This window comes from Mesorhizobium sp. STM 4661 (assembly GCF_000359125.1).
Taxonomy (GTDB): Bacteria; Pseudomonadota; Alphaproteobacteria; order Rhizobiales; family Rhizobiaceae; genus Mesorhizobium.
The window spans coordinates 1-53806 of the sequence record NZ_CAAF010000054.1; the positions used below are offsets into that span (position 1 = coordinate 1).

Sequence of the window (53806 nt, forward strand, 5' to 3'; positions counted from 1 at the left end):
ACTTAAACCGATCTGTCGCGGGCGCGGGATGCCCGCGCCGCGCCAGAACAAGGAATTGACGCATGAACGGTCAGAATATCCGCATCCGCCTGAAGGCGTTTGATCACCGGGTGCTTGACGCCTCGACGCGGGAAATCGTGTCGACGGCCAAGCGCACCGGCGCCAACGTCCGCGGCCCCATTCCGCTGCCGACGCGGATCGAAAAATTCACGGTCAACCGGTCGCCGCACGTCGACAAGAAGAGCCGTGAGCAGTTCGAGATGCGCACGCACAAGCGGCTGCTCGACATCGTCGACCCGACCCCGCAGACGGTCGATGCTTTGATGAAACTCGATCTGGCCGCCGGCGTCGACGTCGAGATCAAGCTCTAAGGGATTGAGAGCGCGGTAGGGGCGGTGCCCCGGCCCGGAACTCTAAAGGAACAAGAGGCGTGGAGGGGCGACAGCCCCGACAGGGAACTCTAAAGGAATTGAACCGATGCGTTCAGGTGTGATTGCAAAGAAGGTGGGAATGACCCGCATCTACAACGATGCCGGGGAACATGTTCCCGTCACCGTTCTCCAGATGGAGAACTGCCAGGTCGTGGCGCAGCGCACGCAGGAGAAGAATGGCTATACCGCCGTTCAGCTCGGCGTTGGCCTTGCCAAGGTGAAGAACACGTCGAAGGCGATGCGCGGCCATTTCGCGACCGCTTCCGTCGAGCCGAAGGCCAAGGTTGCCGAGTTCCGCGTCTCCGCCGACAACATGATCGATGTCGGCGCCGAGATCACCGTCGAGCATTTCGTCGTCGGCCAGAAGGTCGATGTGACGGGCACGACGATCGGCAAGGGTTTCCAGGGCGTCATCAAGCGGCACCACATGGGTGGCGGCCGCGCCACGCACGGCAACTCGGTCTCGCACCGCACGCACGGTTCAACCGGCCAGCGCCAGGACCCGGGCAAGGTGTTCAAGGGCAAGCATATGGCCGGCCACATGGGCGACACCCGCGTCACCACGCAGAATGTCGAGATTGTGTCGACCGATGCCGATCGCGGCCTGATCCTGATCCGCGGCGCGGTTCCTGGATCGAAGGGCGCCTGGATCCTGGTCCGCGACGCGGCCAAGGTGGCGCTGCCGGCCAATGCGCCGAAGCCTGCCGCGATCCGCGCCGTAGCTAAGAACGAGGCTCCGGCCACAGAGGGAGCGGAATAATGGATCTCAAGATCACAACGCTGGGCGGCAAGGACGCCGGCAAGGTGGAACTCTCCGAGGAGATTTTCGGCCTTGATCCGCGCGAGGACATCCTGCAGCGCGTCGTGCGCTGGCAACTCGCCAAGAAGCAGCAGGGCACGCACAAGGCCAAGGGCCGCGCCGAGATCGCGCGCACCGGCGCCAAGATGTACAAGCAGAAGGGTACCGGCCGCGCCCGTCACCATTCGGCACGCGCTCCGCAGTTCCGCGGCGGTGGCAAGGCGCACGGCCCGGTCGTCCGGAGTCACGAGCACGAACTGCCGAAGAAGGTTCGCGCGCTCGGCCTCAAGCATGCTCTCTCGGCCAAGGCCAAGAGCGCGTCGATCATCATCATCGACGAGCTGAAGCTGACCGAGGCCAAGACCAAGGCGCTGATCGCGAATTTCGCGACGCTGGGCCTGACCAACGCCCTGGTGATCGGTGGCGCGGAGCTTGACAAGAATTTCAAGCTGGCGGCGACGAACATCCCGAACATCGACGTGCTGCCCATCCAGGGCATCAACGTCTACGACATTCTGCGCCGCGGCACGCTGGTCCTTTCGAAGGCCGCCGTCGAGGCTCTCGAGGAGCGCTTCAAATGACCGACCTTCGTCACTACGACGTGATCGTCTCGCCGGCGATCACTGAAAAGTCGACCATGGCTTCCGAGCAGAACCAGGTCGTCTTCAACGTCGCCAAGAAGGCGTCGAAGCCGGAAATCAAGGCCGCCGTCGAAGCGCTGTTCGGCGTCAAGGTGGTGGCCGTGAACACGCTTGTCCGCAAGGGCAAGATCAAGCGCTTCCGCGGCACGATCGGCCGCCAGAGCGACGTCAAGAAGGCGGTTGTGACGCTGGCCGACGGCCAGTCGATCGACGTCGCGACGGGTCTCTGAGCAAGGCCGCGAGGACAGGACAATGGCACTTAAAAAATTCAACCCGGTAACGCCGAGCACCCGCCAGCTGGTCATCGTCGACCGCTCGGGCCTCTACAAGGGCAAGCCCGTCAAGGGCCTGACCGAAGGCCTGACCAAGTCGGGCGGCCGCAACAATTACGGCCGCATCACGGCCCGCTTCATCGGTGGCGGTCACAAGCGTTCTTACCGCATCATCGACTTCAAGCGCCGCAAGTTCGACGTCGTCGGCACGGTCGAGCGCATTGAATACGATCCGAACCGCACCGCCTTCATCGCGCTGATCAAGTATGACGATGGCGAGCTGTCCTACATCATCGCCCCGCAGCGTCTGGCTCCCGGCGACAAGATCGTGGCCGGTGAAGCGGTCGACGTGAAGCCGGGCAATGCGATGCCGCTGGCCTCGATGCCGGTCGGCACCATCGTCCACAACATCGAGCTGAAGCCGGGCAAGGGCGCTCAGGTCGCCCGTTCGGCCGGTGGCTATGGCCAGCTGGTCGGTCGCGACCAGGGCATGGCGATCCTGCGCCTGAACTCGGGCGAGCAGCGTGTCGTGCACGGCTCCTGCATGGCTACCGTTGGTGCCGTGTCCAACCCGGACCACGGCAACATCAATGACGGCAAGGCAGGCCGCACGGTGTGGCGCGGCAAACGCCCGCACAATCGCGGCGTGACCATGAACCCGGTCGACCATCCGCATGGCGGCGGCGAAGGCCGCACCTCGGGTGGCCGCCATCCGGTTTCGCCCTGGGGCAAGCCGACCAAGGGCAAGAAGACGCGGTCCAACAAGGCGACCGACAAGTTCATCCTGCGCTCGCGCCATCAGCGCAAGAGCTAAGAAGAGGTAACGCCAAGTGACTCGTTCTATTTGGAAAGGCCCCTTCATCGACGGCTACCTTCTCAAGAAGGTGGACAAGGTTCGTGAAGGCGGTCGCAATGAGGTGATCAAGATGTGGAGCCGTCGCTCCACCATCCTGCCGCAGTTCGTCGGCTTCACCTTCGGTGTCTACAACGGCCAGAAGCATGTTCCCGTTTCGGTGAACGAGGACATGGTCGGCCACAAGTTCGGTGAATTCGCTCCGACCCGGACCTACTACGGTCATGGCGCGGATAAGAAGGCGAAGAGGAAATAATCATGGGCAAGGCCAAAGCTCCGCGCAGGCTTGCTGACAACGAAGCGCGCGCCGTGTTGCGCACGATCCGTATCAGCCCGCAGAAGCTGAATCTGGTTGCCGCGCTGATCCGCGGCAAGAAGGTCGCGACAGCGCTTTCCGACCTCGAATTCTCGGCCAAGCGGATTTCCGGCACGGTCAAGAAGACGCTGGAATCGGCGATCGCCAACGCGGAAAACAACCACGACCTCGACGTCGATGCGCTGATCGTGGCGGAAGCCTATGTCGGCAAGTCGATCGTCATGAAGCGGTTCCATGCCCGTGGCCGTGGTCGCGCCAGCCGTATCGAGAAGCCGTTCTCGCACCTCACGATCGTCGTTCGTGAAGTCGAAGAAAAAGGGGAGGCCGCATAATGGGCCAGAAAGTCAATCCGATCGGTCTGCGTCTCGGCATCAACCGCACCTGGGATTCGCGCTGGTTCGCCAACACCGGCGAGTATGGCAAGCTGCTGCACGAGGACATCAAGATCCGCAAATATCTTGAGAAGGAACTCAAGCAGGCTGCGATCTCGAAAGTCGTGATCGAGCGTCCGCACAAGAAGTGCCGCGTCACCATCCATGCGGCGCGTCCGGGCCTGATCATCGGCAAGAAGGGCGCCGACATCGAGAAGCTTCGCAAGAAGCTGATGGAGATGACGAAGTCCGAGACGCACCTCAACATCGTCGAAGTGCGCAAGCCCGAGATCGACGCGACCCTGGTCGCTCAGTCGATCGCCCAGCAGCTCGAGCGCCGTATCGCGTTCCGTCGCGCCATGAAGCGCGCCGTGCAGTCGGCGATGCGCCTCGGTGCCGAAGGCATCCGCATCAACTGCGCCGGCCGTCTCGGCGGCGCCGAGATCGCGCGCATGGAATGGTACCGCGAAGGCCGGGTGCCGCTGCATACGCTGCGCGCCGACGTCGACTACGGCACGGCCGAGGCGCATACGGCTTACGGCATCTGCGGCGTCAAGGTCTGGGTATTCAAGGGCGAGATCCTCGAGCACGATCCGATGGCTTCGGAGCGCCGCGCGAGCGAAGGCGATGCGCATGGCGGTGGTGGTGAGCGCGAACGCGGTCGCCGTCGCGAAAACGCGTAAGACATTTGAGAATTTGGAGTTAGAACGATGCTGCAGCCAAAGCGCACAAAGTTCCGCAAGCAGTTCAAGGGCCGCATCCATGGTACCGCCAAGGGCGGCACCAACCTGGATTTCGGCGGTTTCGGGCTGAAGGCGCTTGATCCGAACCGCGTCACCGCGCGTGAGATCGAGGCGGCCCGCCGCGCGATCACCCGCGAGATGAAGCGCGCCGGCCGTGTGTGGATCCGTATCTTCCCGGACGTGCCGGTGACGTCGAAGCCGACCGAAGTCCGCATGGGCAAGGGCAAGGGCGCGGTCGATTACTGGGCGGCGCGCGTCAAGCCCGGCCGCATCATGTTCGAGATCGACGGCGTCAACGAGGAAACCGCCCGTGAGGCGCTGCGTCTCGGCGCGGCGAAGCTCTCGGTCAGGACGCGCTTCGTACAGCGCATCGCAGAATAAGGACGGGCTGATCATGAAAGCCGAAGATATCCGGACCAAGACCCAGGACCAGCTGACCGACGACCTGGCCAGCCTGAAGAAGGAGCAGTTCAACCTGCGCTTCCAGAAGGCCACCGGTCAGCTCGAGAAGACCGCGCGCGTGAGGCAGGTCCGCAAGGACATTGCGCGCATCAAGACCATCGCCGCGGAAAAATCCGCGGCCAAGAAGGCTTAAGGACGAAAACCATGCCAAAGCGCATTCTGCAGGGCACCGTCGTCAGCGACAAGAACGAGAAGACGGTTGTCGTCAAGGTCGAACGGCGCTTCACGCATCCCGTGATGAAGAAGACCGTGCGCATGACCAAGAAGTACAAGGCGCACGACGAGAACAACGCCCACAAGGTCGGCGATCAGGTGTTCATCCAGGAATCGAAGCCGATTTCCAAGGACAAGCGCTGGATCGTCGTGGTCTCGGACCAGGCGTAAAACAACGAATTTTGGACAGACCGGGGAAGGGTGAAGAACCCGTCCCGTTAGAAAAGAAGAAGGCGGCCAGTCATGATTCAGATGCAAACAAACCTCGACGTCGCGGATAATTCCGGCGCCCGTCGTGTCATGTGCATCAAGGTGCTGGGCGGCTCGAAGCGGAAATACGCTTCCGTGGGCGACATCATCGTGGTGTCGATCAAGGAAGCCATCCCGCGCGGCCGCGTGAAGAAGGGCGATGTGATGAAGGCGGTCGTGGTTCGCACGGCCAAGGACATCCGCCGCCCGGACGGCAGCGTGATCCGTTTCGACAAGAACGCGGCCGTTCTCGTCGACAACAAGAAAGAGCCGATCGGCACCCGTATCTTCGGACCGGTTCCGCGCGAGCTGCGCGCCAAGAACCACATGAAGATCATCTCGCTCGCGCCTGAAGTGCTGTAAGGAGCCGGACCAATGCAAAAGATTAGAAAAGGCGACAAGGTCGTCGTGCTGGCCGGCAAGGACAAGGGCCGTTCGGGCGAAGTCCTCTCGGTGCAGCCGAAGGACGACACCGCGCTGGTGCGCGGCGTCAATATGATTCGTCGTCACCAGAAGCAGTCCCAGTCCCAGGAGGGCGGGATCATCACCAAGGAAGCGCCGATCCAGCTGTCGAACATCGCGCTGGCCGACCCCAAGGATGGCAAGCCGACCCGCGTCGGCTTCATCTTCCAGAAGGACGGCAAGAAGGTGCGCGTCGCCAAGCGCTCGGGAGAAGTCATCAATGGCTAAGGCTCAAACCAAGCAGGCGACTGCCCAGAACACGCCGCGTCTGAAGAAGGTCTATAACGAGACCATCCGCAAGGCGCTGCAGGAGCAGTTCGGCTACGAGAACGAGATGCAGGTTCCGCGCATCGACAAGATCGTGCTGAACATGGGCGTCGGCGAAGCGACCGGCGATTCGAAGAAGCCTTCGATCGCGGCCGAAGACCTGGCGATGATCGCCGGCCAGAAGGCCGTCGTCACCCGCGCCCGCAATTCGATCGCCGGCTTCAAGGTCCGCGAAAAGATGCCGATCGGCGCCAAGGTCACGCTGCGCAAGGAACGCATGTACGAGTTCCTCGACCGCCTCGTGAACATCGCGCTGCCGCGCGTCCGCGACTTCCGCGGGCTCAATCCGAAGAGCTTCGATGGCCGTGGCAACTACGCCATGGGCATCAAGGAACACATCGTGTTCCCGGAGATCAACTACGACAAGGTTGATCAGATCTGGGGCATGGACGTCATCGTTTGTACGACTGCGAAGACGGACGACGAAGCCAGGGCATTGCTCAAGGCCTTCAACTTCCCCTTCCGCCAGTAACGGCAGCGAGAAAAGGAAAAATCTGAAATGGCAAAGACCAGCTCAGTCGAGAAGAACAACAGGCGCCGCAAGCTTGCGGACCAGTACGGTCCCAAGCGCAAGGCGCTCAAGGCGATCATCATGGATCAGTCCAAGCCGATGGAAGAGCGCTTCCGCGCCCAGCTCAAGCTTGCTGCCATGCCGCGCAACTCGGCCAAGATCCGCATCCGCAACCGCTGCGAAGTCACCGGACGTCCGCGTGCCTATTATCGCAAGCTCAAAGTATCGCGCATCGCGCTTCGTGATCTCGGCAATAACGGCCAGATCCCGGGCCTGGTCAAGTCGAGCTGGTAAGGAGGACATAACATGTCATTGAGCGATCCTCTCGGCGATATGCTGACCCGCATCCGCAACGCCTATGGCCGCAAGAAGTCGAGCGTTTCGACGCCGGCCTCGCGCCTGCGTACCCGCGTCCTCGACGTGCTGAAGGCTGAAGGTTATATCCGCGACTACAGCCAGACTGACTTCGACAACGGCAAGTCCGAAATCGAGATCGAGCTGAAGTATTTCGACGGCGCGCCGGTTGTGCGCGAAATCGCCCGTGTCTCGAAGCCCGGCCGTCGCGTTTACGTTTCGGCCAAGTCGATCCCGCACGTCGCCAACGGCCTCGGCATCGCCATCCTTTCGACACCGAAGGGCGTGATGGCCGACCACGAAGCGCGCGAACAGAACGTCGGCGGCGAAATTCTCTGCCAGATCTTCTGATCTGGAGCGTGATCCCGAAAAATGGAATCCGGTTTTCGGGGTCATGCCCGAAAACAGAGACCTGAAACAAGAGAAGTGACGAGGACAACAAATGTCTCGTATTGGAAAGAAACCCGTTTCGCTGCCGCTGGGCGTGACCGCGACCGTCAACGGCCAGACCGTGACGGCGAAGGGCCCCAAGGGCGAGCTGAAGTTCGTGGTGAACGACGAAGTGCTGGTCAAGATGGAAGGCAGCGAGATCGCTGTCCAGCCGCGCGACCAGACCAAGACCGCCCGCGCCAAATGGGGGATGTCGCGCACGCAGATCGTCAACATCCTGCTGGGCGTCAAGGACGGTTTCGAAAAGAAGCTCGAAATCACCGGCGTCGGCTATCGCGCCGCCATGCAGGGCAAGAACCTGCAGCTCGCGCTTGGCTTCAGCCATGACGTCGTCTACGAGACGCCGCAAGGCATCACGATCACCGTGCCGAAGCCGACGGAAATCACCGTGACCGGCATCGACAAGCAGATGGTCGGCCAGGTCGCCGCCGAGATCCGCGAGTATCGTGGTCCCGAGCCCTACAAGGGCAAGGGCGTCCGCTATGCGGGCGAGAAGATCGTCCGCAAGGAAGGCAAGAAGAAGTAGTTTCGTCAATGGTGAATGGTGAATGGTAAAATGGCAGTAGGCTAGAGCAGGGGCCGGGTGGCACTTCGTTTCTACCATTCACCATTTTTCCATTCACCATTCACTGCAAATCAACGCCGCGGGGAGCGGTCGCGGGAGGCTCGTCCTACCGCATATGGCGGCCCCCGTTTTTTGAAGGCAAGGAACTGACATCATGGGCTCGAAAGAATCCACCCAGCGCCGCGCTCAGCGCGTCCGCCGCCAGATCAAGAAAGTCGCGGGCGAGCGTCCGCGTCTGTCCGTCCATCGCACGTCGAAGAACATCTATGTGCAAGTCATCGACGACGCCAAGGGCCACACCATCGCTGCCGCCTCGACGCTGGAAAAGGACCTCAAGGGTTCGCTCAAGACCGGCGCCGATACCGCGGCCGCGGCCGCGATCGGCAAGCTGATCGCCGAGCGGGCCTCGAAGGCCGGCGTCACGGAAGTCGTCTTCGATCGCGGGCCGTACATCTATCACGGCCGCGTCAAGGCGCTGGCCGAGGCCGCTCGCGAGGGCGGTCTGACTTTCTAAAATTTCGCCCCCGGTGACCCACAGAGGCGCCGGATATCATCATCAACCGTGCTTCCGGAAAAAAACAAGGAACAGGATATGGCACAGGAACGTAGGGATGGCGGCCGCGGCCGTGATCGCGAAGAGCGCGACGACGGCATGGTGGACAAGCTCGTCCACATCAACCGCGTTGCCAAGGTCGTCAAGGGCGGCCGTCGCTTCGGCTTTGCAGCACTCGTCGTCGTCGGCGACCAGAAGGGCCGCGTCGGCTTTGGTCACGGCAAGGCGCGCGAAGTGCCTGAGGCGATCCGCAAGGCAACCGAATCGGCCAAGCGCGACATGATCTTCGTGCCGCTGCGCTCGGGTCGCACGCTGCACCACGACGTCGAGGGACGCTGGGGTGCCGGACGCGTGCTGCTGCGCGCTGCAAAACAAGGTACCGGCATCATCGCCGGCGGCCCGATGCGCGCCGTTTTCGAGACGCTCGGCATGCATGACGTGGTCGCCAAGTCGATGGGCTCGTCGAACCCGTACAACATGGTTCGCGCCACCTTCGACGCGCTGAAGAGCCAGATGCATCCCAAGGATGTGGCTGCCGCGCGCGGCATCAAGTATTCGACGCTTCAGGCCCGCCGCGGCACCGCCGTTGCGGCTGAAGAATAGTCTGATCTGACCAGGGATTTTGACCATGGCCAAGAAAGCAGTAAAGACCATCACCGTCGAGCAGATCGGTTCGCCGATCCGCCGGCCGAAGGAGCAGCGCGCGACGCTGGTCGGCCTCGGCCTCAACAAGATGCACAAGCAGCGCACGCTGGAGGATACGCCCTCCGTGCGCGGCATGATCGCTGCCGTCCAGCACCTCGTCCGCGTCGTGGACGAGGGCTGAGCAAAAGCGCAGGAGAACGAAGATGAAACTCAACGATCTGCGTGACAAGGACGGCGCCACGCATTCCAAGAAGCGTCTCGGCCGCGGCATCGGTTCCGGCTCGGGCAAGACCGCCGGTCGCGGCGTCAAGGGCCAGAAGGCGCGCTCCGGCGTTGCCATCAACGGCTTCGAGGGCGGCCAGATGCCGCTCTACCGGCGCCTGCCGAAGCGCGGCTTCAACAATATCTTCGCCAAGAGCTTCACCGTCGTGTCGCTGGCCCGCATCCAGGCCGCGCTCGACGCCAAGAAGCTCGACGCCAAGGCCACCGTGACGGCCGAAGCGCTGGTCGCGGCCGGCGTCATCCGCCGCGTCAAGGACGGCGTGCGCATCCTCTCCGACGGTGACATCAAGGCCAAGCTCGCCTTCGACGTGGCCGGCGCCTCCAAGGCTGCGGTCGAGAAGATCGAAAAGGCCGGCGGTTCGGTGAAGCTGCCGGAAAAGGCAGCCGCCGAGTAACGGCGATTTGAAGCGCGATCGGCAAAGATGGGTTCCGTTTTTGCTTTCGATTGCGCTTTGATCTGACCAATATGGCGGCCGCGTCAACGCGGCCGCTTGCATGTTCACAGTCCGGAGCTTATCTCGTGAGCTTCGGTGACACGCACACCGCCTGTCCTGCGGGCCATTGAGCGTGACCAAGCGGAGAATCAGGCATGGCTTCGGCTGCTGAACAACTAGCCTCGAATCTGAATTTTTCGGCCTTCGCCAAGGCGGAGGATCTGAAGAAACGCATCTGGTTCACCATCGGCGCGTTGCTCGTCTACCGCCTCGGCACCTATATCCCGCTTCCCGGCATCAATCCCGAGGCTTTCGCCCAGGCCTTCCAGTCGCAGAGCAAGGGCGTGCTTGGCATGTTCAACATGTTCGCCGGCGGCGCCGTTCAGCGCATGGCGATCTTTGCCCTCGGCATCATGCCCTACATCTCCGCCTCCATCATCATGCAGCTGATGACCTCGGTCATCCCGTCGCTGGAAGCGCTGAAGAAGGAAGGCGAGCAGGGCCGCAAGATCATCAACCAATACACGCGCTACGGCACCGTGCTGCTGGCGCTGGTGCAGGCCTATGGCATTTCCGTCGGGCTGGAAGGCGGCAACGGCATCGTCAGCGATCCCGGCATGTTCTTCCGCATCTCGACCGTCGTCACACTGGTCGGTGGCACCATGTTCCTGATGTGGCTCGGCGAGCAGATCACCGCTCGCGGCATCGGCAACGGCATTTCGCTGATCATCTTCGCCGGCATTGTCGCCGGCCTTCCGCATGCCATCTCCGGCACGCTGGAGCTTGGCCGCACCGGTGCGCTGTCGACCGGCCTGATCCTGGCGATCATGGTTCTCGCCATCGTCGTCATCGCCCTGATCGTGTTTTTCGAGCGCGCCCAGCGCCGCCTGCTGATCCAGTATCCGAAGCGTCAGGTCGGCAATCGCATGTTCCAGGGCGACACCTCGCACCTGCCGCTCAAGCTCAACACGGCCGGCGTCATTCCGCCGATCTTCGCCTCCTCGCTGCTGTTGCTGCCGGCGACGGTTGCGGGCTTCTCGCAGACGACCAACATGCCCGCCTGGGCCAACACCATCCTTGCGGCGCTCGGCAATGGCCAGCCGCTCTATATGGCCTTCTATGCCGCGATGATCGTGTTCTTCGCCTTCTTCTACACGGCGATCGTCTTCAACCCGAAGGACACCGCCGACCAGCTCAAGAAGCATTCGGGCTTCATTCCGGGCTACCGTCCGGGCGAGCGCACCGCCGACTACATCGACTACGTTCTCACCCGCATCACCGTCGTCGGCGCCGTCTATCTGGTGCTGGTGTGTCTGCTGCCCGAGTTCCTGATTTCAGCGACTGGCGTACCATTCAACCTTGGTGGCACTTCGCTCCTGATCGTGGTCAGTGTAACGCTCGATACGGTGGCGCAAATTCAGGGTCACCTGATCGCGCACCAGTATGAGGGCCTGATCAAGAAGTCGAAGCTGCGCGGGGGGAAGAAGGCCAGATGAGGTTGATATTGCTTGGGCCGCCAGGGGCGGGCAAGGGGACACAAGCACAAAGACTGGTGGAAAAGCACGGCATACCCCAACTCTCGACGGGCGATATGCTGCGGGCTGCCGTCCAGGCCGGCACCGAAGTCGGCAAGCGCGCCAAGGCTGTGATGGATGCCGGCGAGCTGGTCTCCGACGCGATCGTCAACGCCATCGTGGCCGAGCGCATCGATCAGGCCGATTGCGCCAAGGGCTTCATCCTCGACGGCTACCCGCGCACCCTGGTGCAGGCGGACGCGGTTGAATCGATGCTTAGGGATCGCGGCCTCACTCTCGACGTCGTCATCGAACTTGTCGTCGACGACAAGGCGCTGGTTGGTCGTATCGTCAAGCGCGCCGAAGAGACCAAGGCCGCCGGTCTGCCGGTGCGCAAGGACGACAATCCAGCGGTATTCGAAGAACGCCTGCGGGAATACTACAAGAAAACGTCGCCGCTGATCGGCTACTATTACGCCAAGGGCAAGCTCAGAGGCGTCGACGGGATGGCCGGCATCGATGCCGTCACCGAACAGATAGAGACTGTGCTCAAATCGGCCATCCAAGAGGCTGCATAGAGAAAGTGGACGATTGCGCTTGACTGGAGCGGTCCGCTGGGGTATGGCGGCCCGTCTTCCTATCAGGCATGAGCTTTGCTTGTCCGCAAGGGCAAGGCAGCCCGCTTTGAACTGGAAACTCCCGCAAGGGCCGGCCTCCACCGGACGCGGGGCAACTTTGATAGCGCCGGATTGCCCGGCCCATATGGAGAAGAGAAGAACATGGCTCGCATAGCCGGCGTCAACATTCCGACCAACAAGCGCGTCGTCATCGCGCTTCAGTACATTCACGGCATTGGCAAGAAGTTCGCCCAGGAGATCGTCGACAAGGTCGGCATCCCGGCCGAGCGCCGCGTCAACCAGCTGACCGACGCCGAAGTCCTGCAGATCCGCGAGACGATCGACCGCGACTACCAGGTCGAAGGCGACCTGCGCCGCGAAGTGTCGATGAACATCAAGCGGCTGATGGATCTCGGCTGCTACCGCGGCCTGCGCCACCGTCGCTCGCTGCCGGTTCGCGGCCAGCGCACGCATACCAATGCACGCACCCGCAAGGGTCCGGCCAAGTCGATCGCCGGCAAGAAGAAGTAATTTGTGAATGGTCAATGGTGAATAGTGAATGGTGACGAGGCCAAGAGCCGACGTTGTTACCATTCACCATTTTACCATTCACCAGGTGGAGCCGCTGGCATTACGGCGGTGTAGAGATCAACTGAAAGGACCATCATGGCCAAGGAAGCCGCTCGTGTTCGCCGTCGCGAACGCAAGAACATCTCGTCGGGCGTTGCCCACGTCAATTCGACCTTCAACAACACGATGATCACCATCACCGACGCGCAGGGCAATTCGATTGCCTGGTCGTCGGCCGGTGCCCAGGGTTTCAAGGGTTCGCGCAAGTCGACCCCGTTCGCCGCCCAGATGGCCGCCGAGGACGTCGCCAAGAAGGCCCAGGAACACGGCATGCGCATGCTCGAGGTCGAGGTCTGCGGACCCGGCTCCGGTCGTGAATCGGCGCTGCGCGCCCTGCAGGCGGCCGGCTTCACTATCACCTCGATCCGTGATGTGACGCCGATCCCGCACAATGGCTGCCGCCCGCGCAAGAAGCGCCGCGTCTAAAATTACCGAACGCCGCGTGAACGCCAAAAGCGTTCCTCCGCGGTATTCCAGGTCGCCCGCCACGATTGGATGGTGGCGGGGCAACGGAAGGAAAGCATCATGATCCAGAAAAATTGGCAGGAACTGATCAAGCCGAACAAGATCGAGTTCTCGTCGAAGAAGAAGACGCTGACCACGCTGGTCGCCGAGCCGCTGGAGCGGGGCTTTGGCCTCACGCTCGGCAATGCGCTGCGTCGCGTGCTTCTGTCTTCGCTGCGCGGTGCGGCTGTGACCGCCGTGCAGATCGACGGTGTTCTGCATGAATTCTCGTCCATCGCCGGCGTGCGCGAGGACGTGACCGACATCGTCTTGAACATCAAGGAAATCGCCATCCGCATGGAAGGCGACGGCCCCAAGCGCATGGTCGTGCGCAAGCAGGGACCAGGTGCGGTTCTCGCTGGCGACATCCAGACGGTTGGCGATGTCGAGATCCTCAATCCCGACCACGTCATCTGCACGCTGGACGAAGGCGCTGAGATCCGCATGGAATTCACCGTCGACACCGGCAAGGGTTACGTGCCGGCCGAGCGCAACCGCGCCGAGGACGCGCCGATCGGCCTGATTCCGGTCGACAGCCTGTATTCGCCGGTCAAGAAGGTCTCCTACAAGGTCGAGAACACCCGCGAGGGCCAGGTTCTCGACTATGACAAGCTGACCATGACGATCGACACCGACGGTTCGATCTCGGGCGAGGACGCGGTGGCTTTCGCTGCCCGCATCCTGCAGGACCAGCTCGGCCTGTTCGTCAATTTCGACGAGCCGCAGAAGGAAGTCGCCGCCGAACAGGTCACCGAGCTCGCCTTCAACCCGGCGCTGCTCAAGAAGGTCGACGAGCTCGAGCTTTCGGTGCGTTCGGCCAACTGCCTGAAGAACGACAACATCGTCTATATCGGCGACCTGATCCAGAAGACCGAAGCCGAGATGCTGCGCACCCCGAATTTCGGCCGCAAGTCGCTGAACGAGATCAAGGAAGTGCTGGCGGCGATGGGCCTGCACCTCGGCATGGAAGTGCCGGACTGGCCGCCGGAAAACATCGAAGACCTCGCCAAGCGTTACGAAGATCAGTACTGAGCATGATCCCGAAAAGTTGCAGACTTTTCGGACAAGATCATGCGGCTTACAAACCGAGGCTGAGGCCTCTCGAACCCTTAATGAAGGAGAAGAGCCATGCGCCACGGATTTAAAGGCCGCCGGTTCGCCCGCAGCATAAGCCACCGCAAGTCGATGTTTGCCAATCTTGCCGTGTCGCTCATCGAGCACGAGCAGATCGTCACCACTCTGCCGAAGGCGAAGGACCTGCGTCCGATCGTCGAGAAGCTGGTGACGCTCGGCAAGCGCGGCGACCTGCACGCGCGCCGCCAGGTGATCGCCCAGATCGGCAATGAAGGCGTCGTCAAGCGTCTGTTCGACACCATCGCGCCGCGCTACGCCACCCGCAACGGCGGCTATCTGCGCATCATGAAGGCGGGCTTCCGCCACGGCGACAACGCCGCGATGGCGGTCATCGAGTTCGTCGACCGCGACACCTCGGCCAAGGGCGCCGGCGACCGCGCCCGTATCGAGGCGGAAGGCACCGACGAGGAAGCCGCAGCCGCATAAGCCTCGGTTTTCCTGAGTGAGTTCAAGGGGCCTGCGGGCCCCTTTTTCTGTCGCGAAAGCTCCCGACGAGCAATTGCTTGCCTTCCGCGGTCGGTTTTGTCACCGATTGCCCAAAATAATCAGATTTCAGCGCCTTAGCCTTTCATTCTGCACAATCGTCGGGACAATGCGCCCGAACTCGCCTTGGAGGATTCGGAATGCGCATCAAACGGCTGTCCCTTGTTCTGTTCTGCGCCATGCTGGCATTCGCAGCCGTGCCGGCGGTCAGGCAGGCGTTGGCCGAGGAGACCAAGACCGACCCCGGCCTGTCCGATGTGCTGACCGACCTGCTGCGCGGCGTCGAAGGTGAAAACGCCACCTCCGGTCCCGACAAGCGGGTGCCGTTCGGCCGCGAGGAGGTGCAACTGTCCTTCGCGCCCCTGGTCAAGCAGACGGCGCCGGCCGTGGTCAATGTCTATGCCTCGCAGACCGCCAAGGTGACCTCGCCCTTCGACGGCGATCCGTTCTTCGAGGAATTCTTCGGCCGTTCGCAGCCGCGCGCGCAGTCCTCGCTCGGCTCCGGCGTGCTGGTCGATCCGGCGGGCGTGGTGGTCACCAATTTCCACGTCGTCAAGGACGCCGACCAGGTCAAGGTCGCGACCGCGGACGGGCGTGAATTCGATTCAAAGGTGCTGCTCAAGGACGAGACGCTCGATCTCGCCGTGCTCAAGATTTCCTCCGACAAGCCGTTTCCGGTGATCGCCATCGGCGATTCCGACGCGCTTGAGGTCGGCGACCTGTTGCTGGCCATCGGCAATCCCTTCGGTGTTGGTCAGACCACCACCAGCGGCATCGTTTCCGCACTCGCCCGCAGCCATATCGGCGTTTCCGATTCCGGCTTCTTCATCCAGACCGACGCCGCGATCAACCCCGGCAATTCCGGCGGCGCGCTGATCAACATGGGTGGTCAACTGGTCGGCATCAACACGGCGATCTACAGCCGCAGCGGCGGCTCGATCGGCATTGGCTTTGCCATCCCCTCCAACATGGTTCGCGCTTTCGCCGACGCCGCCAAGGCCGGGCTCAGCTTCTTCGAGCGGCCCTATGTCGGCGCCGAATTCGAGCGTGTGACGCCGCAGATCGCCGAATCGCTCGGCATGGAAAAGCCGACCGGCGCGCTTGTTTCGACGGTTGAAGAGGCCGGGCCTGCCGCCAAGGCCGGGCTCAAGCCAGGCGACGTTGTGCTGTCGCTGAATGGCAAGCCGGTCGAGAGCATTGAGGCTTTGGACTATCGGATGGCGACGCTGTCGATTGGCACCAATGCCAGTTTCGCCGTCCTGAGCAAGGGGCAGCAGTCGACGATGGACATCGCGCTGGCGCGCGCGCCGGAAGGTGCAAAATCCTCGGAAATGACACTGCGCGGCCGCAGCCCGTTTTCCGGCGCCAAGGTTGCGGAACTGTCCCCTCGGCTTGCCCAGCGGCTCGGCGTTCGCACGGACGTCAAGGGCGTCACCGTGGTCGACATCAACCGCGATTCACCCGCGGCCGATTTCGGCTTCCAGCCGGGCGATATCGTTCGCGAGGTCAATGGCACGACCATCGATACCGCCGCGACGCTGGCGCAAGTAGCCCAGCAGGATACGCGTTGGTGGCGCTTTACCGTGGAGCGCGGCGGGCAGATAATGCGCCAGGTGTTGCGTTACTGAGCTCGATCCTCGGCGCATGATCAGAAGTGCTGCAGCGTCCTTTGCTTGTCCCAAAGGGACGCGTGGCGCTGTAAAAGAGGATCGCGCTCCAACCAAAACCAAAAGAAGTGCATGGCCGATCTGTTCCGCGTCGATGAACCCGAGAAGGCGCCGCCCGGCCGGCCGCTGGCCGACCGCTTGCGTCCGAAGAACCTCGGAGAGGTTGTCGGCCAGGAGCATCTGACCGGCCCTGACGGTGCGCTGACGCGGCTGATCGGTTCCGGTTCGCTTGGCTCGATGATCTTCTGGGGGCCGCCCGGCACGGGCAAGACGACGGTCGCGCGGCTGCTTGCCGGCGAGACCAGCCTTGCCTTCGAGCAGATATCGGCGGTGTTTTCCGGCGTCGCCGACCTGAAGAAAGTGTTCGAGGCGGCGAAGCTGCGCCGCTCCAATGGCCGTCAGACATTGCTCTTCGTCGACGAGATCCATCGTTTCAACCGCGCCCAGCAGGACAGTTTCCTGCCCGTCATGGAAGACGGCACCGTCGTGCTGGTCGGGGCCACCACCGAGAACCCGTCCTTCGAGTTGAATGCCGCGCTGTTGTCGCGCGCCCGCGTGCTGGTCTTTCATTCGCTCGGTGAGGACAGCATCGCGAAACTCTTGACGCGGGCGGAGGAGACCGAGGGCAGGGTGCTGCCGCTCGACGACGAGGCGCGGGCGATGCTCATCCGCATGAGCGATGGCGACGGCCGTGCATCGCTGACGCTGGCGGAGGAAGTCTGGCGGGCGGCCAAGTCAGGGGAGGTGTTCGGCGCCGATGGCCTGCAGCGCATCGTCCAGCGCCGCGCGCCGATCTACGACAAGGGCCAGGACGGCCACTACAATCTGATCTCGGCGCTGCACAAATCGGTGCGCGGTTCCGACCCGGACGCCGCGCTCTATTATCTCGCCCGCATGTTCGATGCCGGCGAGGATCCGCTCTATCTCGGCCGCCGGCTGGTGCGCATGGCGATGGAGGATATCGGGCTTGCCGACCCGCAGGCCCTGGTCATCGCCAACGCCGCCAAGGATGCCTATGACTATCTGGGCTCGCCGGAGGGCGAGCTTGCCTTCGCCGAAGCCACCGTCTACCTTGCCACCGCTCCCAAATCCAACGCCGTCTACACGGCCTTCAAGGCCGCCACCGGCGCCGCCAAGGAATTCGGCTCGCTGCTGCCACCCAAGCACATCCTCAACGCGCCGACCAAGCTGATGAAGGAGGAGGACTACGGCGCGGGGTATCGCTATGACCATGACGAGCCCGATGCTTTTTCCGGCCAGGATTATTTCCCGGAAAAGATGGGCCGGCACACCTTCTACGATCCGCCCGAGCGCGGCTTCGAGCGCGATATCCGGAAGCGCCTCGACTATTGGGCGAAGCTGAGAAGCGAGCGGGAAAAGTAGGCTTGGCGCGCGCGGCCGTCCTTGCGCCCGTCCTTGCGCCCTGGGGCGAAGACTTGCCTTGGGGCATTTCGGCTTCCGTCGTCCTGCACATGATGCTCGCTGCCATGCTGGCGCTGATGCCGGTCCCGAAGCGCCCGAAACGGCTGCGGGAGGAACCGGTTTCGGTCGAAATACTGACGCCGGAACAACTCCAGGCGCCAGGAGGTGCGAAGCCCGCGCCGGCAGCTCCTGTCGCGCCGGTTCCTTCTCCTGTGGCCGCGGCGCCTGCGCACGAGGCGCCATCATCAGCGGTAGCGCCTCCTGCCATGATCCGTCCGACGGAAATGCTGTCGGCAAGGACGCTCGCCGATCCACGCAGCAGGCAGGCGCGCGCCGAACTTGCGACATTCGCCTCCGACGAGCGCATGGTGCAGCTCTGCAATCTCGAAGCGATGGACCAGATCCGCAAATGGCGGGCCGATTTCCAGCCGGAACGGGTGGTGCCTTACGGGACGTCCGAGGAGAAGATCTCCGGAACCTCCATCACCGCCAACGGAGTGGCCTTCCGCAGCCGCAGGAACTGGTATGCGCTGAAATTCACCTGCGAGCTGGCGTAGTATGGCGAAAGCGTCACCGGCTTCGCCTTCCTGGTCGGCGATCCCGTGCCCAAGGAGAAATGGGACGAGCTCGGCCCGCCGGCGTCGCGCTGAATTGCCTTGAAGCGAGATTGCGCACCGGCCTTATTCAGCCGGGTCGGCGAACGGCGTGTCGGGGTCGCTGACATAGAACAGGACCATGCGAGCCGGCTGCTTCGCATCGAGGTTGCGACCGGTCATCTTGACCAGCGGCGGCTCCACAAAGACCTCGCCGGCCTTCACCGTCACCGGTTCGCGGCCGTCCAATTCAAGCGTGAATGTCCCTTCGAGCATATAGACCGTCACCGGAAAGCGGTGCGAATGATAGGGCGTTCGGTCGCCTGGATCGAGCGTCGCATGCAGCACCCGTATTTCCTGCTGGCGCGCCGTGGGCAGTGCTTGTGTTGGCTCCCGGTGCAGCACTTTCAGCTTGGCAGCGCCGGTTTCCCGCACTGAAGTCGTAAGGCCGACCGTGAGGCCGGAGATCGCCGAACCAACATCCATGGTCTTGTGCATTGCCGTTCTCCTTTCTGCCGGGCGAATCTAGGCGAGGAACCCAACGCGCGGCAGCAGCAAGGTTGCGGAACGCTCATGCACGGATGCATAACTGGTGTCATGTTCGACTGGAGCGACCTTCGCTATTTTCTGGCCGTCGCGCGCCACGGCAGCACGCTTGCCGCTTCGAGGGTGCTTGGCGTCAATCAGTCGACGGTGCACCGGCGCATTGCCGAGCTCGAGCGGCGCGTCGGCGGCCCGCTGATGCTGCGGCATCCGTCCGGCTACCGCCTGACCGAGTTCGGCGAGGCGCTGCTGCCGGCGGCGGAGGCCGTCGAGACGACTGTTACGGCGCTTGAACGCACCATCCTCTCCTATCGCAGCGACCTGGCGGGAACCATCCGGCTGACGGTCCCGGAGCCGCTCGTCTCGCGCCTTATCGCTTCGCCGCTGCTCGACATGTTCCATCAGCGCTATCCGGAATTGCGGATCGAATTCGTGATGAGCGACCGCTATCTCGATCTCGCCAAGGGCGAAGCCGACGTCGCGCTGAGATCCGGCGAGCCTGACGACGAAAACCTGGTCGGCCGCAAGATCGCCGACTCCATCTGGGCCGTCTATTGCACCCGCGCCTATGTCCAGCGACACGGGGCGCCGCAACGCGTCGAGGATATCGGCCGTCACGCGGTCGTCGGCTTCGATGGCATGCTGACCAACCATCGGGCGGCAAAGTGGCTGGCAGCCGTGGCGCCGGGCGCCAATATCGTCGCGCGCAACAACAGCGTGCTCGGTGTGCTGCACGCCGTCAAATCGGGCATAGGTATTGCCCCGCTGCCTACGACGATCGCCGACATGGAAGAGGACCTTGTGCGAATCCTGCCGCCCGTGCCGGAACTGGCCAGGGGCTGGTATCTGCTGACGCATCCGGAGCTTCGGCAAACGCCGCGCATCCGCGCCTTCTTCGACTTCATCATCGAAAAGCTGGACGTGGTGCGCCCGATCCTGATGGGATGACGATGATCCCGACAAAGCCGGGCCACTCAAACTGGCGTGAAGGGCGTTGTCGGGAAGCATAAAAGACCTTATCAAGGCGCACCACCGCGGGTGAAAAGCGACAGAGATTACCAACCAGATTTCAGATCGGAATCGCGCTCGGCGCGTGAAAAAGATGAGCAAGAAACTTCGCAAGATCCTTCGCCAGGCTGCCATAGCAATTCCGCTTCTTGCGCTCGGCTTTTATTTCATCCCGATCCTGACGACGATTTTCATCGTCCTTGGCCTGATCGATGTCCTTCGCAACGACAACAAGGAATGGCCGCTGTTCCGCGGCTATTTCCTCGGCAATGGCATCTTCACCTGGTTGCTTTCGCCCTTCAATCTGTTGGTCGATCTGCTGTGCTACAGAAACCCGGGCGTCTGGAAGCTGGAACAGTTTCCGCCGGACTATCAGCGCGAGGTCAACGAGGTTCTCGACATCTTCAAGGCGCGCAAGGATGAGATCATCGCCGACATCGACGCCAATTTTGGCACCGGCCGGCGCGGTATGTATGTCTACCAGTGGTACGGCAAGCACAGGATCGATAATGTTGCCGAATTCAACAAGGATTTCAAATACATCAAGACCATCGCCGTGTCGGTTTTCAGCGGCCGTGAATCGACTTCCTGGCATTTCGGGCCGCTCCGGCTCAGCCTGCGGATCCTCTACAATTTGGTCCCGGTGAAGGCGGAAGTTTTTGTCCAGTGTGGTAACGTCAAGAACTACTGGCACGACAATCCGCTGTTCATCTTCGACGACACGCTGCTGCATCGCTCGGTCAACGAGTATGACGGGCGCCGCTACTGCGTGTTCATGGACATCATCCGGCCGTCGCCGTTTCCCGGCCTGATCTCGGCGCTTCTCGTCGTCGTCTCGGTCAGTGTGGAACGCATCAACTCGATGTTCTACAAGAACTGGAAGATGATCGGCTCGACCAAACCGAAAAAGGTCGAAACCACCTGAGAAGGGTGATCGGCGGAACGCTTCCCGCCGCCAGCAGCGGGGATTGACCCGGCGAGCGGGCAGGGGCAGTAAACGGCGATGTTCAATTTGCTTCTCGTTGTCGTCGGCGGCGGCATTGGTGCCGGCATCCGCCACCTCACCAACATCGGCGCGCTGCGCCTCGTCGGTCCCAATTTTCCCTGGGGCACGATGGCGATCAACATCGTCGGCTCCTTCGCCATGGGCCTGTTCATTGCGATATTGATGCGGCGTGGTGGTTCGAATGAGCTCAGGCTGTTCGTGGCCACCGGCATTCTGGGCGGCTTCACCACTTTCTCCGCCTTTTCACTGGATTTCGCGACGCTGTGGGAGCGCGGCGCAACGCTGCCAGCGTTCGGCTACGCCCTTGCCAGCGTCATTGGCGCGATCATCGCCCTGTTTCTGGGTCTTTGGCTCGCAAGAGGCCTGCCTTAATGCTATTGCCCCCGCTTCCGAAGAGGTAAAGCGAGAAAAATGGCAGGCGTTGAACAGATCACAGTGGAGGCCGGCGAGGCGGGCATGCGGCTCGATCGCTGGTTCAAGACCCATTTCCCGGGTCTCGGCTTCGGCCATCTGCAAAAGCTCTTGCGCTCCGGCCAGATCCGTGTCGACGGCGGCCGGGTGAAGGCCGACACCCGTGTCGAACCGGGCCAGATGGTCCGCGTGCCGCCGCTCGAAGTCGACAAGAAGGGCGAGAGCCCGCTCACCGGCCACTCGATCCGCAACCAGGGCGATGCCGACGTGCTCGCCAAGATGCTGATCCATGAGGACCCGAAGGTCTTCGTCTTCAACAAGCCGGCGGGCCTGGCCGTGCAGGGCGGCTCCGGCGTCACCCGCAATGTCGACGACATGCTGGAAGCCTGGCGCAACCAGAAGGGCGAAAAGCCGCGCCTGGTGCACCGGCTCGACCGCGACACCTCGGGCGTGCTGGTCGTCGCCCGCACAAGGCTTGCGGCGATGAAGCTTTCCGAGGCGTTTCGGGCGCGTGAGACCAAGAAGACCTACTGGGCGCTGGTCAAGGGTGTGCCGCCGAAGCGCGAGGACAAGATCTCGACCTGGCTGATCAAGGAGCCGACATCGGACGGCGACCGGGTTCGCGTGGCCGCGCATGGTGAGAAGGGCGCCGACCACGCGGTCTCTTATTATCGCGTCATCGAGCAGGCGGCACAGACGATGACCTGGCTGGAGATGGAGCCCTATACCGGCCGCACCCACCAGCTTCGTGTTCATGCCGCCCATATCGGCTGCCCGATTATCGGCGACCCCAAATATTTCGAGGCCGATACCAACTGGGATTTTCCAGGCGGCATTCAAAACCGCTTGCACCTGCACGCGCGCCGCATCGTCATTCCGCACCCGGACAAGGGCGTCATCGATGTGACCGCGCCGATGCCGCCGCATATGCGCCAGAGCTGGAATTTGATTGGCTTCGACGACGCCAGCGCGGAGGATTGATCTTGAGCGGCGCAGCCCACACGCTCGACCGGCGTGACGCAGTCGACATGGCGGCGGCCGGCATCATGGTCGGGCTGACGCTGTCCTGGGGGCTGAACTACGTCGCCGCCAAGATCTCCTATGCCGGCTACGATCCCGTTTTCCTGTCGGTCGCGCGGTCGGTGATCGGCGGCCTGTGCGTCCTCGGCTGGTGCCGCTGGCGCGGCATTAAGCTGCTCACGCCCGACAAGACCCTTGTCGCCGGCATCGTGGTGGGCGTGCTCTTCGGCATCGAGTTTCTGTTTCTCTATGTCGGGCTAGAGCACACGACGGTCGCCCGCAACACGCTTCTGGTCAACACCATGCCGTTCTGGGTGCTGGTCGGGGGTCATTTCTTGCTGGACGAGCGCATAACCGCGCGCAAGCTCCTCGGCCTTCTCTTGGCTTTCGCCGGCCTGGTCGCCGTGTTCTCCGACAAGGTGAGCGCCGGCAACGGTGCGACGTTGACCGGCGACCTGCTCAGTCTTGGCGCCGGCATCCTCTGGGCTCTGACCAGCATTGTCATCAAGCGGTCGAAACTGGCCGAGACCAGCGCCGAGAAGTTGCTGCTTTACCAGTTGGCCGGCGTCATCCTGGTCGGCGTCCTGGTCCTGCCTTTCGCCGGCCCGCCGGTCCGCGACTTTGCTGCCTTGCCGACATTGGCCCTGCTTTTCCAGGCCGTCTATGTCGTCGCCTTTACCTATGTGCTGTGGTTCTGGCTGCTCAGGCGCTATCCGGCATCGGGCCTGTCGAGCTTCACCTTCCTGTCGCCGGTGTTCGGTGTGCTGTGCGGCGCCGTCATCTTGAACGAGCCGCTGACTGTCCGCATTTTCCTGGCGCTCAGCCTCATCGCCGCCGGTCTGATCATTGTCAACCGGCCCGCGCGCAAGCTGACGCCGGTTTAAGAGAGACCTTTATGCGCGATATCCTCAACGACCTCGAAGCGGGAAAGCAGCTTTCCGACCCGGATCCGGTGCGCCGCGCCCAGATCCAGATGAAGACGCATCTGCCGAAACGCTTCTACAAAGCCGTCTCGGTGGCCGTGGTCGAGGATGGTTTTGCCGTTCATCTCGATGGCAAGCCGGTCCGCACGCCGGGCAAGGCGCTGCTGGCGCTGCCGACCGAAAAAGCTGCCGCCCTGGTCGCCGACGAGTTTGCCGCGCAAGGCGAAACCATCAATCCGGTGACGATGCCTGTGCTGCGCCTGGTCAACACGGCCATCGACGGCGTCGCCAGCGACCCGCAGGCGGTGCTGGAGGACATTCTGCGCTTCGCCTCATCCGATCTCACCTGCTACCGTGCCGACGCGCCACAAGGGCTGGTCGACCGGCAGAACCAGCATTGGGATCCCGTCATCGACTGGGCGCGCGGCACGCTTGGCGCGCGCTTCAACCTTGCCGAGGGCATCATCCATGTCGAGCAGCCGCGCGAGAGCATCGCCGTGCTCGGTGTCCATCTTGCCCAGCGCACTGATCCGCTGCGGCTGGCAGCCATCCATGTCATGACCTCGCTGACGGGATCGGCACTGCTGGCCCTGGCCGTCGATTTCGGCGAACTCGATGGCGACGCGGCCTGGGTCGCTGGCCATGTCGACGAGGACTGGCAGGCCGAGCAATGGGGCCAGGATGCGGAGGCTGTCGCCCGTCACTCAGCCCGCAAGCGCGACATGATGGCCGCGGTCGGTCTTCTCGACGCGCTCAAAGGCTGACAGTCGTCTCCGGCTTCTTTTTGCCCTGCACATTAGACCAAAGTCATAATCCCAAGGTTGGTCTGCCTCTGGGCGATGCTTTCTGTCATTTTTTGCACCGGTGGCTGCACTGAGTCCGTGTTTGGAGGAGAACGCGGACAAGGACGTGCAGCATCAGCACAACGGAATCTCAAGGGAGGACACATCCATGGCAATGGCATCGACCGCCGGCAGCGCAAGCCGCGGCATGACGCGGGAAGAGAAGAAAGTCATCTTCGCTTCCTCGCTCGGCACCGTTTTCGAATGGTACGATTTCTATCTCTACGGCGCATTGGCGGCCGCGATCGGCGCCACATTCTTCGCCTCCTATCCAGAGTCGACGCGCAACATTTTCACGCTGCTGGTTTTCGCCGCCGGCTTCCTGGTGCGCCCGTTCGGCGCGCTGGTGTTCGGCCGCATCGGCGATCTCGTCGGCCGCAAATACACATTTCTCGTCACCATCACGATCATGGGCCTGTCGACCTTCCTGGTCGGCCTGCTTCCCGGTTCGGCGAGCTGGGGCATCGCGGCGCCCATTATCCTGGTTGGGCTGCGCATGCTGCAGGGCCTGGCGCTCGGTGGTGAGTATGGCGGTGCGGCGACCTATGTCGCCGAGCACGCTCCCGACGACCGCCGTGGCTTCTACACGTCGTGGATCCAGACGACGGCGACGCTCGGCCTGTTCCTGTCGCTGGTCGTCATCCTGATCGTGCAGAATTCGTTGAGCAAGGAAGATTTCGCGGCCTGGGGCTGGCGTATTCCATTCCTGCTCTCAGCCATCCTGCTCGGCATATCGGTCTGGATTCGACTGTCGCTTGCCGAATCGCCGGCCTTCAAGCGCATGAAAGAGGAAGGCAAGGGCTCCAAGGCGCCGCTGACGGAAGCCTTCGGCCAATGGAAGAATGCCAAGATCGCCCTTCTGGCGCTTTTCGGCCTGACCGCCGGCCAAGCCGTGGTCTGGTACAACGGCCAGTTCTACGCGCTGTTCTTCCTCACGAATGTGCTCAAGGTGGACGCGCAGTCGGTCAACATCATGGTTGCCATCGCGCTGGCGCTCGGCGCGATCTTCTTCGTCGTGTTCGGTTGGCTTTCCGACAAGATCGGCCGCAAACCGGTCATCATGGCCGGCCTTGCTTTGGCGATCGTCACCACCTTCCCGCTGTTCAAGGCGCTGACCTGGGCCGCCAATCCGGCGCTCGCCACCGCGCAGCAGAACACGCGCGCCACGGTGACTGCCGCGCCGGGGGACTGCAATTTCCAGTTCAACCCGACCGGAACACGCAAGCCTCTCACCTCGTGCGATATTGCAACCGACTTCCTTGCCAAGAGCTCCGTGCCTTATGACACTGTCACGACGGCGGCACCGGGGACGGCGGCCACTGTCAAGATCGGCACCGAAACAGTGACGTCCTACGATGCCGTGGCGGCCGCGGACAAGGCGGCTTCGAGCGACGCTGCTTTCAAGAAGGCGGTCAACCTCTCGCTTCAGGACGGTGGCTATCCGCTCAAGCGTGCCGCAGCCAAGGTCTCCGACCAGAAGCTCGACGCCTTTGTCGCGGCCAATCCCGAACTGAAGCTGGATGCGGCAGCCATCCGCGCCGGCGAAAAGGCCACTGTTCCGCTCGCCCAAGCGGTCAAGGACAAGCTGCTGACGGCCGATGAAGCCGCCGGCGCCACGGACGTGACCGTCTACAGTGTTCCGGCGGCCGGTGCGTTCGCGATGTTTGCCGACCCGGCAGGGGTCAACTGGGCAAAGGTCATCGGCATCCTGTTCATCCTGGTCCTCTACGTGACCATGGTCTACGGGCCGATCGCGGCGATCCTGGTCGAGATGTTCCCGACCCGCATCCGCTATACCGGCATGTCGCTGCCCTATCACATCGGCAATGGCTGGTTCGGCGGCCTGCTCCCGGCGATCGTGTTCGCGCTCAGCGCCTCCAGGGGCGATATCTATTACGGCCTCTGGTATCCGGTGGTGATCGCCGCGATGTCGCTGATCATCGGCATGATCTTCGTCAGGGATACGCTGGGAACAAACCTGCACGACAAGCAGTAGCCCACGGCTCCTGCATACAAAGAAAAAGCCCGGCGCGATCATTCGCGCCGGGCTTTTCAATTCATCAGAAGCAAAAGAATGGCTCAGCTTTTTCGAGCCTGGCCCGCCTCTTCCTCGATGGCTGCCTCGTGGTACCAGCCGCTGCCGAAATCCGTGCGATTACGCAAAGAGGCAAGCTCTGCCGCGAACTTAGCCTTTCCGCTTAAATTTGAGGCAGCAACTCGCGCTGCCATCGGGAACATCAGGATCTTGGCCGAGGGACGGGTCGGAGTGATTTCCATTGCCGGCCTCCTTTCTTCTGCCGAACGATATCGATTCAAGCTTTCCTCAACATAGGTATTGCAATCCATTTAAGCAATATGCCTACGAAAAGATCAGTATTTGCCCAAGATTTATGCAGATTTTGCTTTTGATTGATCTTGCCGCATTGCTTAGACGGCTTGGCGGGTTTGCCCGGGGTGTTGGGTCATTTTTGCCGCGCCTCTCAAGCCGAGAATGGCACACGATTTGCATTTTGATGAAACGGCAGGTCGGCTGCTGGGGGGGTCGGCGCGCGCCGGCGTCATCCAGAAGTTCGGTTTATCAAGCAACGAGAGGTCAGAATGACGAAGTACAAGCTCGAGTATATTTGGCTCGATGGATACACCCCGGTTCCCAACCTTCGGGGCAAGACCCAGATCAAGGAATTCGCCGAGTTCCCGACGCTGGAGCGGCTGCCGTTGTGGGGCTTCGACGGCTCTTCGACCATGCAGGCCGAGGGCCACAGCTCCGACTGCGTGCTGAAGCCGGTCGCCGTCTATCCGGATCCGGCGCGCACCAACGGCGTGCTCGTCATGTGCGAGGTGATGATGCCGGATGGTGTTACGCCGCATGCAACTAACAAGCGCGCCACCATCCTCGATGACGAGGGGGCCTGGTTCGGCTTCGAGCAGGAATACTTCTTCTACAAGGACGGCCGCCCGCTGGGCTTCCCCGAGAGCGGCTATCCCGCGCCGCAAGGCCCGTACTACACCGGCGTCGGCTACTCCAACGTCGGCTCCGTCGCCCGTCAGATCGTCGAGGAGCATCTCGACCAGTGCCTCGCGGCCGGCATCAACCACGAGGGCATCAACGCCGAAGTGGCCAAGGGCCAGTGGGAATTCCAGATTTTCGGCAAGGGCTCCAAGAAGGCCGCCGACCAGATGTGGATGGCCCGCTACCTGATGCAGCGCCTCACCGAGAAATACGGCATCGACATCGAATACCACTGCAAGCCGCTCGGCGACACCGACTGGAATGGCTCCGGCATGCACGCCAATTTCTCGACCGCCTATATGCGCGAAGTCGGCGGCAAGGACTATTTCGAGGCGCTGATGGCGGCCTTCGATAAGAACCTGATGGACCATATCGCCGTCTACGGCCCGGACAACGACAAGCGCTTGACCGGCAAGCATGAGACCGCGCCGTGGAACAGGTTCAGCTACGGCATCGCCGACCGCGGCGCCTCGATCCGCGTGCCGCATTCCTTCATCAACAATGGCTACAAGGGCTATCTCGAGGATCGTCGTCCGAACTCGCAAGGCGACCCCTACCAGATCGCTTCCCAGATCCTGAAGACGATCGCCAGCGTGGACACGGCGGAGAAGAAGGCCGCGGCCTGAGCATTCCTCACGGCGCGGACGGCCGCGTCCGCGCCGTGATGTGGTTCTGTCATGTCGGCGGTGCCGGTGGCCTGGCTCCTACGAAGTGACATGAAAAAACCCCGGCGTCTCCGCCGGGGTTTTTTGTTGCTGAACCGATCCCGGTCAGATCGAATAATACATGTCGTATTCGACCGGATGCGGGGTCATTTCGAAGCGCATCACCTCGGCCATCTTGAGCTCGATATAGCTGTCGATCTGGTCGTCGTCGAAGACGCCGCCGGCCTTCAGGAAGCCGCGATCCTTGTCGAGGCTCTGCAGAGCTTCACGCAGCGAGCCGCAGACGGTCGGGATCTTCTTCAATTCCTTCGGCGGCAGATCGTAGAGATCCTTGTCCATCGGCTGTCCCGGATGGATCTTGTTCTTGATGCCGTCGAGGCCGGCCATCAGCATGGCGGCGAAGGCGAGGTAGGGGTTCGCGCCCGGATCGGGGAAGCGGACCTCGACACGCTTGGCCTTCGGCGACGAGCCGAACGGAATGCGGCAGGAGGCCGAGCGGTTGCGCGCCGAATAGGCGAGCAGCACCGGCGCTTCATAGCCTGGCACCAGACGCTTGTACGAGTTGGTCAGCGGATTGGTGAAGGCGTTGATCGCCTTGGCATGCTTGATGATGCCGCCGATATAGAACAGGCAGCTCTCGGACAGGCCGGCATACTCGTTGCCAGCGAAGGTCGGCTTGCCGCCCTTCCAGATCGACTGATGGACATGCATGCCCGAACCATTGTCGCCGAAGATCGGCTTCGGCATGAAGGTGGCCGTCTTGCCATAGGCGTTGGCGACCTGATGGACGACATATTTGTAGATCAGCATCTTGTCGGCGTTGCGGACCAGCGTGTCGAACTTGATGCCGAGCTCGTGCTGGGCGGCCGCGACTTCATGGTGATGCTTTTCGACGCGCACGCCCATTTCGGCGAGCACGGTCAGCATTTCCGAGCGCATGTCCTGCGCGGAATCGATCGGCGGCACCGGGAAATAGCCGCCCTTGATGCGCGGGCGGTGGCCGAGATTGCCGGTCTCGTAGTCGGTGTCGTCATTGGACGGCAGTTCGGTGGAGTCGAGCTTGAAGCCCGTATTGTAGGGGTCGGCCTTGTACTTGACGTCGTCGAACACGAAGAACTCGGCTTCCGGGCCGACGAAGATCTGATCGCCGATGCCTTCCGCCTTCATATAGGCCTCGGCCTTCTTGGCGGTGCCGCGCGGGTCGCGATTGTAGGACTCGCCCGAGACCGGGTCGAGGATGTCGCACAGGATGACCATCGTCGACTGCGCGAAGAACGGGTCCATATGCACCGTATCGGCATCGGGCATCAGCACCATGTCGGACTCGTTGATCGCCTTCCAGCCGGCGATGGAGGAGCCGTCGAACATGACGCCATCGGCAAACATGTCTTCCTCGACCTCGACGACATCCATCGTCACGTGCTGCAGCTTGCCCTTCGGATCGGTGAAGCGCAGATCGACGAATTTCACGTCGTTGTCCTTGATCTGCTTCATGATGTCTTTGGCTGTCGTCATGTCGTTTCTTCCCTGTCTGATGACGTTTCGAGGAGACGATAATCTGAAATCAGAAACCTCAGACGGCGTCCATCCCTGTTTCGCCAGTGCGGATGCGCACCACCTCCTCGATGTTGGAGACGAAGATCTTTCCGTCGCCGATACGGCCGGTCTGGGCCGCCTTGCGGATGGCCTCGATCGCGCCTTCGACCGCGTCGTCGCCGAGCACGACCTCGATCTTCACCTTGGGCAGAAAATCGACGACATATTCGGCGCCGCGATAAAGTTCGGTATGGCCCTTCTGCCGGCCAAAGCCCTTGGCTTCCGTAACGGTGATGCCTTGCAGGCCGGCCTCCTGAAGCGCTTCCTTCACTTCGTCTAGTTTGAACGGCTTGATGATCGCTTCGATCTTTTTCATGTAAAAAGTGGCCTCCACTGCCAAAAAAGACGGGTTGTGAGCCCCGCTTGCGCCTCCTTCAAGCACGAACTGTGCCAATTGAGAGGGTTCGAAGCGGCATCACGCGATTTCAATGCCATGCCGCGCCGGGATGCAAATTCGCGTCATCCGCTGCATTGGATGCGTCATGGGCGCCCAGAACCTACACATTGCCAATCGCTCCGTCCGCACAATAATAGGGCAGGAAGCACATTTCGCAGGCACTCACGCACGGCACCATCTCTTGAACGATGCGTTGGCGGATCGTGTCGTCTCTTCGATGTTTGCTTCGAGCCGAAAACTGGACGATGCTTGCGCAAATGCGGGTCGGCAATCCATGAGCAATGAACTTTTGTCTCCGGCCGAGATGGCCGAGGCCGACCGGCTGACGATTGCGGCCGGACCGTTCGACGGCATCGGCCTGATGCGGCGCGCCGGCGAGGCGGTCGCAGCCGTGGTGCTGTCGCGCTATCCCCAGGCAAGGCGCGTCCATGTGCTGTGCGGCCCCGGCAACAATGGCGGTGATGGCTACGTCGTCGCCGGCATTCTGAGGGACAGCGCTGTCGACGTGCTGGTTTGGGCATCCGGCCCGCCCAGGGCCGGCAGCGATGCGGCGCTCGCGGTTTCGCAGTGCCCGGTCAAGTCCCGGCCGTTGGCTGGGTTTGTTGCCGAGACGGGCTCGATCGTGGTCGACGCGCTCTATGGGGCAGGGCTGTCCAAGCAGCTCGCCGGCGATGCCGCGAGCGCAGTCGACAGGGCGACGGAGCTGAACCTGCCCGTCGTCGCGGTCGATCTGCCATCGGGCGTTTGCGGCGCAAGTGGCGAAATCCTCGGCCGGGCATTCCGCGCCGAGGTCACGGTGACGTTCGCGCGAAAAAAACCGGGGCATTTGCTCCTGCCGGGGCGCGAGATGTGCGGCGAAATCGTGCTTGCCGACATCGGCATCGGTGACGAAACCATCGCGCAGCTCGAACCGCGGACCTTCGAGAACCTGCCTGCGCTTTGGCTCGGGCACGTCCCGGTTCCCGCCCTCGACGCGCACAAATACAAACGCGGCCATGTCGGCGTTTTTTCGGGCGCGCCTTCGGCAACGGGTGCCGCGAGACTGTCGGCGCTGGCCGCGGCCAGAAGCGGGGCAGGGGCGGTGACCGTGCTTTCGCCCGCGAATGCCATGCAGGTGAATGCCGCGCATCTGACTTCGATCATGCTGCGTAAGGCCGACACCGTCGCCGATATCCACGGCTTCGTGGGCGAGCGCCGGCCGTCTGCTTTCGTCCTCGGCCCCGGCTTTGGCGTTGGTGAAAAGGTCCGGGAATTTGCCCTTGCCGTGCTGGGCGCCGGACGGCAAGGTGCCGCCGGCGGGATCGACGGACTGGTGCTTGATGCCGACGGCATAACCGCGTTTCGCGACGCCCCGAACCTGCTGTTCGAAGCCGCTCGTCGGCCGAACGCCCCCGCCCTGGTGCTGACACCGCATGAGGGCGAATTCGCCAGGCTGTTTCCGGACATCGCCGGGGACAAGACGCTGTCCAAGCTGGCCAGGGCGCGCGCCGCTGCCGAGCGCGCCAACGCCGTCATTGTCTACAAGGGCGCCGACACGGTGATGGCTGCACCCGACGGCAGGGCGGCGATCAACGGCAACGGCGCGCCGTGGCTCGCCACTGCCGGCTCCGGCGACGTGCTGGCAGGAATCATCGCAGGACTGCTGGCGCAGGGCATGCCGGCTTTCGAAGCCGCCTGCGCGGCGGTCTGGATCCACGCCGAGGCCGGCAGCCGTTTCGGACCTGGGCTGATCGCCGAGGACCTGCCGCTGGCCCTTGTTCCTGTGCTGCGCGAGCTTGTCGGCCGCCGCAACGGGGTCGCGCGATGAGCCTCCGGTTTGCTCTGTTCGCGGCAATTTTTTCCCTCTTCGTAACGCACGCCGCTCATGCCGAAGGGCCGATATTGCTTGTCGACGATCCGGCAATTCTCGCCGCGCTCGACGCCAAGGGTTTCGGCTTCGCCGGTATTTTCGGCGTTGACGGCAAGGGCGACCTGAAGACGCTCCATGACAAGGCGCCGGCCTATCGCCAGATCGTCGAAACCGTTGCAAGCGACGTTGCCACGCTGCGGGCCGAAATGAAGGCAGGCGGGCGGCCGCTCTACGAGGTCACCGACGGCAATGTCGGCCGCATCATGGACATGCGCTGGCTGAAGACCGACGCCGCGCGCTTCCGGCTGGTCGGGGTCGCCAACCGGCTCGACCGTCGCGATTTTGTCGAGATGAAGGGTGACAGGAGTTGCGGCGAGGTGCGCTTCATCTATCGCCTTGCCTATAGCTTCAGGAAGAACGGCAAGGCTCTGGCCTCGCGCCTGCCGTTCAATTTCAATGCCGTCTACAGTGCAGCGACCGATGCCGATGGCGGCTGCGTCGGCGTTGCCGGATGCTGGACGCCGCAGCTCGACGAGAGCGTCGATGCCGGCTGGCTAATCGGCGGGCCGCTCGAAAGAGCCGGACTCACCTTCAAGCAGCTCGAGCTCAACGCCCAGGTGGTGCGCTTTCCCTCCGGCCAGGAAACCGAATTCGGCGGGCAGGCAGCCTATCTCATGCGGATTTTCGCCATTGACGGCGCTGCGGTCAACGAGAAGCCGCTGGAAAATACGCCCGATACGGCGCGGCTCGCGGAAGACGTCGCCCTGAAGACAAGACTTGCCGATTATATCGGCGCCAACGTCGCCGCGGTCGATCTCGGCGTCTACGAAATCCCCGATGAGTTCCTGGCGAAAAAGGTCGTCTCATGGTCGACCTTCGGCAGCAAGGCAGGCCAATCATCCATTCACGCCGCTGTTCCAGCCCGCGGATTTTGCCGGGCTCGATTATTCGGCCTTGAAGCTGGTGCGCACGCCTGAAGCGCTGGTCGAGCGGCTGGACAATGGCGCCTGCCAGGGTTGCCATCAGGCGGGTTCGACCGCCGGGTTCCATTTCATCGGCCTCGACGACAAGACGACCTCGCCGCTGAACCGCATCGAGGTCGGCATCTCGCCGCATCTCCACGCCGAGCTGCCGCGGCGCGATGCCTGGCTACGCGCGACGGTTGAAGGCAAGGAGCCGAATCGGTTCCGCCCGCTGTCCTTCGCGCCGCCCGCCATATGGAAGGATGCCGGCGAGGTCGATTATGCGCCGGCAGAAATGGCGATGCCGTGCCTCATGCCGGAGGACGCGAAGCGCTTCGGCCCGACCTGGCAATGCGGCGGCGGCACCGTTTGCACGCCGCTCGCCACGGCGTCGGGTGTGCGCACGACGCTGGCGCAATGCCTGTTGCCCAAGGACAGCGAAAGGATGTTCTCAGGCCATACATGCCTGACCGGCTCGATCGCCAGCAATCCGGCGCAGCCCTTCAACGACCGCTACCGCATATCTGGCCAGTTCGCCGCCTTCGCGCCCGGCATTTCGCGCACCGCCTACACCTGCCGGCCGCCGAAGATCGGCGTGCCTGCCGGCATCGCCTATCGCGGCTGCGACGACAAGGACCGCGTTTTCGCCGCCTTCAAGACCGGCAAGCCGATGCCGAACGAGATCTGCGGGCTGGTCGGCGGAAAAAGTTCGACACCTGCGTGGCCACCAACAATTTCGACAAGTGCCTTGGCGGCGCGGTCAATCGCGGCAACCGGCCGGCCTGCTCGGCCGATCATTTCTGCCGCGAGGACTATATGTGCCAGTCGCTGCCGCCGGACACGCCGGGCGCCGCCAAGGTCAGAGGTATCGGCTTCTGCTCGCCGACCTATCATCTTCCAGATGCGCATCGACAATCATGCGACGCCTTGGGCGAGCGCCACCCGTGCGACCATGGACGCCGGGTTTGGCGCGGCCGAAGACGAGTGAGCCTTCTGGTTCAGCCGTCTTGCGAGTGACGGGTTTCCGTCGAAAGATGCTCCAGGGCTTTCAGCACCTGGTCCTTGCTGACACCGATTGTGCCTTCGATCTGGCTCGGTGTTGAAATCGGTGGCTCGACAAACCGGACGCCAGCGTTGACCGGGCCACCGTCATAAGCGCGATTGGCCCTGAAGATCAGGACACACGGAACATTCAGTGCGGCGGCGGCGTGGGACGGGCCGCCGTCGACACCGAGAAACAGCGTCGAAGCCACGATCTGGCACATGGCGTCGGTGATCAATGGGGTCGAGGTGAAATCGACAACTTCCGGGACGGCGGCGCGGATTGCGGCGGCGGCGGATCGCTCGCGCGCGGCGCCGATGACCCGTACGGCCCAGCCGCGCCTGGAATAGTCCCTGGCGATCGATATGAAGCGTTCGATTGGCCATCTTCGCTGGTCGTCGAGACCGGACGTGTAAAGTGCAAGAGCCGGCTTGGTTGAATCGATACCGGCTCGTCGGCGCCAGTCATCGACTTGTTCGGGCGGAATGAGAAGCTGAGGTGCGGGCCATCCCTCGGCCGGAACTGGTTCCGCCGCAAGCGTGGCGATGTCACAAACCTCTTCATAGAAGCGCCGGTGCCGTGTGCCCAGGCTCAGCAACTGGCGCAGCCAGTCGGCCGGAAAGCGGTTGACCAGGCCGAACTGCAATTCTCTGGGATAGCCGATGCGTTCCGGTATGCCGGCCAGCCATGGCGCCAGCGCCGCCTTGGTGGCGCCGCTCAGAAGATAGGCCGTCCGGTAGTTCTGTCCGCGCAGCTCGCGGGCCAGGCGGTAGCGCTCCGCAAGGCCAAAGCTTCGTGACTTCTTGTCGAGCGCCCAGCCTCTCCTGACATGCGGCATGAGGCTTGCCAGAGGCAAGGCCGCGGACGATGTGATGACGTCGATCGGACGGTCGGGAAATCTCCGGGCGATGATCCGGATGGCCGAATGGCAGCGTACGAAATCTCCGATCGCCGGGAAGGTGACTACGAGGATGGGGTCCAATACGCGACGCCTTTTCAATCTGGAACAGCCGCTACCCATAGCTGGCACGCCCGTGATTTGTCACGGAAGCGCTTCGCCATCAAGGATGCGGGCGTAGAGTTCCAGATAGGCTTTGGCGGCTTTCTGGATCGGAAATCGGTCGGCGGCAGAATCACGGCATCGTTGTGCGGACAGGTCCCCGATCTCGCCAAGGCCGCGCGCGAACTCCTCATCTTTTTCGAAGAAACGGCCGGTGTCGGCGTCCACGGTTTCGGGCAGCGCGCCGCGCTGCGTAGTCAACACGGGCGTCCCGCACAACATGGACTCGACCGGCGCGTTGCCGAATGGCTCTTCCCAGGCGATCGGATTGAGGAAAGCTCTCGATTCGCCCAACAGCCGCACCTTTTCTTCGCCATCGACCATGCCGTGGTAGCGGTAACGGGGAGACAAGCTCTTGAAAAAGACGCCTTCGCGGCGGGTCTTGCTGCGGCCGAGCAACTTCCAGCGGGAACCGCCGGCAATGTCGAGCTTGAAATCGAACTTCTTCGCGAGATCCACCGCCCGGTTCAGGCCCTTCCCGGCACGCGCGATGGCCGCCATGAAAAAGAGATGGTCGTTCTTCGACGGCGACAGCCGATAGGCGTCCACCGGAAAGCCGTTATAGACGAAGGTCTTGCGGCCGTGCAGCTCGGCATGGCGGGCGCTGATGAAGCTCCAATTCGGCTGCGGCCGCGGATAGTCCGGCAGATGGCCGCGCTCCGTGTTGAGCGTCGGGAGGGGGACTTCGACCTTCCACGCATGCAAATGGACGATGTCGGTGTCCTGAGGGACTGCCGCACGGCATTCGTCGTTGGTCACCGCATGCCGGACCTCGCACATAGGATGCGAAGACCCTGGGGCAGCGATTAAGGTCACACGATGTCCCAGTTTGACCAGTTCAGTCGTCAGCCATTCGACCTGACGCTGGATTCCGCCGTAGCCCTTGCATGGAATGAGGCCCTGGGCTGCAAGCGTTATCCGCATCTCTTCTCCATTCTTCGATTAGCCCGCATGGCTTGCTCATCGGCCGATGGGCGTAGTTTCTCAAAGCGGAATGTTGTCGTGCTTCTTCCAGGGGTTCTGCATGTCCTTGTTGCGCAGCATCCTGAGCGCGCGCGCAATGCGGCGGCGGGTCGAATGCGGCATGATCACCTCGTCGACATAGCCGCGCTCTGCGGCGACGAAGGGTGACAGAAAGCGATCCTCGTAAGCCTTTGTGTGTGCTGCGATCTTTTCCGCGTCGCCGATATCCTTGCGGTAGATGATCTCTACCGCCCCCCTGGCGCCCATTACCGCGATCTGCGCCGTCGGCCAGGCATAGTTCATGTCGCCGCGCAGATGCTTCGACGCCATCACATCATAGGCGCCGCCATAGGCCTTTCTGGTGATGACGGTGATCTTCGGCACGGTCGCCTCGGCATAGGCGAACAAGAGCTTGGCGCCGTGCTTGATCAGCCCGCCATATTCCTGCGCGGTGCCGGGCAGGAATCCCGGAACGTCGACGAAGGTGACGATCGGTATGGAAAAGCAGTCGCAGAAGCGCACGAATCGCGCCGCCTTGCGGCTGGCATCCGAATCGAGCACGCCGGCCAGCACCATCGGCTGGTTGGCGACGAAACCGACCGTGCGGCCCTCGACGCGGCCGAAACCGGTGACGATGTTCTTGGCGAAACTCTGCTGGATCTCGAAGAAGTCGCCCTCGTCGGCAATCTTGAGGATCAATTCCTTGATATCGTAGGGCTTGTTGGCGTTGTCGGGGATCAGCCGGTCGAGCGACAGATCGTGATCGGTGACCGACTGGTAGCATTCGATCTCGGGAATCTCGGCCGTGTTGGAGGCGGGCAGCAGGTCGACCAGCCGGCGCATCTGCAACAGCGCCTCGACGTCGTTGTCATAGGCGCCATCGGCGATCGAGGACTTCGTCGTGTGGACGGAGGCGCCGCCGAGGCTCTCGGCGGTCACCGTTTCGTTGGTGACGGTCTTCACCACATCCGGCCCGGTGACGAACATGTAGGAGGTGTCGCGCACCATGAAGATGAAGTCGGTCATGGCAGGCGAATAGACGTCACCGCCGGCGCAGGGGCCCATGATCACCGAGATCTGCGGGATGACGCCCGAGGCCAGCACATTGCGCTGAAAAATCTCGGCATAGCCGCCGAGCGCCGCCACGCCTTCCTGGATGCGGGCGCCACCGGCGTCGTAAAGGCCGATGATCGGCGCGCGGTTGCGCAACGCCATCTCCTGCACCTTGACCACCTTTTCGGCGTGCGCTTCCGACAGCGAGCCGCCGAATACGGTAAAATCCTTGGCGAAGAGATAGACCGGGCGGCCGTTGACGGTGCCCCAGCCGGTGACGACGCCGTCGCCGGCGATCTTGGTTTTTTCCATGCCGAAGTCGGTCGAGCGGTGCTCGACATACATGTCGAACTCCTCGAACGAGCCCTCGTCGAGAAAGACGTCGATGCGCTCACGGGCGGTCAGCTTGCCCTTCTTGTGCTGGGCGTCGATACGGGCCTGGCCACCGCCCATGCGCGCCATGTCGCGGCGGCGCTCGAGTTCCTTCAGCACGTCCTTCATCGGTCGATCCTCAAAACGGAGAGCTGCGTTTCGTGGTAATCATGCCGGCAGGGGAGCGCAAGCGCCGCTTTCGTCACGGCTTTTGTTGCGCAATATTGGCCGCGCTTTTGCCTCCGGTCTCGATACGCCGGCGGGTATCCCATAGCCGGCTCTCCCGCGGCGAAACTTCTTGGCAGGCATTCGCCTGATATGGCAGACTGAACTTATGAAGAACAACATTGAAATATCAGAGGATTTGAGCCGCCGGATCGACATCTTGGCCTCGCGCTCAACCCTGACTCGCGATCAGATCATTGAGGACGCCCTGTCCCATGGCCGTTCCCTGGCGTGGCAGGAAAGGTGGATCGCCGGTGTTCAGGCGGGAATCGAGGCCGCCGACCGTGAGGACTTCGCAAACGAAGAAGAGATTGCGGCGGTTCTCAACAAATTCAGTCAGGCATAAAGGTCTGTGCGAATTGTCTGGACCCGCCACTACCTGATCGAGCTTGCATCAATCGGCGACTATATCGGCCAGCATAACCCGGGGGGCCGCCGCCCGAATCGTCAAGGACATTCATTCAAAGACTGCCCGGCTGTTGTCCGCCAATCCGTTCATCGGACGCATCGGTGAAATCGAAGGCACTCGTGAACTGGTGATTTCCGGCACACCCTTCATCGTCGCGTATCGGGTGAAGGACACTCAAATTGAAGTTCTGTTCGTCCAGCATGGGGCGAGAGAGTGGCCGGACGACGTTTGAGCAAGGCAGCTCGTCCTGATTGTTTTTGTTGCGCTGCAACATGACGCCCCTTGCATTCCGGGGCGAACTCAGCCATATGCAGCCACATAGGCGCTTGGGCCGGGATAGTCCGGCCTTCTCGATGAATGAGACTGGTTGCGTCTGTTTTCCCTCTTTCCGGCAATCGGCAAGGTGGCGAAAAAGCCCCGTGGCATGATGCCTGCGGGCACGACAGCGCAGCCGAGTGGACGATACCGTCCGCCCGCCTTGTCGTTTCATATCATTTTTTTCGACGGCAGGTTGCGCCCTGCCGCCATCGATGTTTGCGGCCGGGAGCCGCGTGAAAGAAGACTATTTTGACCAACGAAAACACTTTAACCGGTACCAACACTGGGGAACTCACCGGTTTCGCAGCACTTGGAATTACCGGCGCGCTGCTCAAGGCGACTCATGGCGCCGGCTTCACCGATCCGAAGCCGATCCAGACCCAGGCGATCCCCCCGCAGCTGGAAGGCCGTGACATTTTCGGCATCGCTCAGACCGGCTCCGGCAAGACCGCGGCCTTCGCGCTGCCGATCCTGTCGAAGATCATCGCGCTCGGCACCAAGCGCCGGCCGAAGACGGCCCGCGCACTGATTCTGGCGCCGACGCGCGAACTCGCCGTGCAGATCGAAGACATGATCAAGCTGCTCGCCAAGGGCGCGCATGTCTCGACCGCGCTCGTGCTTGGTGGCGTCTCGCGCTTCAGCCAGGTGAAAAAGGTTGCGCCCGGCGTCGACATTTTGATCGCCACGCCCGGCCGCTTGACCGATCTGGTGCGTGAGGGCGACCTCGTGCTTGCCGACACCAAATGGCTGGTGCTCGATGAAGGCGACCGTATGCTCGACATGGGTTTCATCAACGACGTCAAGCGTATCGCCAGGGCTACCGCGCCGGACCGCCAAACGGTGCTGTTCTCGGCAACCATGCCGGCTGAAATCGCCGAGCTGGCTAAAGGCCTGTTGAAGAACCCTATCCGCGTCGAAGTCGCACCCCACAGCACCGCGGCGGCCGAGATCGTGCAAGGCGTCGTCCTTGCCCGCACCAAGCAGAAGCGCCAGGTGCTGGCCAAGATGCTCGCCGACGAGGCAATGAAGTCCGTCATCATTTTTTCGCGCACCAAGCATGGCGCCGACAGGGTGACCAAGGACCTCGAGCGCGACGGTTTCAAGGCTGCCGTCATCCACGGCAACAAGTCGCAGAACGCCCGCCAGAAGGCGCTGAACGATTTCCGCGAGGGCTCGGTGCGCATCCTTGTCGCGACCGACATCGCGGCGCGCGGCATCGACGTGCCGGGCATCAGCCATGTGGTGAATTTCGACCTGCCGGACGAGGCGGAGAGCTATGTCCACCGCATCGGCCGCACCGGCCGTAACGGTATGGATGGCATTGCGATTACGCTTTGCGATCCTTCCGAAAACAGCAAGCTGCGCCAGGTCGAGCGCATCATCCGCACCAAGCTGCCGATCGTCGCCGACCATCTCGGCAGCCCGGATCCGCAGCGCAATCCGGCCGAAAAGAACGAGCGTTTCGAGCCGGCCAATGACCGCAACGACCACAATGGCCGTCGCGACGGCAGGCGGCCTGGAGGCCAGAACAACGGCTTCGGCAAGAAGCGCTTCGGCGACAAGCCGGCTTTTGCCGGTGAGCGCAAGCCGGAAGGCGCCAAGCCCTTCAAGGGCAACAACAAGCGCCGCTTCGGTGGCAAGCGGCCCGCGGCGCGGGCTGCGTAAGTAGACTGAGTTGCAGTTGGCCGAGCCGCAGGGCTTGGCTGACTCGCCAAACTGAAGAAGGGCGGCCGGAGCGAATACTTCGGTCGCCCTTTTGTTTGGCGGAACACGCGAGCGCGTACTACTCGGTGATCGCCTTGACCCAAACGACGATCCGCTGCGCGAGGAAAGCCGTGGTCGACGGCGACAGCGCATCGCCGGCAATGACATGGTTGTCGGGATCGCCGTTGTCGTCGACCGGCACCAGTTCGTGCGAGCCGCCCCAGCGCCCGGCGATTTCGCGGGTGCGGTCGGGCCGCACCACCCGGTCCGAATCCGAAAATATGAACAGGGCAGGGATGGTCGCCTTCTCCACCGGCGCGACGTAGGCAAGCTCGGTCAGCGCCGCCATCGGCAGCGTCGCCGCCGTCGGATACCGGCAGGTCCAGAATTTCTCGTGCAAGGCGTTGCGTGGCAAGAAGCTGCGTTGCTTGCCGATGACCAGTTCGGCGATCTGTTTGCCCCATGGCATGGTGAGCAGCTCGGCGCCGGAAGCCTTCACCCCGAAATTCGGCGAGATGAACGCGATCGCCGCGACGCCGTCCGACGCGCCGGGTTGCGTCGCCGCCCAGGCGGCCAGCGAGCCGCCGGTCGAGGTGCCGATGACGATCACCTTGTCGCCGATCGCCCGGCCGATGGCGAGCGCTTCCTCATAGTCGTTGATCCAGGCGTTGACGCTGCCTTCAGCCATCGCGGCGCCGTCCTGCCCGTGGCCGGTGAGGCGGGTGTAGAAGAGATTGGCATCGAGCTGGTCGGCCACTTCGTCGGGCAGCGGCCGGATCTCGCCTTTCGATGCCGAAAAGCCGTGGATGTAGACGATCGAAAGCTTCGTCCTGGCGTGAACCATCGGGTTTGCCCAGATGATTTCCTTCTCCAGTCCGTCGCGGATGCCGGGCACCGCGGCTTCCTCGCGCGCCAGATAGGCCTGCGGATCGTCGCCGATCACGGAAGGATCGAAACGGATCGTGGTGTCGACGGGCACGCGCGGGCCAAGCACGAGGGCCAGGATAAGGATGACGACAAGACCCAGTACCGCGAGCACGATCCGTCGCCCCATCGCAGACTCCACGCAACAATTCTCAACCTATGGCCGCGATTGCAGCCAGGCAACTCGTGCCCTGTGGACAGTTTATTCGTTTGGCGGCTTGCGGTCGAAATTCAGCGGCCGTGACTTCCAGCGCGTCGCGGTGCTGATGACCCACCGGCAGACCGGTCTCGGCAGGACGCTGAGTAGCTTCAGCCCCCAGCTCAGGCGGCGCGGGAAGGTGACTTCGAAGCCGCCGGACTTGATGCCGCGCGCCATGCGCCGCGAGGCGCGGTTGACGGGCATAAGCCCGGGCATCGGCAGCAGGTTCTTCTCGGTCAGCGGCGTATCGACAAAGCCCGGATTTATCACCTGGACGCGGACGTTCATCTTGTCGAAGTCATATTTGAGCGACTCCCCCAGTATGTTGATCGCCGCCTTGGTGCCGCCATAGGCGGCCGTGGTCGGCCAGCCGAAATAGGCGGTGACCGAACCGACCAGCACGATGTGGCCGCGCCCACGCACGCGCATGCGTTCGACAACCGGCACCAGGCCGTTGATGATGCCGAAATAGTTGACTTCGAAGGACTGGCGAAACCCACGCACGGTCAGATCCTCGCCCGGCGTCGCGATGTAGTTTCCGGCATTGAAGATAGCGAGCACGATCGGGCCGAGATCCTTCTCGATCGCCGCGACCGTCCTTGCCATGCGCTTCTCGTCGGTGACGTCGCAGGGATAGGCCGTGACGCGGCCCGGCATCTGCGCCGTCTCGACAACAAGCGTGTCGATCGGGTCGTCGTCGAGCGCCGACACCGCGACGGCATAGCCCTGGGCTGCAAGATCCTTGGCCAGTGAGCGGCCGATGCCGCTGCTGCCGCCCGTGATCCAGGCGACGCCGTGCTTCGGGTTGGCCCGGTAGAGTGTCATTCTGTGTCCTGCGACTTTTTCTTAGCCTGTGCTCTAGCGATGAAGAAATCGAATGGAAAGAGCGCTTTTCCAGACACGGTTTAAATGGACGGCGCGCGCGGCATACGGCTTGAGGGAAATTGCAGTGCCCGAAATGCGGCTGGACCAGACGAATTCTTGCCTTGAAACCGAAGCTGCGGGTTTCTAGGGTCTCGCCGCACGCATAAAGGAACCTGTATGCCCCGTTCTGTGATCGAAGCGATCGGCAACACGCCCCTGATCCGCCTTAACAAGGCCTCGGAAGCAACCGGCTGCGAGATTCTGGGCAAGGCCGAATTCATGAATCCGGGCCAGTCGGTCAAGGACCGCGCCGGCCTGTTCATCATCCGCGACGCCGAGCAGCGTGGGCTTTTGCGGCCGGGCGGCGTCATCGTCGAGGGGACGGCCGGCAACACCGGCATCGGTTTGACGCTGGTCGCCAAGGCGCTCGGCTACCGCACCGTGATCGTCATTCCCGATACGCAGAGCCAGGAGAAGAAGGACACGATCAAATTGCTCGGCGCCGAGCTGATCGAGGTGCCCGCGGTTCCCTACAAGAACCCCAACAATTATGTGAAACTGTCGGGGCGCCTGGCCGAGCAGATGGCGCGGTCCGAGCCGAACGGTGCGATCTGGGCCAACCAGTTCGACAATGTCGCCAACCGCGACGGCCATATCCGTACCACCGCGCAGGAAATCTGGGCCCAGACCGGCGGCAAGGTCGATGGTTTCGTGTCCGCCGTCGGGTCTGGCGGAACGCTGGCCGGCGTCGCCTTCGGGCTGAAGGCCAAAAGCAAGGACGTCAAGGTCGCGCTCGCCGATCCGCTGGGAGCGGCACTCTACAGCTTCTACACCAGCGGCAAATTGAAATCCGAGGGCAGCTCGATCACCGAAGGCATTGGGCAGGGGCGGATCACCGCCAACCTCGAAGGCTTCACGCCGGATTTTTCCTTCCAGATTCCGGACGAGGAAGCGCTGCCCATCGTATTCGACCTGATCCAGGAGGAAGGCCTGTGCGTCGGCGGCTCGACCGGCATCAACATTGCCGGCGCGATCCGGCTGGCGCGTGAACTGGGTCCCGGCCACACCATCGTGACCATCCTCTGCGACTACGGCACGCGCTATCAGTCGAAGCTGTTCAATCCGGAGTTCCTGCGGGAAAAGAAACTGCCGGTACCGGGCTGGATGGATGAGAAAGCCGACATTTCGGTGCCGTTCGAAAAGGTCGCGTGATGGGCTATAAGACGCAAGCGCTGTTTCGCGACGACGCCTATCTCCGCACGGCCGACGCCGCCATAGTCGCCATCAACGATCGCGGCGGCATCATTCTCGACCGCACCATCTTCTATGCCACGTCGGGCGGGCAGCCGGGGGACACGGGCGCGATCGAGCGCGCCGACGGCAGTGTGATCGCGATTGCCGCCACCATCACCGGCGAGACCAAGGACGAGATCATCCATGTGCTGGCGCCCGAACAGCCGGCTCCGGCCGTCGGCGAACGGGTCAAGCTCGCCATCGACTGGCAGCGGCGGCATCTTCTGATGCGCATGCACGCAGCCTGCCACCTGCTCACCGTCGTCTGCCCGTTCCCGATCACGGGTGCCGCCGTTTCCGAGGACGACAGCCGCGTCGACTTCGACATCCCGGATGCCGGCTTCATCAGGGAAGACGTGACGGCAAAGGTGATGGACCTTGTGCGGGCCGATCACCCGATCTTTGTCAGGCTGATATCGGACGAGGAATTGGCGGCCAATCCTGGGTTGGTCAAATCCAAGAATGTGCGGCCGCCCGTTGGCACCGGCAATATCCGCCTGGTCTGCATCGGCGAGAACGCCTCGATCGATAGCCAGCCTTGCGGCGGCACCCATGTGAAGAGCACTGGTGAAGTCGGCGAAATCCATATCGGCAAGATCGAGAAGAAGGGCCGCGAGAACCGGCGCTTCCGCATACGCTTTGGGCCGATGCCGGCAGCTTGACAATACAGAGGCTCCGCCCGAGGCGAAGCAGGAGAACGAGAATGGCCCAAGACAGCCCTTTCACCGTCGATGCGGACTGGTTGCAGGCGCGCCTCGGCGAACCGGGCCTGACCATCGTCGATGCGTCCTGGTATCTGCCGGCGCAGGGCAGGGATGCGCGCGCCGAATATGAGGCCGCGCATATTCCGGGCGCCCGCTTTCTCGATCAGGATGCGGTATCGGACCCCGATTCAGCCTTGCCGCATACGCTGCCGTCGCCGCAGCATTTTGCCCAATATGTCGGCTCGATGGGCATTTCGGCGGACGACACCATTGTCGTTTATGACGGTCCGGGTTTCTTCTCGGCGCCGCGTGCCTGGTGGATGTTCCGCATCATGGGCGTATTCCAGGTCTACATCCTGGATGGCGGCTTCGACGGCTGGAAAGCGGCGGGACGGCCGGCGACGGCGGAGCCGACGAAGATCGCGCCCTGCGTGTTTCATGTCGACTTCGACGCCACGCGTGTCGCCAGCCTTGCCGATATGCGCCGCGTCGTCGAGACGAACGAGAGCCAGATCGCCGATGCCCGTGGAGCAGGCCGCTTTACCGGCATGGAACCTGAACCCCGCGCCGGCATCCGCTCCGGCCATATGCCCGGTGCGCGCAACGTGCCTTACTCGGCGCTGTCGGAAGACGGCGAACTGTTGTCGAAGGACCGCTTGCGCAAGGTCATCGAGGATGCCGGCATCGATCTGTCGAAGCCGGTCGTCACCTCTTGCGGTTCAGGCATCACCGCGGCTGCGATCACACTGGCTTTGGAGACGCTTGGCCACACCGACAACAGGCTTTACGACGGCTCATGGACGGAGTGGGGCGGGCTTTCCGACACTCCTGTCGTGACAGGCCCCGCCTTGATGGGCCCCGCGTTGATGGGCAAGGAATGATGGCCATGGAAAACGGAGTGCTGGAAGACATCGACGTCACGGTGACATTTCTCGAAATGCATGTACCGCCGGCCTATTCGCCGCCGGTGCCGTACAACCGCCAGATCGCGTTGCTGAAGACCAAGGACATTCCGCTGCACTTCTACCGCTATCTAATGGATCGGGTGGGGCGCAAATGGCACTGGGTCAATGTTCTCAGGCTGAACGACGAGGAGCTTTCGGCGGGCATCCACCGCGAGGACCGTGACATCAGGGTGCTCTATCTCGACGGCGCGCCGGCCGGCTTCTTCGACCTCAAGCCGCATCTGCCGGAAGAAGTGGAGCTTGCCTATTTCGGCATGATGGAACACGCGACCGGGCAAGGCATCGGCCGCTGGTTCCTGGGTGCGGCGATCGCCGCCGCCTGGTCGCATGGGCCTAAGCGGGTGACGGTGCAGACCTGCACGCTCGACCATCCGGCGGCATTGCCGCTCTACCAGAAGCTCGGTTTCGCACCAGTGGCGCAAAAGAAGGAGATCGTGCATCCGATGGCTTTCGCCGAGCGCTCGGCCAGCGTCATGCGGCCTTGATTCCTGCAACTGAACCTTTCGTTCATCCAGGCTTCAGACTGTCTCTGCCATCTTGTCGGCACCATCAATGCGGCCATCAGAGCAGGGTCGAAGGAGAAAGACATGCTGACCAGACGCACCTTTGCAGCCGTGCTGATCGCGGCGCTTGCCATGCCGACCCTTGCCGCCGCCCAGGCGACAACGCCTTCGGCCGCGACGATCGAGCGGCAGCTCGAAGCGCCACCCAAGGTGAAGCTGCGCCCGAACCAGCGCGTCACCATCCGCGAATTCAAGCGGCGGCCGGATCTCAGGCGCATGGCCCGCTCGATCGACATCCAGTCGATCAATTTCGCCTTCGGTTCGGCGGCCATTTCCGAGTCGCAGTACGGCAAGATCGAAAATATCGCCGACGCGCTTCAGCGCATCCTGCGGCGTGATCCCGGCGCCCGCATTTTGATCGAGGGCCATACGGACGCGGTCGGTTCGTTCCAGTCGAACCAGATCCTGTCCGAGCAGCGCGCCGCCTCGCTGAAACGCACGCTGGTGCGCGAATTCGGCGTGCCGGGCTATGCGCTCGAAACCGTCGGCTACGGCGAGGAGTTCCTGCTCGTGCAGACGCAGAACGAGAACTGGCGCAATCGCCGGGTGACGCTACGCCGCTTCGACGATTTCATAAGGTAAGCTGTTCGGAGCTTTGACGATTTCGGCGCCTAACCTGCGATCTGGATCAACACTCAAAAGAGAGCCCGGCTTGAATGAGCCGGGCTCTTTCCATATCGCTGGTCGTTTCAAGGCACGATTGGAGGACCAGGCGATGACGATACGAGTGGTGATGGCCGGGGCGACCGGCTGGGTCGGCAAGGCGCTGGTGCCGGCGATCGAGGCGCAAGGCGACATGAATTTGGCCGGCGCGGTTTCGCGCAGCGGTGCAGGGCAGGATTGCGGCCTGCTGGTTGGTCTGCCGGCCAATGGCGTCACCGTTTCCGCTTCGCTCGCGGAGGCTCTGGAGGTGCCGTCCGACGTGCTGGTCGACTACACCAAGCCGCATGTGGTGAAGGATCATGCGCTGCTGGCGATCTCCAAGGGGCGGCATGTGGTGATCGGCACATCGGGACTTGGGGCCGCCGACTATGCCGAGATCGATGCCGCGGCGCGCGCCAACCGGGTCGGCGTGATTGCCGCCGGCAATTTTTCGATCACCGCCACGCTGATGAAGCGTTTTGCCCTGATGGCGGCGAAATACGTGCCGGATGTCGAGGTCATCGACTATGCCAGCGCCAAGAAGCCCGATGCCCCATCCGGCACCGCGCGCGAGCTTGCCGAGGCGCTGGCGGATGTGCGCAAGGCTTCGACGGCAAGGCCGGTCTCGGAAGTGACGGGCGTGCCTGGAACACGCGGCGCCGCGGTCGGTGCGGGCGAAGGGGTGCAGGTGCACGCGCTTCGCCTGCCGTCCTACATCCTGTCCTGTGAGGCGCTGTTCGGCCTGCCCGACGAGCGGCTGACCATTCGCCATGATGCCGGCTCGTCCGCGGCACCCTACGTGGCCGGAACGCTGCTTGCCATTCGGCGCGTGCGGGAAGTCACGGGGCTGGTGCGCGGTCTCGATGCGCTGATGGATTAGGTGTGGACTCATAAACCTGGAGCCAAATTCGGATTGACGCCAGTTTGATGAAGGCGAGGTAGTTTGCGGCGAGTTTATCGTAGCGCGTGGCGATGCGTCCGGGCCTACTCCATCAAAGCAACGGCCATGTCCGGAATGGTCCATTGACCGGACATTGCGCGTCCTTGCCAGAACCGACGCGAATGACCCAGAGCAGATATCCCGCAGTGATCGGAACGCTTGCTCAGAGCCACTCGGCAAGCGTCTTGAGCAGCTCACCAAGTGGGATCCCGGCCTTCGAGATCATCGTCCGGGACGATCCGCGGTTGGCGACGAAGAGTGGTGTAGGGGTCCATATAGGCTAGTTTGAGCGCATCGTTCCACAACCTGAATATTCCCCTTAGCGATGCGCCAAATTCGAGCCTAGGAAAGCTTGGCGGTGGCAGGCTGAAGCCGCGGATGGTGGTCGGGGCTTTAGTGGAGATGTCGGCCATGGTGTCCTCCTGTGACGGTGAGAGTGACACCGCTTCCCACTCAGGTCCTTGGCCCGGACCTGAAGAGTCCTGAACAGCCCTGAAGTTCGCCTTCAGGACCGTCTTGGGTTATCCTAGCCCCCGAGGGACGGGTTCTTGGCAAATGGACTTGGAGTTTGGGAACTATCGCCTGAAACGTGCCGAACGGCGGCTGCTGGGGCCTAAGGGGCCGATGGAGCTTTCGGCGCGATCCTTCGACATCCTCGCCATGTTGCTGGAGAGGCCGGACGAGGTGATCGGCAAGACCGAACTCTTCGATGCGGTCTGGCCCGGCCTGGTGGTGGAGGAGAACACGCTGCAGGTCCACATTTCGGCGCTGCGAAAGCTGCTGCCCGCCGAGATGATCGTGACCGTGCATGGTCGCGGCTATAAATATGCTGGTCCCAAGCCCTTCGCGGCTACGGCCGAGGCTACGGCGCCGTCCAGACCGTCCATCGCCGTTCTACCCTTCGACAACATGAGCGGCGACCCGGAGCAAGACTATTTTAGCGACGGGATTACCGAAGACATCATCGCTGAGCTTGGCAAGTTCAAGGAGTTTCTGGTCATTGCGCGAAACTCCTCCTTCCAGTTCCGCGGCAGGGCGAATGACCTAGCCGAGGTGGCAAAGAGACTTGGCGTCCAGTACGTCGTCGAAGGCAGCGTGCGGAAGATCGGCAACCGGGTGCGGATCGCGGTGCAGCTAACCGATGCGTCCTCAATGGCTCATATCTGGGGCGAACACTACGACCGGGAACTCGACGACATTTTCGCGATCCAGGACGAAATCACCCAGATGATTGCGGCCCGCCTGGCCCGGCAGGCCAGAACCGCGATTGCGTCGCGTGCCAGGGCCAGGCCGACCGACAACATGTCGGCCTATGACTTTTACCTGCGGGCGCTGCAACTGGCAGCCACCTATGACTATGACACGGTGCGCGAAGCTGAACCCTTTCTGCGCCAGGCGGTAAAGCTCGATCCGCGGTTTGCTGCTGCCCACGCCATGCTCGGCGTTGTCGAGACCCTCAAGTTCTTCTGGGTCTACTACAATTCAGATTATCTGCATTCCGCACTGGAGATGGCAAAAACCGCGTTACAGCTCGACCCCGACGAGGCGTACGGCCATCTCGCGACCGGCTTTGCTCTCTTGTACTTGCGCGAATTCAGGCAGGCTGAAATCAGTCTTGACCGTGCGGTTGCCCTCAATCCGAACGATCCGTTCATTCTTAGTATCCGTGCGCTTTTCCTCAATTACACGGACAGGCCGGATGAGGCGCTTGTTGAAATAACCGAAGCCCAGCGCCGCGACCCATACGCTGTGGGATGGTATGAAGACTTTCGCGGCATCATACTGACCACGGCTGGACGATATCGCGAGGCAACGGCCTGCTACGCGAAAATGGCGACCGTACCGCGGTGGTCGCTCGTTCGTCTTATCGTCTGCCATTCCGAACTCGGCGAAATCAAGCAAGCGCAAGACGTCCTGGCAAAAGTCAAGGCACATTATCCCGGACTACGCCTTGACGAGATCGTTGATGCGGAAGTGGATTACTATGAGGATCCGGCCGTGTGCAGCCGTTACCGCGCGATCCTGCAGCGTGTTGACAAGGAAGAATAAGCTTCACCACGGCCGCGAGCAATAGCCTCCGCTATCCGCCAACCATCAGCTTGACGACTTCGTCATGGTTGGTCTCGGAGATTTTGCGCTCACCGGCCTGGACGCCGCGCCGCAGCACGACGATGCGGTCGGATACGGCGAAGATATCCTGCAGATTGTGCGAGATGAAGATCACGCCTCGTCCTTGCGCCTTGAGCTGGTGGATGAGCGAAATGACCTTGCGCTGCTCGGGTACGCCGAGGGCGGCGGTCGGCTCGTCCATGATCAGGATTTGCGCGTCCCAATAGACGGCGCGGCCGATGGCGACAGCTTGGCGCTGCCCGCCGGAGAAATTGCTGACCGGGGCCTCGAGCCGGCTGACATGGAAGTCCAGTCTTCCCATGGTCTGCTTGGCGGCGACGGCCATGGCCTTGCGATCGAGCACCGGCAGGAAGCCGAAAGCCTTGCGCATCGGTTCGCGGCCCAGGAAGATGTTGGCGCCGATCGACAGATTGTCGGCGAGCGCCAGGTCCTGGTAGATCGTCTCGATGCCTTTTTCGCGCGCCTCCTGCGGCGTTGCGAAGGTCACCGGCTGCCCCCTGAGCAGGATCTCGCCGGCCGTCGGCTGAAAGACCCCCGATATCGCCTTGATCAGAGTGGTCTTGCCGGCGCCGTTGTCGCCGGCCAGCGCCACCACTTCACCCGGCCGTACAGCCATGGAAAAATCGTTGAGCGCCTGGACGGCGCCAAAATGCTTGGAAAGGTGTCGGACTTCGAGAAGCGGTGTGGTTTGTTCGGAACTATTCATCCTGGCGAGCTCCACTGAACCGGCGCTGCGCCTGGTCGATAAGGACGGAGATGATGATGACGAGGCCGACGGCGATGAACTGCCAGAACGGCTCGACATTGACGAAGACCAGCCCGTACTGGATCACGGCGATCACCAATGCGCCGGCGACCGTGCCGAAGATCGTGCCGGATCCGCCGAACAGGCTGGCGCCGCCGATCACCACGGCCGCGACGCTGTCGAGCAGCAAGGGTTCGCCGGCCTGGGCGGCGCCCGCGGTGAAGCGCGCCGCGTAGAGCGCGCCGCCGAGGCCGGCGCACATCGCCGAAAGCATATAGAGGCGCAAGATGTGCCCCCTGATGTCGATGCCGGCGCGGCGCGCGGCCTGCACATTGGCGCCGATGGCGTAGTTGTGCTGGCCGAACCGGGTCTGGCTCAGGATGTAATGCATCACGACGACGAAGATTGCGGTGATCATGACAAGATAGGGCACGCCGTGGAACTTGCCGTTGCCGAGCAGCGCGAACCATGAATTCTGCACCGGCACCGTCGTGCCGCCGGCAAGGAGATAGGCAGCGCCGCGCGCCACGCCGAACATGCCGAGCGTGCCGATGAAGGGCGGAATTCTCAGCCGCGAGATCAGCAGGCCGTTGATGATGCCCGGCACGCCGGCAACAAGCACGGCGGCCAGAATACCTGCCAGCATTGCCAGTGGCAGCGGGATTGCGGCTCCCGCCATGTTCGTGGCGTGGGCGGCAACGACGGCCGCAAGACCCATGATGAAGCCGAGCGACAGGTCGATGCCTCCCGAAATGATGACGAAGGTCTGTCCGGTCGCAAGCAGCAACGGTGCCACCGCAAATATCGCTATGGACTGCACGTTGAACGGATTGAGCACGAATGTCGCGCCGAAGGATAGCCTCGACCAAACCTCGAAACAGATGATCAGACCGGCGAGGAACAGCCAGGCGCGCCCTTCGGCGATGCGCCCGATCCAGGTCCTGGCCGGATCACCGTGATCTGCCTGAGGAGCGACATGCGCTTCGCCTTGCTCGGTTGGTGATGTTGAAGTCATTGATACATCCGATCCGCGGCGCGGCCTCCGTCAAACAGGGGTCCCAGAGACACCCGGCACAGGTCTCCTCCCGGCAAGCCGGAAGGAGAGCTCGCCTGGGCTCATTCGGAATAAAGGTACTTCGAGATGTTCGGATCCGCGATGTTGGACTTGTCCATGATCGTGAAGCCGGTGCCGATCGCAACCGGGATCGAATTTCCGGTCAGATGGGCATAGGCCGACACGACGCCGAAATAGCCGATTTCGGCGGGATGTTGGGCAATCGCAACGTCGACCAGGCCGGTGTTGATGTTGTCGACGATGCTGGTCGGCGCGTCGAACGCCACGACCTTGATGGTGCCGGTCTGCCCAGCTTGCTGGACGCCATTGGCAGCACCAAGCGCGGAGAACAGATTTGCGCCGAACACACCAACGAGATCGGGATTGCGCGCGAAGACAGCCTGCAGCTGCGAGGCGGCCTTGTTGGCGTCGTTGTCGTTGAACTGAGTTTCGAGAACGGTGATGCCGGGATGGTTGGCCGCCATCTCCTTCTTGAAGCCCTCTTCACGCTGATCGGTGGTCGAAATGCCGGGCTTGACGTTCGAAACGTAGACCTTGCCCTTGTCGCCTATGGCAGTGGCCAGTGCCCGCGCGGCGATCTCGCCGCCCAGAATGTTGTCCGACGCAATATAGGACAGCGGGAAATCCGCGTCGCCGGCGCCGGTCTGATAGACGCCGCTGCCGATGAACGTGTCGACGGTGATGACAGGGATGCCGGCATCATTGGCCTTGCGCAGCGGCTCGACCAACTGAACCTTGTCGGTCGGCGCGATCAGGATCGCGTCCGGCTTCTTGGCGATGACCGCGTCAAGCACCGGCACTTGGGTGACCGGGTTGAAGTCCGGGGCGCCTTGGAAAACCAGGTCCACGCCAAGCGCGTCGGCTGCCGCCTGGGCGCCTTTGCGCATGGTGATGTAGAAACCATCGGTCGTGAGACCGGGGATGAGCGCAATGGTGAACTTCTTGTCCTGCGCCAGAGCGGGTGTGACCAGCGCCGTTGCGCTGATGGCGAGAGCCGCGAGCGCGGCAACAATCTTCTTCATGACATCCTCCTCATTGTTGGCAGATTTGCCGTTTGCAAGTGACATTGGAATGGCCGTCAATCGTTCAGGCATAAGGTGCCCGACGGCCGTGAAACGCCTGTTTGCTGTCGCGGGCGGCTTTCCTCCCAAGCGCCCTCCGGTCGATATGTCAGCCGGTCGAACCAAACCGGCACAAGAGCCGCAGCCCCCTTTGCTCGCCTCCGCGAGCCTCTGGGAAGTGCGTCGCCCGGCGTTCTTGCATGCCGGATCGTTCAGGTTGTAACACTTTGCAGAAATAAATTGCAACCCGGTTTTTCCGAGGTTGCGGCGTCGGACTTTTCAAACCGGACAGCATATGATGCGCTCCGCAGGGCCTCCAAGGCGAACTATTGCCCCGACCTCTCGGCGACACAACCGATTTTCTGGCAGTGGCTCGGGCCGGCCAACGGCATCTGCCTCTATCGAGGCGCGAGAGCCTCGAGGATGGCCTGCGCCGTCATTGTATCCGTTATCAGGGCATTGATGAGCCTGGCGCGAGCGGCGCCGATGATTGCCGTCGCTTTCTCCGGCGACGCGGCAACCCCGATCACCAGCGGCACCGCGCGAAGTTGTGCCGGCGACATCGCGATCATCCGGCTCTCACCTTCCCAGGGGATCAGCGCTCCTCCGGCATCGAAGTAATGCCGGATGACGTCTCCCGCCGCATGGACCAAGGCCTGCTCGCTCAATGTGGCCGCGCTCGCCTCGGGCGGATTGATGGCGTGCGGCAGGCCGATGCCGACGATCGCGACGTCGGTCCGGTCCCACAGCGCAACGGCATCGCGGATGGCCGCGTCGCCAAGGAAGACCTCGCGCAACTCGGTGGATGGCAGATAGGGCGCATGGATGAAATGCGGCGTTCCGCCCAATTCCTCGGCGGCAAGCCGCACGAACTCGTTGATCTGAAAATGCGGTGCATGCTGCTGCATACCGCCGGTGGCAGCCACGGTGTGGACGCCGGGAATACGCGGCAGGCCTGTCCGGATCACCTCGCGGACGGCGCGTCCCCAGCCGATGGCGACCACGGAGCCGGCCACCAGCTGTGCTTGCTTGAGCAATGCGCCAAGCGGCGCGGCAAGCGCCGTCAGTGCGCCCGCCGCCGGCGTTTCGATCACCGCCGCATCGGCAAGCCCCAGCCCATCGATCAGCTGCCTGGTGATGTCCTCGGGCGTCGCCAGATCGAGAACCTCGATCCGCACGATCCCCTCGGCCCGTGCCCGCTGCAGCAGACGCGAAATCGTCGCCGTGGAGACGCCGAGCTGCCGTGCGATGTCGACCTGCGACATCTCAGCCTCATAGTGCAGCTTGGCGACCGTATGCAGCATCGTGCGCGATGCGGTCGCGTCCTGGATCGGAGGGACAGACAGCTTGCAATTCCTTTCAGCAACGTGTTACACGAGCATAGACCGACGGGAGTTATCGCGCAAATTCGGCAAACTCGCAACTTGAGGTCATTGCGGACCACGGGTGTCGGCGAGGCCGCTTTTCTTGCGATCGATAGCGCATCAAAGCGGCAAAGATCTTCCCGCCGGCAGGCGGGCAAAACTGAACATTCTTGTTTCCACGGGATCCGCGCCTCGAAAAGCGGGCGCCAACATCGGACAGAAGACCATGGCAAAGATGACCACCGCGGAGTTGCGCGGCTACCAGCAGATATGCGGCAAGGACGGGGCCATGGTGGCCATCGCCTGCGACCAGCGCGGCGGCATGCGGACCTTGCTGGCGTCGGATCCGGCCGAACAGGCCAGGATCACCAATGACATGCTCGGCGACACCAAGTCGGACATCACGCGCTACCTCGCCAGTGCCGCGTCCTGTGTCTTGCTCGACCCGCTCTGCGCGGTGCC

66 protein-coding genes (1 of these 66 cut by a window edge) are annotated in these 53806 nt (G+C 62.6%); 52 read left to right on the top strand and 14 right to left on the bottom strand.

What is annotated here, in order from left to right:
- Positions 1-62 precede the first annotated feature (62 nt).
- The 30 genes from rpsJ (at position 63) to MESS4_RS34580 (ending at position 18461) form a co-directional block, all read left to right on the top strand.
- The gene (rpsJ, locus tag MESS4_RS17195; protein ID WP_006205468.1) at positions 63-371 is read left to right on the top strand and encodes a 30S ribosomal protein S10; all 309 of its coding nucleotides are present in this window, start codon (positions 63-65) and stop codon (positions 369-371) included.
- 106 nt (positions 372-477) lie between these two features.
- On the top strand, positions 478-1191 hold the full coding sequence (gene rplC, locus MESS4_RS17200; protein WP_006333364.1) for a 50S ribosomal protein L3: 714 nt from the start codon (positions 478-480) through the stop codon (positions 1189-1191).
- A complete protein-coding gene (rplD, locus tag MESS4_RS17205; protein ID WP_006333366.1) occupies positions 1191-1811 on the top strand; it encodes a 50S ribosomal protein L4 in 621 nt (206 codons plus the stop codon). The genes rplC and rplD overlap by 1 nt, the downstream gene beginning before the upstream one ends.
- Positions 1808-2101 carry a 50S ribosomal protein L23 gene (locus MESS4_RS17210; RefSeq protein ID WP_006333379.1) on the top strand — a complete coding sequence of 98 codons (294 nt, stop codon included), beginning with the start codon at positions 1808-1810 and terminating at the stop codon, positions 2099-2101. Before rplD ends, MESS4_RS17210 begins: the two co-directional genes overlap by 4 nt.
- Positions 2102-2123: 22 nt before the next feature.
- Positions 2124-2957 (top strand): 50S ribosomal protein L2, encoded by an 834-nt coding sequence (gene rplB / locus MESS4_RS17215; protein ID WP_006333381.1) that lies wholly within the window; start codon positions 2124-2126, stop codon positions 2955-2957.
- 16 nt (positions 2958-2973) lie between these two features.
- Complete coding sequence (gene rpsS / locus MESS4_RS17220) at positions 2974-3252, top strand: 30S ribosomal protein S19 (RefSeq protein ID WP_006205463.1); 279 nt, start codon at positions 2974-2976, stop codon at positions 3250-3252.
- A gap of 2 nt (positions 3253-3254) precedes the next feature.
- On the top strand, positions 3255-3644 hold the full coding sequence (gene rplV / locus MESS4_RS17225; protein WP_006205462.1) for a 50S ribosomal protein L22: 390 nt from the start codon (positions 3255-3257) through the stop codon (positions 3642-3644).
- On the top strand, positions 3644-4366 hold the full coding sequence (gene rpsC / locus MESS4_RS17230) for a 30S ribosomal protein S3 (protein ID WP_006333382.1): 723 nt from the start codon (positions 3644-3646) through the stop codon (positions 4364-4366). The genes rplV and rpsC overlap by 1 nt, the downstream gene beginning before the upstream one ends.
- Positions 4367-4393: 27 nt before the next feature.
- The gene (gene rplP / locus MESS4_RS17235; RefSeq protein WP_006333384.1) at positions 4394-4807 is read left to right on the top strand and encodes a 50S ribosomal protein L16; all 414 of its coding nucleotides are present in this window, start codon (positions 4394-4396) and stop codon (positions 4805-4807) included.
- 13 nt (positions 4808-4820) lie between these two features.
- Positions 4821-5021 carry a 50S ribosomal protein L29 gene (rpmC, locus tag MESS4_RS17240; protein WP_006205459.1) on the top strand — a complete coding sequence of 67 codons (201 nt, stop codon included), beginning with the start codon at positions 4821-4823 and terminating at the stop codon, positions 5019-5021.
- An 11-nt stretch (positions 5022-5032) separates the two neighbouring features.
- Positions 5033-5272 (top strand): 30S ribosomal protein S17, encoded by a 240-nt coding sequence (gene rpsQ / locus MESS4_RS17245; RefSeq protein ID WP_006333386.1) that lies wholly within the window; start codon positions 5033-5035, stop codon positions 5270-5272.
- 72 nt (positions 5273-5344) lie between these two features.
- Entirely contained in the window at positions 5345-5713 is a 369-nt protein-coding gene (gene rplN, locus MESS4_RS17250; RefSeq protein ID WP_006205457.1) for a 50S ribosomal protein L14, read from the top strand.
- Positions 5714-5725: 12 nt separating this feature from the next.
- Positions 5726-6040 (top strand): 50S ribosomal protein L24, encoded by a 315-nt coding sequence (rplX, locus tag MESS4_RS17255; RefSeq protein WP_006205456.1) that lies wholly within the window; start codon positions 5726-5728, stop codon positions 6038-6040.
- On the top strand, positions 6033-6611 hold the full coding sequence (gene rplE, locus MESS4_RS17260) for a 50S ribosomal protein L5 (RefSeq protein WP_006333388.1): 579 nt from the start codon (positions 6033-6035) through the stop codon (positions 6609-6611). Before rplX ends, rplE begins: the two co-directional genes overlap by 8 nt.
- A 27-nt stretch (positions 6612-6638) precedes the next feature.
- Positions 6639-6944 carry a 30S ribosomal protein S14 gene (rpsN, locus tag MESS4_RS17265; protein WP_006333390.1) on the top strand — a complete coding sequence of 102 codons (306 nt, stop codon included), beginning with the start codon at positions 6639-6641 and terminating at the stop codon, positions 6942-6944.
- A 12-nt stretch (positions 6945-6956) separates the two neighbouring features.
- Entirely contained in the window at positions 6957-7355 is a 399-nt protein-coding gene (gene rpsH, locus MESS4_RS17270; RefSeq protein ID WP_006205453.1) for a 30S ribosomal protein S8, read from the top strand.
- A 91-nt stretch (positions 7356-7446) separates the two neighbouring features.
- On the top strand, positions 7447-7980 hold the full coding sequence (rplF, locus tag MESS4_RS17275; RefSeq protein ID WP_006333392.1) for a 50S ribosomal protein L6: 534 nt from the start codon (positions 7447-7449) through the stop codon (positions 7978-7980).
- Between the two features lie 193 nt (positions 7981-8173).
- Positions 8174-8533 carry a 50S ribosomal protein L18 gene (rplR, locus tag MESS4_RS17280; RefSeq protein WP_006333393.1) on the top strand — a complete coding sequence of 120 codons (360 nt, stop codon included), beginning with the start codon at positions 8174-8176 and terminating at the stop codon, positions 8531-8533.
- A 78-nt stretch (positions 8534-8611) separates the two neighbouring features.
- On the top strand, positions 8612-9175 hold the full coding sequence (gene rpsE, locus MESS4_RS17285; protein WP_006333394.1) for a 30S ribosomal protein S5: 564 nt from the start codon (positions 8612-8614) through the stop codon (positions 9173-9175).
- 25 nt (positions 9176-9200) lie between these two features.
- Positions 9201-9398: a 50S ribosomal protein L30 gene (rpmD, locus tag MESS4_RS17290; protein ID WP_006333396.1), complete on the top strand. Its 198-nt coding sequence runs from the start codon at positions 9201-9203 to the stop codon at positions 9396-9398.
- A 22-nt stretch (positions 9399-9420) separates the two neighbouring features.
- On the top strand, positions 9421-9894 hold the full coding sequence (gene rplO / locus MESS4_RS17295; RefSeq protein WP_006333397.1) for a 50S ribosomal protein L15: 474 nt from the start codon (positions 9421-9423) through the stop codon (positions 9892-9894).
- Between the two features lie 194 nt (positions 9895-10088).
- The gene (secY, locus tag MESS4_RS17300; RefSeq protein WP_006333398.1) at positions 10089-11429 is read left to right on the top strand and encodes a preprotein translocase subunit SecY; all 1341 of its coding nucleotides are present in this window, start codon (positions 10089-10091) and stop codon (positions 11427-11429) included.
- On the top strand, positions 11426-12025 hold the full coding sequence (locus MESS4_RS17305) for an adenylate kinase (protein ID WP_006333399.1): 600 nt from the start codon (positions 11426-11428) through the stop codon (positions 12023-12025). The genes secY and MESS4_RS17305 overlap by 4 nt, the downstream gene beginning before the upstream one ends.
- Positions 12026-12226: 201 nt before the next feature.
- Positions 12227-12595, top strand: a complete 369-nt coding sequence (rpsM, locus tag MESS4_RS17310) for a 30S ribosomal protein S13 (protein WP_006205445.1) — start codon at positions 12227-12229, stop codon at positions 12593-12595.
- Between the two features lie 135 nt (positions 12596-12730).
- The gene (gene rpsK / locus MESS4_RS17315) at positions 12731-13120 is read left to right on the top strand and encodes a 30S ribosomal protein S11 (RefSeq protein ID WP_006205444.1); all 390 of its coding nucleotides are present in this window, start codon (positions 12731-12733) and stop codon (positions 13118-13120) included.
- A 99-nt stretch (positions 13121-13219) separates the two neighbouring features.
- Positions 13220-14230, top strand: coding sequence for a DNA-directed RNA polymerase subunit alpha (locus MESS4_RS17320; RefSeq protein WP_006333400.1), 1011 nt, complete (start codon positions 13220-13222; stop codon positions 14228-14230).
- A 96-nt stretch (positions 14231-14326) separates the two neighbouring features.
- Positions 14327-14758: a 50S ribosomal protein L17 gene (rplQ, locus tag MESS4_RS17325; RefSeq protein ID WP_006333401.1), complete on the top strand. Its 432-nt coding sequence runs from the start codon at positions 14327-14329 to the stop codon at positions 14756-14758.
- A 197-nt stretch (positions 14759-14955) separates the two neighbouring features.
- Complete coding sequence (locus MESS4_RS17330) at positions 14956-16443, top strand: DegQ family serine endoprotease (RefSeq protein ID WP_006333402.1); 1488 nt, start codon at positions 14956-14958, stop codon at positions 16441-16443.
- 111 nt (positions 16444-16554) lie between these two features.
- Entirely contained in the window at positions 16555-17865 is a 1311-nt protein-coding gene (locus tag MESS4_RS17335) for a replication-associated recombination protein A (protein WP_006333403.1), read from the top strand.
- A gap of 2 nt (positions 17866-17867) precedes the next feature.
- On the top strand, positions 17868-18461 hold the full coding sequence (locus MESS4_RS34580; protein WP_006333405.1) for a DUF930 domain-containing protein: 594 nt from the start codon (positions 17868-17870) through the stop codon (positions 18459-18461).
- A gap of 123 nt (positions 18462-18584) precedes the next feature.
- On the opposite strand, the gene MESS4_RS31230 is transcribed toward MESS4_RS34580, so the two are convergent.
- Positions 18585-18995, bottom strand: coding sequence for a cupin domain-containing protein (locus tag MESS4_RS31230; protein WP_006333407.1), 411 nt, complete (start codon positions 18993-18995; stop codon positions 18585-18587).
- Between the two features lie 75 nt (positions 18996-19070).
- Here MESS4_RS31230 and MESS4_RS17350 point away from each other — a divergent pair, with 75 nt between their 5' ends.
- The 7 genes from MESS4_RS17350 to MESS4_RS17380 all read left to right on the top strand — a co-directional run bounded on the left by MESS4_RS17350 (position 19071) and on the right by MESS4_RS17380 (position 26246).
- Complete coding sequence (locus MESS4_RS17350) at positions 19071-19988, top strand: LysR family transcriptional regulator (protein WP_081609768.1); 918 nt, start codon at positions 19071-19073, stop codon at positions 19986-19988.
- A gap of 154 nt (positions 19989-20142) precedes the next feature.
- A complete protein-coding gene (locus MESS4_RS17355) occupies positions 20143-20973 on the top strand; it encodes an aspartyl/asparaginyl beta-hydroxylase domain-containing protein (RefSeq protein ID WP_006333413.1) in 831 nt (276 codons plus the stop codon).
- Positions 20974-21051: 78 nt separating this feature from the next.
- The gene (gene crcB / locus MESS4_RS17360) at positions 21052-21426 is read left to right on the top strand and encodes a fluoride efflux transporter CrcB (RefSeq protein ID WP_006333414.1); all 375 of its coding nucleotides are present in this window, start codon (positions 21052-21054) and stop codon (positions 21424-21426) included.
- A gap of 39 nt (positions 21427-21465) precedes the next feature.
- On the top strand, positions 21466-22446 hold the full coding sequence (locus tag MESS4_RS17365) for an RluA family pseudouridine synthase (protein WP_006333415.1): 981 nt from the start codon (positions 21466-21468) through the stop codon (positions 22444-22446).
- A 47-nt stretch (positions 22447-22493) separates the two neighbouring features.
- Positions 22494-23369, top strand: a complete 876-nt coding sequence (locus MESS4_RS17370) for a DMT family transporter (protein ID WP_051070893.1) — start codon at positions 22494-22496, stop codon at positions 23367-23369.
- An 11-nt stretch (positions 23370-23380) separates the two neighbouring features.
- The gene (locus MESS4_RS17375; RefSeq protein ID WP_006333423.1) at positions 23381-24172 is read left to right on the top strand and encodes an ATP12 family chaperone protein; all 792 of its coding nucleotides are present in this window, start codon (positions 23381-23383) and stop codon (positions 24170-24172) included.
- 187 nt (positions 24173-24359) lie between these two features.
- On the top strand, positions 24360-26246 hold the full coding sequence (locus tag MESS4_RS17380) for an MFS transporter (protein WP_006333424.1): 1887 nt from the start codon (positions 24360-24362) through the stop codon (positions 26244-26246).
- Positions 26247-26329: 83 nt separating this feature from the next.
- On the opposite strand, the gene MESS4_RS17385 is transcribed toward MESS4_RS17380, so the two are convergent.
- The gene (locus tag MESS4_RS17385) at positions 26330-26527 is read right to left on the bottom strand and encodes a DUF2735 domain-containing protein (protein ID WP_006333426.1); all 198 of its coding nucleotides are present in this window, start codon (positions 26525-26527) and stop codon (positions 26330-26332) included.
- A gap of 321 nt (positions 26528-26848) precedes the next feature.
- Between MESS4_RS17385 and MESS4_RS17390 the strand changes: the two genes are divergently transcribed.
- Positions 26849-27886, top strand: coding sequence for a glutamine synthetase beta-grasp domain-containing protein (locus MESS4_RS17390; RefSeq protein ID WP_006333427.1), 1038 nt, complete (start codon positions 26849-26851; stop codon positions 27884-27886).
- Between the two features lie 144 nt (positions 27887-28030).
- Here MESS4_RS17390 and glnA read toward each other — a convergent pair whose 3' ends face one another.
- Positions 28031-29440 (bottom strand): type I glutamate--ammonia ligase, encoded by a 1410-nt coding sequence (gene glnA, locus MESS4_RS17395; protein ID WP_006333428.1) that lies wholly within the window; start codon positions 29438-29440, stop codon positions 28031-28033.
- 58 nt (positions 29441-29498) lie between these two features.
- Entirely contained in the window at positions 29499-29837 is a 339-nt protein-coding gene (locus MESS4_RS17400; protein WP_006205430.1) for a P-II family nitrogen regulator, read from the bottom strand.
- 355 nt (positions 29838-30192) lie between these two features.
- On the opposite strand from MESS4_RS17400, the gene MESS4_RS17405 reads away from it, so the two are divergent.
- From MESS4_RS17405 to MESS4_RS34590, 3 genes are read left to right on the top strand one after another with little or no spacing between them, the layout of a single operon-like run.
- Positions 30193-31725: a bifunctional ADP-dependent NAD(P)H-hydrate dehydratase/NAD(P)H-hydrate epimerase gene (locus MESS4_RS17405; RefSeq protein WP_006333429.1), complete on the top strand. Its 1533-nt coding sequence runs from the start codon at positions 30193-30195 to the stop codon at positions 31723-31725.
- Complete coding sequence (locus tag MESS4_RS34585) at positions 31722-32744, top strand: hypothetical protein (protein WP_006333431.1); 1023 nt, start codon at positions 31722-31724, stop codon at positions 32742-32744. Before MESS4_RS17405 ends, MESS4_RS34585 begins: the two co-directional genes overlap by 4 nt.
- The gene (locus MESS4_RS34590; protein WP_244441152.1) at positions 32722-33717 is read left to right on the top strand and encodes a hypothetical protein; all 996 of its coding nucleotides are present in this window, start codon (positions 32722-32724) and stop codon (positions 33715-33717) included. The genes MESS4_RS34585 and MESS4_RS34590 overlap by 23 nt, the downstream gene beginning before the upstream one ends.
- A gap of 10 nt (positions 33718-33727) precedes the next feature.
- On the opposite strand, the gene waaF is transcribed toward MESS4_RS34590, so the two are convergent.
- The 3 genes from waaF to MESS4_RS17425 are packed head-to-tail and all read right to left on the bottom strand — an operon-like array spanning position 33728 to position 37348.
- On the bottom strand, positions 33728-34753 hold the full coding sequence (gene waaF / locus MESS4_RS17415; protein ID WP_006333435.1) for a lipopolysaccharide heptosyltransferase II: 1026 nt from the start codon (positions 34751-34753) through the stop codon (positions 33728-33730).
- A gap of 60 nt (positions 34754-34813) precedes the next feature.
- Entirely contained in the window at positions 34814-35755 is a 942-nt protein-coding gene (locus tag MESS4_RS17420) for a glycosyltransferase (RefSeq protein WP_006333437.1), read from the bottom strand.
- 60 nt (positions 35756-35815) lie between these two features.
- Positions 35816-37348, bottom strand: coding sequence for an acyl-CoA carboxylase subunit beta (locus MESS4_RS17425; protein ID WP_006333439.1), 1533 nt, complete (start codon positions 37346-37348; stop codon positions 35816-35818).
- A gap of 205 nt (positions 37349-37553) precedes the next feature.
- On the opposite strand from MESS4_RS17425, the gene MESS4_RS17430 reads away from it, so the two are divergent.
- From MESS4_RS17430 to MESS4_RS17440, 3 genes are all read left to right on the top strand, one after another.
- On the top strand, positions 37554-37790 hold the full coding sequence (locus tag MESS4_RS17430; RefSeq protein WP_006333442.1) for a hypothetical protein: 237 nt from the start codon (positions 37554-37556) through the stop codon (positions 37788-37790).
- A gap of 133 nt (positions 37791-37923) precedes the next feature.
- A complete protein-coding gene (locus MESS4_RS34595) occupies positions 37924-38085 on the top strand; it encodes a type II toxin-antitoxin system RelE/ParE family toxin (protein WP_244441153.1) in 162 nt (53 codons plus the stop codon).
- 335 nt (positions 38086-38420) lie between these two features.
- Complete coding sequence (locus MESS4_RS17440; RefSeq protein WP_006333444.1) at positions 38421-39836, top strand: DEAD/DEAH box helicase; 1416 nt, start codon at positions 38421-38423, stop codon at positions 39834-39836.
- A gap of 118 nt (positions 39837-39954) precedes the next feature.
- On the opposite strand, the gene MESS4_RS17445 is transcribed toward MESS4_RS17440, so the two are convergent.
- Together MESS4_RS17445 and MESS4_RS17450 are read right to left on the bottom strand one after the other, a co-directional pair.
- On the bottom strand, positions 39955-40929 hold the full coding sequence (locus MESS4_RS17445; protein WP_006333446.1) for an alpha/beta fold hydrolase: 975 nt from the start codon (positions 40927-40929) through the stop codon (positions 39955-39957).
- Between the two features lie 72 nt (positions 40930-41001).
- The gene (locus tag MESS4_RS17450; RefSeq protein WP_006333448.1) at positions 41002-41823 is read right to left on the bottom strand and encodes an SDR family oxidoreductase; all 822 of its coding nucleotides are present in this window, start codon (positions 41821-41823) and stop codon (positions 41002-41004) included.
- A 216-nt stretch (positions 41824-42039) separates the two neighbouring features.
- Here MESS4_RS17450 and MESS4_RS17455 point away from each other — a divergent pair, with 216 nt between their 5' ends.
- From MESS4_RS17455 to dapB, 6 genes are all read left to right on the top strand, one after another.
- Positions 42040-43074 carry a cysteine synthase A gene (locus MESS4_RS17455; RefSeq protein ID WP_006333450.1) on the top strand — a complete coding sequence of 345 codons (1035 nt, stop codon included), beginning with the start codon at positions 42040-42042 and terminating at the stop codon, positions 43072-43074.
- Positions 43074-43817: an alanyl-tRNA editing protein gene (locus tag MESS4_RS17460; protein WP_006333452.1), complete on the top strand. Its 744-nt coding sequence runs from the start codon at positions 43074-43076 to the stop codon at positions 43815-43817. Before MESS4_RS17455 ends, MESS4_RS17460 begins: the two co-directional genes overlap by 1 nt.
- Before the next feature lie 41 nt (positions 43818-43858).
- Positions 43859-44740, top strand: a complete 882-nt coding sequence (gene sseA, locus MESS4_RS17465; RefSeq protein ID WP_006333454.1) for a 3-mercaptopyruvate sulfurtransferase — start codon at positions 43859-43861, stop codon at positions 44738-44740.
- A 5-nt stretch (positions 44741-44745) separates the two neighbouring features.
- On the top strand, positions 44746-45309 hold the full coding sequence (locus MESS4_RS17470) for a GNAT family N-acetyltransferase (protein ID WP_036241522.1): 564 nt from the start codon (positions 44746-44748) through the stop codon (positions 45307-45309).
- 102 nt (positions 45310-45411) lie between these two features.
- The gene (locus tag MESS4_RS17475; RefSeq protein WP_006333467.1) at positions 45412-45969 is read left to right on the top strand and encodes an OmpA family protein; all 558 of its coding nucleotides are present in this window, start codon (positions 45412-45414) and stop codon (positions 45967-45969) included.
- A 133-nt stretch (positions 45970-46102) separates the two neighbouring features.
- Positions 46103-46909 (top strand): 4-hydroxy-tetrahydrodipicolinate reductase, encoded by an 807-nt coding sequence (dapB, locus tag MESS4_RS17480; protein ID WP_006333470.1) that lies wholly within the window; start codon positions 46103-46105, stop codon positions 46907-46909.
- Between the two features lie 254 nt (positions 46910-47163).
- On the opposite strand, the gene MESS4_RS32365 is transcribed toward dapB, so the two are convergent.
- The gene (locus MESS4_RS32365; RefSeq protein WP_006333471.1) at positions 47164-47382 is read right to left on the bottom strand and encodes a hypothetical protein; all 219 of its coding nucleotides are present in this window, start codon (positions 47380-47382) and stop codon (positions 47164-47166) included.
- Between the two features lie 142 nt (positions 47383-47524).
- Between MESS4_RS32365 and MESS4_RS17485 the strand changes: the two genes are divergently transcribed.
- Positions 47525-49018, top strand: a complete 1494-nt coding sequence (locus tag MESS4_RS17485) for a winged helix-turn-helix domain-containing protein (protein WP_006333472.1) — start codon at positions 47525-47527, stop codon at positions 49016-49018.
- A 31-nt stretch (positions 49019-49049) separates the two neighbouring features.
- On the opposite strand, the gene MESS4_RS17490 is transcribed toward MESS4_RS17485, so the two are convergent.
- The 4 genes from MESS4_RS17490 to MESS4_RS17505 form a co-directional block, all read right to left on the bottom strand.
- Positions 49050-49805: an ATP-binding cassette domain-containing protein gene (locus MESS4_RS17490; protein WP_036241523.1), complete on the bottom strand. Its 756-nt coding sequence runs from the start codon at positions 49803-49805 to the stop codon at positions 49050-49052.
- Complete coding sequence (locus MESS4_RS17495) at positions 49798-50859, bottom strand: monosaccharide-transporting ATPase (RefSeq protein WP_006333474.1); 1062 nt, start codon at positions 50857-50859, stop codon at positions 49798-49800. The genes MESS4_RS17490 and MESS4_RS17495 overlap by 8 nt, the downstream gene beginning before the upstream one ends.
- 101 nt (positions 50860-50960) lie before the next feature.
- A complete protein-coding gene (locus MESS4_RS17500) occupies positions 50961-51941 on the bottom strand; it encodes an ABC transporter substrate-binding protein (RefSeq protein ID WP_006333479.1) in 981 nt (326 codons plus the stop codon).
- 437 nt (positions 51942-52378) lie between these two features.
- Complete coding sequence (locus MESS4_RS17505; RefSeq protein ID WP_006333481.1) at positions 52379-53284, bottom strand: sugar-binding domain-containing protein; 906 nt, start codon at positions 53282-53284, stop codon at positions 52379-52381.
- A gap of 286 nt (positions 53285-53570) precedes the next feature.
- Between MESS4_RS17505 and MESS4_RS17510 the strand changes: the two genes are divergently transcribed.
- A protein-coding gene (locus MESS4_RS17510; RefSeq protein WP_006333486.1) for a tagatose-1,6-bisphosphate aldolase crosses the window boundary here: on the top strand, positions 53571-53806 show its beginning. Its footprint extends 670 nt past the window's final position; the window shows 236 of its 906 coding nt (coding positions 1-236); it begins with the start codon at positions 53571-53573; the stop codon falls past the right edge of the window.

Bases quoted from the DNA above. Each gene is read 5' to 3' on its own strand.
- rpsJ (WP_006205468.1), top strand. From the start codon at position 63: ATGAACGGTCAGAATATCCGCATCCGCCTGAAGGCGTTTGATCACCGG.
- rplC (WP_006333364.1), top strand. From the start codon at position 478: ATGCGTTCAGGTGTGATTGCAAAGAAGGTGGGAATGACCCGCATCTAC.
- rplD (WP_006333366.1), top strand. From the start codon at position 1,191: ATGGATCTCAAGATCACAACGCTGGGCGGCAAGGACGCCGGCAAGGTG.
- MESS4_RS17210 (WP_006333379.1), top strand. From the start codon at position 1,808: ATGACCGACCTTCGTCACTACGACGTGATCGTCTCGCCGGCGATCACT.
- rplB (WP_006333381.1), top strand. From the start codon at position 2,124: ATGGCACTTAAAAAATTCAACCCGGTAACGCCGAGCACCCGCCAGCTG.
- rplV (WP_006205462.1), top strand. From the start codon at position 3,255: ATGGGCAAGGCCAAAGCTCCGCGCAGGCTTGCTGACAACGAAGCGCGC.
- rpsC (WP_006333382.1), top strand. From the start codon at position 3,644: ATGGGCCAGAAAGTCAATCCGATCGGTCTGCGTCTCGGCATCAACCGC.
- rplP (WP_006333384.1), top strand. From the start codon at position 4,394: ATGCTGCAGCCAAAGCGCACAAAGTTCCGCAAGCAGTTCAAGGGCCGC.
- rpmC (WP_006205459.1), top strand. From the start codon at position 4,821: ATGAAAGCCGAAGATATCCGGACCAAGACCCAGGACCAGCTGACCGAC.
- rpsQ (WP_006333386.1), top strand. From the start codon at position 5,033: ATGCCAAAGCGCATTCTGCAGGGCACCGTCGTCAGCGACAAGAACGAG.
- rplN (WP_006205457.1), top strand. From the start codon at position 5,345: ATGATTCAGATGCAAACAAACCTCGACGTCGCGGATAATTCCGGCGCC.
- rplX (WP_006205456.1), top strand. From the start codon at position 5,726: ATGCAAAAGATTAGAAAAGGCGACAAGGTCGTCGTGCTGGCCGGCAAG.
- rplE (WP_006333388.1), top strand. From the start codon at position 6,033: ATGGCTAAGGCTCAAACCAAGCAGGCGACTGCCCAGAACACGCCGCGT.
- rpsN (WP_006333390.1), top strand. From the start codon at position 6,639: ATGGCAAAGACCAGCTCAGTCGAGAAGAACAACAGGCGCCGCAAGCTT.
- rpsH (WP_006205453.1), top strand. From the start codon at position 6,957: ATGTCATTGAGCGATCCTCTCGGCGATATGCTGACCCGCATCCGCAAC.
- rplF (WP_006333392.1), top strand. From the start codon at position 7,447: ATGTCTCGTATTGGAAAGAAACCCGTTTCGCTGCCGCTGGGCGTGACC.
- rplR (WP_006333393.1), top strand. From the start codon at position 8,174: ATGGGCTCGAAAGAATCCACCCAGCGCCGCGCTCAGCGCGTCCGCCGC.
- rpsE (WP_006333394.1), top strand. From the start codon at position 8,612: ATGGCACAGGAACGTAGGGATGGCGGCCGCGGCCGTGATCGCGAAGAG.
- rpmD (WP_006333396.1), top strand. From the start codon at position 9,201: ATGGCCAAGAAAGCAGTAAAGACCATCACCGTCGAGCAGATCGGTTCG.
- rplO (WP_006333397.1), top strand. From the start codon at position 9,421: ATGAAACTCAACGATCTGCGTGACAAGGACGGCGCCACGCATTCCAAG.
- secY (WP_006333398.1), top strand. From the start codon at position 10,089: ATGGCTTCGGCTGCTGAACAACTAGCCTCGAATCTGAATTTTTCGGCC.
- MESS4_RS17305 (WP_006333399.1), top strand. From the start codon at position 11,426: ATGAGGTTGATATTGCTTGGGCCGCCAGGGGCGGGCAAGGGGACACAA.
- rpsM (WP_006205445.1), top strand. From the start codon at position 12,227: ATGGCTCGCATAGCCGGCGTCAACATTCCGACCAACAAGCGCGTCGTC.
- rpsK (WP_006205444.1), top strand. From the start codon at position 12,731: ATGGCCAAGGAAGCCGCTCGTGTTCGCCGTCGCGAACGCAAGAACATC.
- MESS4_RS17320 (WP_006333400.1), top strand. From the start codon at position 13,220: ATGATCCAGAAAAATTGGCAGGAACTGATCAAGCCGAACAAGATCGAG.
- rplQ (WP_006333401.1), top strand. From the start codon at position 14,327: ATGCGCCACGGATTTAAAGGCCGCCGGTTCGCCCGCAGCATAAGCCAC.
- MESS4_RS17330 (WP_006333402.1), top strand. From the start codon at position 14,956: ATGCGCATCAAACGGCTGTCCCTTGTTCTGTTCTGCGCCATGCTGGCA.
- MESS4_RS17335 (WP_006333403.1), top strand. From the start codon at position 16,555: ATGGCCGATCTGTTCCGCGTCGATGAACCCGAGAAGGCGCCGCCCGGC.
- MESS4_RS31230 (WP_006333407.1), bottom strand. From the start codon at position 18,995: ATGCACAAGACCATGGATGTTGGTTCGGCGATCTCCGGCCTCACGGTC.
- MESS4_RS17350 (WP_081609768.1), top strand. From the start codon at position 19,071: ATGCACGGATGCATAACTGGTGTCATGTTCGACTGGAGCGACCTTCGC.
- MESS4_RS17355 (WP_006333413.1), top strand. From the start codon at position 20,143: ATGAGCAAGAAACTTCGCAAGATCCTTCGCCAGGCTGCCATAGCAATT.
- crcB (WP_006333414.1), top strand. From the start codon at position 21,052: ATGTTCAATTTGCTTCTCGTTGTCGTCGGCGGCGGCATTGGTGCCGGC.
- MESS4_RS17365 (WP_006333415.1), top strand. From the start codon at position 21,466: ATGGCAGGCGTTGAACAGATCACAGTGGAGGCCGGCGAGGCGGGCATG.
- MESS4_RS17370 (WP_051070893.1), top strand. From the start codon at position 22,494: ATGGCGGCGGCCGGCATCATGGTCGGGCTGACGCTGTCCTGGGGGCTG.
- MESS4_RS17375 (WP_006333423.1), top strand. From the start codon at position 23,381: ATGCGCGATATCCTCAACGACCTCGAAGCGGGAAAGCAGCTTTCCGAC.
- MESS4_RS17380 (WP_006333424.1), top strand. From the start codon at position 24,360: ATGGCAATGGCATCGACCGCCGGCAGCGCAAGCCGCGGCATGACGCGG.
- MESS4_RS17385 (WP_006333426.1), bottom strand. From the start codon at position 26,527: ATGGAAATCACTCCGACCCGTCCCTCGGCCAAGATCCTGATGTTCCCG.
- MESS4_RS17390 (WP_006333427.1), top strand. From the start codon at position 26,849: ATGACGAAGTACAAGCTCGAGTATATTTGGCTCGATGGATACACCCCG.
- glnA (WP_006333428.1), bottom strand. From the start codon at position 29,440: ATGACGACAGCCAAAGACATCATGAAGCAGATCAAGGACAACGACGTG.
- MESS4_RS17400 (WP_006205430.1), bottom strand. From the start codon at position 29,837: ATGAAAAAGATCGAAGCGATCATCAAGCCGTTCAAACTAGACGAAGTG.
- MESS4_RS17405 (WP_006333429.1), top strand. From the start codon at position 30,193: ATGAGCAATGAACTTTTGTCTCCGGCCGAGATGGCCGAGGCCGACCGG.
- MESS4_RS34585 (WP_006333431.1), top strand. From the start codon at position 31,722: ATGAGCCTCCGGTTTGCTCTGTTCGCGGCAATTTTTTCCCTCTTCGTA.
- MESS4_RS17420 (WP_006333437.1), bottom strand. From the start codon at position 35,755: ATGCGGATAACGCTTGCAGCCCAGGGCCTCATTCCATGCAAGGGCTAC.
- MESS4_RS17425 (WP_006333439.1), bottom strand. From the start codon at position 37,348: ATGAAGGACGTGCTGAAGGAACTCGAGCGCCGCCGCGACATGGCGCGC.
- MESS4_RS17430 (WP_006333442.1), top strand. From the start codon at position 37,554: ATGAAGAACAACATTGAAATATCAGAGGATTTGAGCCGCCGGATCGAC.
- MESS4_RS17445 (WP_006333446.1), bottom strand. From the start codon at position 40,929: ATGGGGCGACGGATCGTGCTCGCGGTACTGGGTCTTGTCGTCATCCTT.
- MESS4_RS17450 (WP_006333448.1), bottom strand. From the start codon at position 41,823: ATGACACTCTACCGGGCCAACCCGAAGCACGGCGTCGCCTGGATCACG.
- MESS4_RS17455 (WP_006333450.1), top strand. From the start codon at position 42,040: ATGCCCCGTTCTGTGATCGAAGCGATCGGCAACACGCCCCTGATCCGC.
- MESS4_RS17460 (WP_006333452.1), top strand. From the start codon at position 43,074: ATGGGCTATAAGACGCAAGCGCTGTTTCGCGACGACGCCTATCTCCGC.
- sseA (WP_006333454.1), top strand. From the start codon at position 43,859: ATGGCCCAAGACAGCCCTTTCACCGTCGATGCGGACTGGTTGCAGGCG.
- MESS4_RS17470 (WP_036241522.1), top strand. From the start codon at position 44,746: ATGGAAAACGGAGTGCTGGAAGACATCGACGTCACGGTGACATTTCTC.
- MESS4_RS17475 (WP_006333467.1), top strand. From the start codon at position 45,412: ATGCTGACCAGACGCACCTTTGCAGCCGTGCTGATCGCGGCGCTTGCC.
- dapB (WP_006333470.1), top strand. From the start codon at position 46,103: ATGACGATACGAGTGGTGATGGCCGGGGCGACCGGCTGGGTCGGCAAG.
- MESS4_RS32365 (WP_006333471.1), bottom strand. From the start codon at position 47,382: ATGGCCGACATCTCCACTAAAGCCCCGACCACCATCCGCGGCTTCAGC.
- MESS4_RS17485 (WP_006333472.1), top strand. From the start codon at position 47,525: ATGGACTTGGAGTTTGGGAACTATCGCCTGAAACGTGCCGAACGGCGG.
- MESS4_RS17490 (WP_036241523.1), bottom strand. From the start codon at position 49,805: ATGAATAGTTCCGAACAAACCACACCGCTTCTCGAAGTCCGACACCTT.
- MESS4_RS17495 (WP_006333474.1), bottom strand. From the start codon at position 50,859: ATGACTTCAACATCACCAACCGAGCAAGGCGAAGCGCATGTCGCTCCT.
- MESS4_RS17500 (WP_006333479.1), bottom strand. From the start codon at position 51,941: ATGAAGAAGATTGTTGCCGCGCTCGCGGCTCTCGCCATCAGCGCAACG.
- MESS4_RS17505 (WP_006333481.1), bottom strand. From the start codon at position 53,284: ATGCTGCATACGGTCGCCAAGCTGCACTATGAGGCTGAGATGTCGCAG.